General features: G+C 40.4%; 61 protein-coding genes and 1 riboswitch (2 of these 62 running past the window's edge). Of the genes, 45 read left to right on the forward strand and 16 right to left on the reverse strand.

Going from position 1 to position 56,825, the window contains the following annotated elements; all coding sequences use genetic code 11:
- Positions 1-496, forward strand: the final stretch of a protein-coding gene (locus AC0VYJ_RS07220) for a DHA2 family efflux MFS transporter permease subunit (RefSeq protein ID WP_475367006.1). 1,013 nt of this gene lie to the left of the window's left edge; 496 of the gene's 1,509 nt are visible here — the last part of the coding sequence; its start codon lies off the left edge, out of view; the stop codon is at positions 494-496.
- A gap of 48 nt (positions 497-544) precedes the next feature.
- On the opposite strand, the gene AC0VYJ_RS07225 is transcribed toward AC0VYJ_RS07220, so the two are convergent.
- A complete protein-coding gene (locus AC0VYJ_RS07225) occupies positions 545-1,123 on the reverse strand; it encodes a CGNR zinc finger domain-containing protein (protein WP_475367007.1) in 579 nt (192 codons plus the stop codon).
- A 112-nt stretch (positions 1,124-1,235) separates the two neighbouring features.
- Here AC0VYJ_RS07225 and trxA point away from each other — a divergent pair, with 112 nt between their 5' ends.
- On the forward strand, positions 1,236-1,550 hold the full coding sequence (gene trxA / locus AC0VYJ_RS07230) for a thioredoxin (protein ID WP_194220923.1): 315 nt from the start codon (positions 1,236-1,238) through the stop codon (positions 1,548-1,550).
- An 80-nt stretch (positions 1,551-1,630) separates the two neighbouring features.
- Here the strand turns inward: trxA and AC0VYJ_RS07235 are convergent, their stop codons facing one another.
- Genes AC0VYJ_RS07235 through AC0VYJ_RS07245 form a run of 3 tightly spaced genes read right to left on the reverse strand, consistent with a single transcriptional unit; the run spans position 1,631 to position 5,290 of the window.
- Positions 1,631-2,776, reverse strand: coding sequence for a Ger(x)C family spore germination protein (locus AC0VYJ_RS07235; protein ID WP_475367008.1), 1,146 nt, complete (start codon positions 2,774-2,776; stop codon positions 1,631-1,633).
- Entirely contained in the window at positions 2,773-3,861 is a 1,089-nt protein-coding gene (locus AC0VYJ_RS07240) for a GerAB/ArcD/ProY family transporter (RefSeq protein ID WP_475367009.1), read from the reverse strand. Before AC0VYJ_RS07240 ends, AC0VYJ_RS07235 begins: the two co-directional genes overlap by 4 nt.
- Positions 3,851-5,290 carry a spore germination protein gene (locus tag AC0VYJ_RS07245; protein WP_475367010.1) on the reverse strand — a complete coding sequence of 480 codons (1,440 nt, stop codon included), beginning with the start codon at positions 5,288-5,290 and terminating at the stop codon, positions 3,851-3,853. Before AC0VYJ_RS07245 ends, AC0VYJ_RS07240 begins: the two co-directional genes overlap by 11 nt.
- 175 nt (positions 5,291-5,465) lie before the next feature.
- Between AC0VYJ_RS07245 and AC0VYJ_RS07250 the strand changes: the two genes are divergently transcribed.
- The 3 genes from AC0VYJ_RS07250 (at position 5,466) to AC0VYJ_RS07260 (ending at position 7,952) form a co-directional block, all read left to right on the forward strand.
- Positions 5,466-6,719, forward strand: a complete 1,254-nt coding sequence (locus tag AC0VYJ_RS07250; protein WP_475367011.1) for an NAD(P)/FAD-dependent oxidoreductase — start codon at positions 5,466-5,468, stop codon at positions 6,717-6,719.
- 41 nt (positions 6,720-6,760) lie between these two features.
- Positions 6,761-7,078 carry a Rieske 2Fe-2S domain-containing protein gene (locus tag AC0VYJ_RS07255; protein WP_475367012.1) on the forward strand — a complete coding sequence of 106 codons (318 nt, stop codon included), beginning with the start codon at positions 6,761-6,763 and terminating at the stop codon, positions 7,076-7,078.
- Positions 7,079-7,148: 70 nt separating this feature from the next.
- Positions 7,149-7,952 (forward strand): uroporphyrinogen-III synthase, encoded by an 804-nt coding sequence (locus AC0VYJ_RS07260; protein WP_475367013.1) that lies wholly within the window; start codon positions 7,149-7,151, stop codon positions 7,950-7,952.
- Between the two features lie 52 nt (positions 7,953-8,004).
- Here the strand turns inward: AC0VYJ_RS07260 and AC0VYJ_RS07265 are convergent, their stop codons facing one another.
- From AC0VYJ_RS07265 to AC0VYJ_RS07275, 3 genes are all read right to left on the reverse strand, one after another.
- A complete protein-coding gene (locus AC0VYJ_RS07265; protein ID WP_226612230.1) occupies positions 8,005-8,310 on the reverse strand; it encodes a DUF3243 domain-containing protein in 306 nt (101 codons plus the stop codon).
- 285 nt (positions 8,311-8,595) lie between these two features.
- Positions 8,596-8,802 (reverse strand): helix-turn-helix domain-containing protein, encoded by a 207-nt coding sequence (locus tag AC0VYJ_RS07270; protein ID WP_194220932.1) that lies wholly within the window; start codon positions 8,800-8,802, stop codon positions 8,596-8,598.
- Positions 8,803-8,823: 21 nt separating this feature from the next.
- Positions 8,824-9,396, reverse strand: a complete 573-nt coding sequence (locus AC0VYJ_RS07275; protein ID WP_475367014.1) for a hypothetical protein — start codon at positions 9,394-9,396, stop codon at positions 8,824-8,826.
- 209 nt (positions 9,397-9,605) lie between these two features.
- Between AC0VYJ_RS07275 and AC0VYJ_RS07280 the strand changes: the two genes are divergently transcribed.
- From AC0VYJ_RS07280 to AC0VYJ_RS07310, 7 genes are all read left to right on the forward strand, one after another.
- Positions 9,606-10,796, forward strand: coding sequence for a DUF418 domain-containing protein (locus AC0VYJ_RS07280; RefSeq protein WP_475367015.1), 1,191 nt, complete (start codon positions 9,606-9,608; stop codon positions 10,794-10,796).
- 12 nt (positions 10,797-10,808) lie between these two features.
- Positions 10,809-11,306, forward strand: a complete 498-nt coding sequence (locus AC0VYJ_RS07285) for a PH domain-containing protein (RefSeq protein ID WP_475367016.1) — start codon at positions 10,809-10,811, stop codon at positions 11,304-11,306.
- Complete coding sequence (locus AC0VYJ_RS07290; protein ID WP_475367017.1) at positions 11,303-12,796, forward strand: PH domain-containing protein; 1,494 nt, start codon at positions 11,303-11,305, stop codon at positions 12,794-12,796. The genes AC0VYJ_RS07285 and AC0VYJ_RS07290 overlap by 4 nt, the downstream gene beginning before the upstream one ends.
- A 138-nt stretch (positions 12,797-12,934) precedes the next feature.
- A complete protein-coding gene (locus AC0VYJ_RS07295; RefSeq protein WP_475367018.1) occupies positions 12,935-13,852 on the forward strand; it encodes an aldo/keto reductase in 918 nt (305 codons plus the stop codon).
- Between the two features lie 95 nt (positions 13,853-13,947).
- Positions 13,948-14,415, forward strand: a complete 468-nt coding sequence (locus AC0VYJ_RS07300) for a DUF2691 family protein (RefSeq protein ID WP_475367019.1) — start codon at positions 13,948-13,950, stop codon at positions 14,413-14,415.
- Positions 14,416-14,664: 249 nt separating this feature from the next.
- Complete coding sequence (locus AC0VYJ_RS07305) at positions 14,665-16,020, forward strand: arsenic transporter (RefSeq protein ID WP_475367020.1); 1,356 nt, start codon at positions 14,665-14,667, stop codon at positions 16,018-16,020.
- 25 nt (positions 16,021-16,045) lie between these two features.
- Entirely contained in the window at positions 16,046-16,708 is a 663-nt protein-coding gene (locus tag AC0VYJ_RS07310; protein WP_475367021.1) for a DUF2642 domain-containing protein, read from the forward strand.
- Between the two features lie 261 nt (positions 16,709-16,969).
- On the opposite strand, the gene AC0VYJ_RS07315 is transcribed toward AC0VYJ_RS07310, so the two are convergent.
- A complete protein-coding gene (locus tag AC0VYJ_RS07315; protein WP_475367022.1) occupies positions 16,970-17,311 on the reverse strand; it encodes a DUF192 domain-containing protein in 342 nt (113 codons plus the stop codon).
- Between the two features lie 420 nt (positions 17,312-17,731).
- On the opposite strand from AC0VYJ_RS07315, the gene AC0VYJ_RS07320 reads away from it, so the two are divergent.
- From AC0VYJ_RS07320 to AC0VYJ_RS07390, 15 genes are all read left to right on the forward strand, one after another.
- Positions 17,732-17,899 carry a Flp family type IVb pilin gene (locus AC0VYJ_RS07320; RefSeq protein WP_475367023.1) on the forward strand — a complete coding sequence of 56 codons (168 nt, stop codon included), beginning with the start codon at positions 17,732-17,734 and terminating at the stop codon, positions 17,897-17,899.
- Positions 17,900-17,993: 94 nt separating this feature from the next.
- On the forward strand, positions 17,994-18,494 hold the full coding sequence (locus AC0VYJ_RS07325; protein ID WP_475367024.1) for an A24 family peptidase: 501 nt from the start codon (positions 17,994-17,996) through the stop codon (positions 18,492-18,494).
- A complete protein-coding gene (locus AC0VYJ_RS07330) occupies positions 18,491-18,865 on the forward strand; it encodes a TadE/TadG family type IV pilus assembly protein (RefSeq protein ID WP_194220946.1) in 375 nt (124 codons plus the stop codon). The genes AC0VYJ_RS07325 and AC0VYJ_RS07330 overlap by 4 nt, the downstream gene beginning before the upstream one ends.
- Positions 18,865-19,761, forward strand: a complete 897-nt coding sequence (locus tag AC0VYJ_RS07335) for a pilus assembly protein TadG-related protein (RefSeq protein WP_475367025.1) — start codon at positions 18,865-18,867, stop codon at positions 19,759-19,761. The genes AC0VYJ_RS07330 and AC0VYJ_RS07335 overlap by 1 nt, the downstream gene beginning before the upstream one ends.
- Positions 19,762-19,787: 26 nt before the next feature.
- Positions 19,788-20,351, forward strand: a complete 564-nt coding sequence (cpaB, locus tag AC0VYJ_RS07340; protein ID WP_475367026.1) for a Flp pilus assembly protein CpaB — start codon at positions 19,788-19,790, stop codon at positions 20,349-20,351.
- Positions 20,348-21,529, forward strand: a complete 1,182-nt coding sequence (locus AC0VYJ_RS07345) for a CpaE/TadZ family protein (RefSeq protein WP_475367027.1) — start codon at positions 20,348-20,350, stop codon at positions 21,527-21,529. The genes cpaB and AC0VYJ_RS07345 overlap by 4 nt, the downstream gene beginning before the upstream one ends.
- Before the next feature lie 13 nt (positions 21,530-21,542).
- Positions 21,543-22,874, forward strand: a complete 1,332-nt coding sequence (locus AC0VYJ_RS07350; RefSeq protein ID WP_430241329.1) for a TadA family conjugal transfer-associated ATPase — start codon at positions 21,543-21,545, stop codon at positions 22,872-22,874.
- A gap of 1 nt (position 22,875) precedes the next feature.
- The gene (locus tag AC0VYJ_RS07355) at positions 22,876-23,835 is read left to right on the forward strand and encodes a type II secretion system F family protein (protein WP_475367028.1); all 960 of its coding nucleotides are present in this window, start codon (positions 22,876-22,878) and stop codon (positions 23,833-23,835) included.
- Between the two features lie 3 nt (positions 23,836-23,838).
- Positions 23,839-24,765 (forward strand): type II secretion system F family protein, encoded by a 927-nt coding sequence (locus AC0VYJ_RS07360; protein ID WP_430241332.1) that lies wholly within the window; start codon positions 23,839-23,841, stop codon positions 24,763-24,765.
- Positions 24,766-24,945: 180 nt separating this feature from the next.
- Positions 24,946-25,800, forward strand: a complete 855-nt coding sequence (locus AC0VYJ_RS07365) for an MBL fold metallo-hydrolase (RefSeq protein ID WP_475367029.1) — start codon at positions 24,946-24,948, stop codon at positions 25,798-25,800.
- Between the two features lie 46 nt (positions 25,801-25,846).
- Positions 25,847-26,665: an ABC transporter ATP-binding protein gene (locus tag AC0VYJ_RS07370; RefSeq protein ID WP_475367030.1), complete on the forward strand. Its 819-nt coding sequence runs from the start codon at positions 25,847-25,849 to the stop codon at positions 26,663-26,665.
- Positions 26,666-26,720: 55 nt separating this feature from the next.
- Positions 26,721-27,098 (forward strand): hypothetical protein, encoded by a 378-nt coding sequence (locus AC0VYJ_RS07375; protein WP_475367031.1) that lies wholly within the window; start codon positions 26,721-26,723, stop codon positions 27,096-27,098.
- A 159-nt stretch (positions 27,099-27,257) separates the two neighbouring features.
- A riboswitch (SAM riboswitch) is annotated at positions 27,258-27,369 on the forward strand.
- 163 nt (positions 27,370-27,532) lie between these two features.
- Entirely contained in the window at positions 27,533-29,356 is a 1,824-nt protein-coding gene (locus AC0VYJ_RS07380; protein WP_475367032.1) for an assimilatory sulfite reductase (NADPH) flavoprotein subunit, read from the forward strand.
- A 24-nt stretch (positions 29,357-29,380) separates the two neighbouring features.
- Entirely contained in the window at positions 29,381-31,090 is a 1,710-nt protein-coding gene (gene cysI / locus AC0VYJ_RS07385; RefSeq protein WP_475367033.1) for an assimilatory sulfite reductase (NADPH) hemoprotein subunit, read from the forward strand.
- Positions 31,091-31,175: 85 nt separating this feature from the next.
- On the forward strand, positions 31,176-32,390 hold the full coding sequence (locus AC0VYJ_RS07390) for a threonine synthase (protein ID WP_475367034.1): 1,215 nt from the start codon (positions 31,176-31,178) through the stop codon (positions 32,388-32,390).
- A gap of 63 nt (positions 32,391-32,453) precedes the next feature.
- On the opposite strand, the gene AC0VYJ_RS07395 is transcribed toward AC0VYJ_RS07390, so the two are convergent.
- Both AC0VYJ_RS07395 and AC0VYJ_RS07400 read right to left on the reverse strand, forming a co-directional pair.
- A complete protein-coding gene (locus AC0VYJ_RS07395; RefSeq protein WP_404682635.1) occupies positions 32,454-33,011 on the reverse strand; it encodes an MEDS domain-containing protein in 558 nt (185 codons plus the stop codon).
- A 173-nt stretch (positions 33,012-33,184) separates the two neighbouring features.
- Positions 33,185-33,664, reverse strand: coding sequence for a site-2 protease family protein (locus tag AC0VYJ_RS07400; RefSeq protein WP_283152497.1), 480 nt, complete (start codon positions 33,662-33,664; stop codon positions 33,185-33,187).
- Positions 33,665-33,933: 269 nt separating this feature from the next.
- On the opposite strand from AC0VYJ_RS07400, the gene AC0VYJ_RS07405 reads away from it, so the two are divergent.
- Positions 33,934-34,356, forward strand: coding sequence for a DUF1801 domain-containing protein (locus tag AC0VYJ_RS07405; protein WP_475367035.1), 423 nt, complete (start codon positions 33,934-33,936; stop codon positions 34,354-34,356).
- A gap of 141 nt (positions 34,357-34,497) precedes the next feature.
- On the opposite strand, the gene AC0VYJ_RS07410 is transcribed toward AC0VYJ_RS07405, so the two are convergent.
- Positions 34,498-35,754 carry a hypothetical protein gene (locus tag AC0VYJ_RS07410; protein ID WP_430241347.1) on the reverse strand — a complete coding sequence of 419 codons (1,257 nt, stop codon included), beginning with the start codon at positions 35,752-35,754 and terminating at the stop codon, positions 34,498-34,500.
- A gap of 816 nt (positions 35,755-36,570) precedes the next feature.
- On the opposite strand from AC0VYJ_RS07410, the gene AC0VYJ_RS07415 reads away from it, so the two are divergent.
- From AC0VYJ_RS07415 to AC0VYJ_RS07430, 4 genes are all read left to right on the forward strand, one after another.
- Positions 36,571-36,798: a hypothetical protein gene (locus AC0VYJ_RS07415; RefSeq protein ID WP_430241361.1), complete on the forward strand. Its 228-nt coding sequence runs from the start codon at positions 36,571-36,573 to the stop codon at positions 36,796-36,798.
- A gap of 162 nt (positions 36,799-36,960) precedes the next feature.
- Complete coding sequence (locus tag AC0VYJ_RS07420) at positions 36,961-38,160, forward strand: alanyl-tRNA editing protein (RefSeq protein ID WP_475367036.1); 1,200 nt, start codon at positions 36,961-36,963, stop codon at positions 38,158-38,160.
- A gap of 184 nt (positions 38,161-38,344) precedes the next feature.
- Complete coding sequence (locus AC0VYJ_RS07425; RefSeq protein WP_430241381.1) at positions 38,345-38,671, forward strand: PadR family transcriptional regulator; 327 nt, start codon at positions 38,345-38,347, stop codon at positions 38,669-38,671.
- Between the two features lie 4 nt (positions 38,672-38,675).
- Complete coding sequence (locus tag AC0VYJ_RS07430) at positions 38,676-39,422, forward strand: HAAS domain-containing protein (protein ID WP_475367037.1); 747 nt, start codon at positions 38,676-38,678, stop codon at positions 39,420-39,422.
- An 89-nt stretch (positions 39,423-39,511) separates the two neighbouring features.
- Here AC0VYJ_RS07430 and AC0VYJ_RS07435 read toward each other — a convergent pair whose 3' ends face one another.
- Positions 39,512-40,501, reverse strand: coding sequence for a DMT family transporter (locus AC0VYJ_RS07435; RefSeq protein WP_475367038.1), 990 nt, complete (start codon positions 40,499-40,501; stop codon positions 39,512-39,514).
- 165 nt (positions 40,502-40,666) lie between these two features.
- Here AC0VYJ_RS07435 and AC0VYJ_RS07440 point away from each other — a divergent pair, with 165 nt between their 5' ends.
- Entirely contained in the window at positions 40,667-41,194 is a 528-nt protein-coding gene (locus AC0VYJ_RS07440) for a helix-turn-helix domain-containing protein (protein ID WP_475367473.1), read from the forward strand.
- A gap of 38 nt (positions 41,195-41,232) precedes the next feature.
- Here AC0VYJ_RS07440 and AC0VYJ_RS07445 read toward each other — a convergent pair whose 3' ends face one another.
- Entirely contained in the window at positions 41,233-42,684 is a 1,452-nt protein-coding gene (locus tag AC0VYJ_RS07445; RefSeq protein WP_475367039.1) for a SulP family inorganic anion transporter, read from the reverse strand.
- Between the two features lie 356 nt (positions 42,685-43,040).
- Between AC0VYJ_RS07445 and AC0VYJ_RS07450 the strand changes: the two genes are divergently transcribed.
- Positions 43,041-43,238: a helix-turn-helix domain-containing protein gene (locus AC0VYJ_RS07450; RefSeq protein ID WP_098442909.1), complete on the forward strand. Its 198-nt coding sequence runs from the start codon at positions 43,041-43,043 to the stop codon at positions 43,236-43,238.
- 66 nt (positions 43,239-43,304) lie between these two features.
- On the opposite strand, the gene AC0VYJ_RS07455 is transcribed toward AC0VYJ_RS07450, so the two are convergent.
- Positions 43,305-44,645 (reverse strand): sugar porter family MFS transporter, encoded by a 1,341-nt coding sequence (locus tag AC0VYJ_RS07455; RefSeq protein ID WP_475367040.1) that lies wholly within the window; start codon positions 44,643-44,645, stop codon positions 43,305-43,307.
- 194 nt (positions 44,646-44,839) lie between these two features.
- Here AC0VYJ_RS07455 and AC0VYJ_RS07460 point away from each other — a divergent pair, with 194 nt between their 5' ends.
- The 3 genes from AC0VYJ_RS07460 to AC0VYJ_RS07470 all read left to right on the forward strand — a co-directional run bounded on the left by AC0VYJ_RS07460 (position 44,840) and on the right by AC0VYJ_RS07470 (position 47,307).
- Entirely contained in the window at positions 44,840-45,460 is a 621-nt protein-coding gene (locus AC0VYJ_RS07460; RefSeq protein WP_194220975.1) for a TetR/AcrR family transcriptional regulator, read from the forward strand.
- A gap of 44 nt (positions 45,461-45,504) precedes the next feature.
- Positions 45,505-46,947, forward strand: a complete 1,443-nt coding sequence (locus AC0VYJ_RS07465; RefSeq protein ID WP_475367041.1) for a DHA2 family efflux MFS transporter permease subunit — start codon at positions 45,505-45,507, stop codon at positions 46,945-46,947.
- A 195-nt stretch (positions 46,948-47,142) separates the two neighbouring features.
- Entirely contained in the window at positions 47,143-47,307 is a 165-nt protein-coding gene (locus tag AC0VYJ_RS07470; protein ID WP_430241371.1) for a glycine zipper domain-containing protein, read from the forward strand.
- Between the two features lie 49 nt (positions 47,308-47,356).
- Here the strand turns inward: AC0VYJ_RS07470 and AC0VYJ_RS07475 are convergent, their stop codons facing one another.
- The gene (locus tag AC0VYJ_RS07475; protein WP_475367042.1) at positions 47,357-48,100 is read right to left on the reverse strand and encodes a MerR family transcriptional regulator; all 744 of its coding nucleotides are present in this window, start codon (positions 48,098-48,100) and stop codon (positions 47,357-47,359) included.
- Between the two features lie 263 nt (positions 48,101-48,363).
- On the opposite strand from AC0VYJ_RS07475, the gene AC0VYJ_RS07480 reads away from it, so the two are divergent.
- From AC0VYJ_RS07480 to AC0VYJ_RS07495, 4 genes are all read left to right on the forward strand, one after another.
- Complete coding sequence (locus tag AC0VYJ_RS07480) at positions 48,364-49,269, forward strand: alpha/beta fold hydrolase (protein ID WP_475367043.1); 906 nt, start codon at positions 48,364-48,366, stop codon at positions 49,267-49,269.
- 32 nt (positions 49,270-49,301) lie between these two features.
- Positions 49,302-49,859: a maltose acetyltransferase domain-containing protein gene (locus tag AC0VYJ_RS07485; RefSeq protein ID WP_475367044.1), complete on the forward strand. Its 558-nt coding sequence runs from the start codon at positions 49,302-49,304 to the stop codon at positions 49,857-49,859.
- Positions 49,860-50,169: 310 nt separating this feature from the next.
- Positions 50,170-51,294 (forward strand): histidine kinase N-terminal domain-containing protein, encoded by a 1,125-nt coding sequence (locus AC0VYJ_RS07490; RefSeq protein WP_475367045.1) that lies wholly within the window; start codon positions 50,170-50,172, stop codon positions 51,292-51,294.
- Between the two features lie 78 nt (positions 51,295-51,372).
- Positions 51,373-51,603, forward strand: a complete 231-nt coding sequence (locus AC0VYJ_RS07495; RefSeq protein WP_475367046.1) for a hypothetical protein — start codon at positions 51,373-51,375, stop codon at positions 51,601-51,603.
- A gap of 517 nt (positions 51,604-52,120) precedes the next feature.
- Here the strand turns inward: AC0VYJ_RS07495 and AC0VYJ_RS07500 are convergent.
- Entirely contained in the window at positions 52,121-52,297 is a 177-nt protein-coding gene (locus AC0VYJ_RS07500; RefSeq protein ID WP_194220982.1) for a hypothetical protein, read from the reverse strand.
- A 381-nt stretch (positions 52,298-52,678) separates the two neighbouring features.
- Between AC0VYJ_RS07500 and AC0VYJ_RS07505 the strand changes: the two genes are divergently transcribed.
- The 4 genes from AC0VYJ_RS07505 to asnB form a co-directional block, all read left to right on the forward strand.
- Positions 52,679-53,161 (forward strand): DinB family protein, encoded by a 483-nt coding sequence (locus AC0VYJ_RS07505; RefSeq protein ID WP_475367047.1) that lies wholly within the window; start codon positions 52,679-52,681, stop codon positions 53,159-53,161.
- A gap of 165 nt (positions 53,162-53,326) precedes the next feature.
- Complete coding sequence (locus AC0VYJ_RS07510) at positions 53,327-53,932, forward strand: peroxiredoxin (RefSeq protein ID WP_475367048.1); 606 nt, start codon at positions 53,327-53,329, stop codon at positions 53,930-53,932.
- Between the two features lie 190 nt (positions 53,933-54,122).
- Entirely contained in the window at positions 54,123-54,683 is a 561-nt protein-coding gene (locus AC0VYJ_RS07515) for a class I SAM-dependent methyltransferase (protein ID WP_475367049.1), read from the forward strand.
- Between the two features lie 428 nt (positions 54,684-55,111).
- A protein-coding gene (gene asnB / locus AC0VYJ_RS07520) for an asparagine synthase (glutamine-hydrolyzing) (protein ID WP_475367474.1) crosses the window boundary here: on the forward strand, positions 55,112-56,825 show its 5' portion. 194 nt of this gene lie beyond the right edge of the window; only the first 1,714 of its 1,908 coding nucleotides appear in the window; it begins with the start codon at positions 55,112-55,114; its stop codon lies beyond the right edge, outside the window.

Genomic DNA, 56,825 nt, shown 5'->3' on the forward strand with positions numbered 1-56,825 from the left:
TCTAGCTATTACAGTTGTCACAACATACCTGTTTAGTACATTGTCTATGGATACGACGTATAACTACATTATGATTCTTCATGCTGTGCGCATGTTCGGAATGTCAATGGTTATGATGCCTGTATCAACGAATGGATTAAATCAGCTACCAGCTCGTTTTTATCCGCACGGTACAGCGATGAACAATACGTTGAATCAGGTAGCGGGCGCCATTGGTACAGCGCTTCTCGTTACGATTATGTCTAACCGAACAGAATCCGCTGCAGCTGATCTTGCGAGGGAAGCAGCGACGAGCGGAGCGGTAGATCCTACGATGCAGCAACAAATTGCCATGCAGGCGATGCTTGAAGGGATTAACTTTGCCTTCTTTGTTGCTACATTTATTGCAGGTCTTGCGTTTGTGCTCTCATTCTTCATTAAGCGCGCTGGCCGTGAAGAAGTGAAGCAGCCGATAGTGCCAGAATCCAAGCCAGTTGAGCTTGTGACAAATTCATAATCAATCAGCTACAAAAACGGATGAAATCCCTAGGGATCTCATCCGTTTTTATTCGTTAGAAGAAGCTGTTTTGGTTTTATTATGATAATGCTTTTTGGCTTTTGTCCGATTTCCGCAAACCTCCATCGAGCACCACTTGCGCTTTCCCTTCTGGTTGACGAAATAGGCAAGACAGTTTTCACTTTCGCACGCTTTTACCTTATCGAATATACCGCCCGCTTCATGATCAAGCATCTGATAGGCAATGAGTGAGAGTAAACCATTCGTTCCCCCTTCTGTAGGGAGGGGGGTGAGTTTCTTGTCATCGATTGTAAAGGACAGTGGAGCCGCTTTTGTTACATTACTTAGCATTTCGAAAAAATCGGCTTGAGAAAAGTTCGAAGCGAAATATTTACGACACTGATTCCGGAAGTGTTGAATGTCGTTTGTATGAATAGTGTCCTTCTTTATGAATTCTACTTGTTTCTCGTTTAACAAACCCTTGTTTTCCATTAATGTGATCCACTGAAAGACGTTCTCTTCTGTTAATAGCAGATCGGTAGGGTTTTGATTTTGTATTTTTAATGTGTTCATTAAGTTAATAAATAAGAAATTAGAAAAATGGGAAAAACTCGTTTCGAGTATCATATTGAAACACACCTTTTGCTTTATCGTTGACATCGATTATAACATAATGTAGTATTCTAACCACTAAATTAGTTTTTAGTAGTTATAAAAACAAAGTAAGAGGAGAGATATAATGGCAGTACAAAAAGTAACGGACCAAAACTTCGAAGAAGAAACAAATCAAGGACTCGTTCTAGCAGATCTAGGAGCGCCATGGTGTGGCCCATGTAAAATGATCGCGCCAGTGTTGGATGAACTAGATGAGGAACTAGGCGAGCAATTAAAAATTGTCCAACTTGATGTGGATTCAAATCCAGAAACAGCAAGAAAGTATGACGTGATGAGCATTCCAACATTGCTTTTCTTTAAAGATGGCGAACTTGTTGAGAATGCGGTTGGATTTCGAACAAAAGAAGAATTAGCAGGTATTGCTAAAAATCACGGCTAACTTACTAATAGATAAAGCAGCTGCTCTTATGAAGAGCGCTGCTTTTATTTTTGATTCCGTATGAACTTAATTAGATTTCATTAATTAATATCCTGAGTCCCATAACCTGTTATGGTGAGATTCACGTCTACATTAACAGTGAGGGCAGGGAAAATATCTTCCCAATTTTTCTCGTGTTCCTTCCAATACCTAGGTTGTTTGATTTTTACCCAAGTTCCAATTTTTAGAAAATCGAGTTGTTGTTCTTTCTGTGCGATGGAAAGAACGCGTTCAATGTCTTTCTTGACGACTTGTTGCCCCTTTTCTTGGAGTGGCATTTCCCATCCTTCTTTGAAAACGTCGCGTTCTATTTCCCAATCCTCCGCAAGTCGTAAAGAGCTATCTACAATAATGTCGACGGTTAGCTTTCCGTTTTCTACATTTGGCTTGACGGTTGTGTTCGATTTCATTATCTCAAGGACCACTTGATCTTCTTTAGACTCTCCTGTTTCAATAGTAACGAGCCCGCCCTGAACTTCATCTGTGACCCATTTTAATCCTCCAACCTCTTCTGGTGAAAGCCAGCCAACTAATTTTTCGTTTTTATTTGATATAATCCCGGCCCCAAGCAACCTCAGTCTATTATCATGGATTCCTACTTCAGGAATGACGAAGCTTGCACCTGCTGTAATACTATTGGAGGCTTCTCCGAATTTAAGATTATCCAAGACGTAAAGGCTCCGATCTTTGTTTTGAGTGAGCTCCTTCAGCTGCACAGCAGGAAACATTTCTTTAGTTGGTTCGACATCTAGAATCGAAGCGGCGGGCTCCCTTGAAATAAATAAGGAAACGGTTCTCCTAAATTCATGATCACGCAAAAAGAAGCTGATGAGTTGCTTGATCGGTTCTTTTCGTAGAAGCTCTTCCGAGAGAACCATTGATTTGAGATGTGTATAGTTAGGTGGTCGATCAGTTTCAAGTGAATTTTCTCGAATCACTTCAAAGAAATTATTCCCATTTAAAGTAATGTTCTGATAGGGTTGATCTCCAGTCGTCCCGGTCTCTGTTCCCTGAATATTATTTGGAACGACGTATTGATTAGTTAAGGCAAACACTTCCTCTTTTTCTTCATGGTAATCAATTCCAATCGCCATGATCATGCCGAGATCTTCAATTTCGTTACTATCCCAGCATGCCGTAAGTAGGATGAGTGGAAGAACAGCTAGAAATAAGAAAATTCTCTTCATTGAGCAGTCCCCTTTCCAAACGAGAGCGCTAGAAGCAATAGGGGGAGCGCGATGAGAGCGGTGTAGGATAAATAATTCACGTATGTCCCGTATGAAAATAGTTCAGTAATGCCTGATGGTAATAACGAGAGCATCAGAATGATGAACCCAATAATCATAGTCATAGGGAGAGTGTTTTTTACCTGAAACGTTTTCCTCATGCCAAGCACTGCCGAATAGTAATAGGCGGCTAAAGTCGTGAAGATCGTAATGATCCATCCGAATAGGAAGAGAAGTTCGAATCGCTCAAAGAAGAATCCCTGAAACTCGATTGCTTTTGCCATTTCAATTGTCGGAAATGTAATGACTTTTAGCTCCTCGATACTAAGGACACCGATGTTCAGAATGAAGAAGAGGACATAAATCACACAAACACTCCCAATGCTGATGCTGAAAATGGTGAGCATTGGTTTCCATTTCGAAAACGTAAATTTACCTGACAACACCATGATCAGCTCATATCCTACAAATGAAAAAAAGGTTGTATGAGCTCCTTTTAATATTTCGATTCCATCAAAATAGAAGATGGGGCGTAAGTGGGTTGGTTCAATATTTTTGATACTAAGAAGAGTTAAGACAAAAAACATAAATAAGATGATTGGAAAGTACAGTTGAAAAAATAGCATGATATTGGAAAGTCCGCTTGATACAAGATACATACACGAAACGACAAGTACGAGTAAGACAACAAACTTGGGCGTTTTATCAAGCAGGTAGTAATTCACAATCTCGGCCATTGTCCGAATGATGTAGGATGAGATCGCAATCATATAGGCAACAAAAATGAGGTTAATCCCTTTGCCGATCCATTTTCCAGTTAGTTCAGTTCCTATATCAAAGACTGTTTTCATAGGGAAGCGCTTAATGAGCATAAATAGAAAAATCGCATTTATAAATGCAATGCCGGCTCCTAAAATAACGCTCATCCACATGTTAGATTGACCGACGACTGCTGCGGTTTGTCTGGGCAACGTGACAATTCCGACACCGACGATCGTTGATATAATGAAAATGATGATTGGAAGGGAGGTATGGTTATTTTTCATGTAGTTTCCTATCCTTCTTTCCCACACGATAATAAAGACGTACAAACGAATCTTTCCAGCTTTTCAGCTGAATCGGCGCAAATGGCTCCATGTATGGCGTTCCGAAACTTCTAAGTTTAATTAAATGAGTTGTTACGATGAAAATGGCGATTAGCAAACCGTATACACCTAGTATGGCTGCAGAGAACAGGAAGAAAAAACGAATGGTTCTTAACGCCAGGCTGAGCTGGTAATTCGGAATCGCAAATGAACAGATCGCTGTGAATGAAATGACCATGACCATCATTGGACTAACGATGCCCGAACTTACCGCCGTTTCACCGATAACAATAGCTCCTACAATACTAACTGTAGATCCGATGGGTTTTGGTAATCTTACACCTGCCTCCCGTAAAATCTCGATCGTAAGCTCCATAATAAAAGCCTCAATAACTGATGGGAAAGGTACCCCTTCTCTTGTTTTAGATAAAGAAACGGCTAGACTAGTGGGGATAAGACCATGATGAAATGAGACTAAAGCAATGTAAGTTGCAGGCAATAGTACAGAAATAAGTGCAGTAAAATAGCTTAATAATCGAATAAATGAAGCGGGAATCCATTTAAAGTAGTAGTCGTCAGGTGTTTGAAGAAGCATGTTAAGCGTTGTTGGGGCAATCAGGACAGTGGGAGAGCCGTCTGTCATAATTGCGACACGCCCTTCAAGTAAGGCGTTTGCTACCTTCGTTGGATGCTGTGTTGATGTTAATTCGGGAAAGACTGACAGCGGATTTCGCTCAAGGAGCTGTTCAAGTATCCCTGCATCAGTTATATAATCTGCATTAATTTCGTTTATTCGTTCTCTGGTTTCTTCAATTAATTTTCGATCTGCTTTTCCTTGCAAATAAGTTAAAGAGATGTATTTCACAACGTCTTTTCCAATCAGATGTTGTTCAAATAAAAGATCGCTTGTCTTTAAGTGCGCACGTAATAATGCTTTATTGTCTTGAAGGCATTCTATAAAACCATCCCTAGGCCCGCTAATCGTCGGTTCATTGACCGGTTCATCAGGTGAGCGCTTCACAGAATAGGTCGTTTTCACAGCGTAAACAGTGTCGATGTCTTCCTCACGAGCAATAATAACGGTGCATCCATCCATGAGGTGCCTTGAAATGAGGCTATTATCTTCAATGTTGTTAATCGCAGCCATAGGAATAAGATCAGGAAGATCAGCTGCGCTAATCTTTGTTTGATCGTCTGAAATGGTAAGAAGTGGACTAATGATCGTCTTTTGAATCACCATTCGATCAGAAATATCGTCAAGATACACAAGTGTCAGTGTGAGCCCATCGAGTTTAACGGTTTTTAGCTTGAGGTCTTCGGTGTTATGAAACTCCTGTTTTATTTGATCCTCAAGCAATGAGGAGGATCGTGGAAAACGCCTTCTTTTCATATCAACATCACTCCGAAAGTTATCTCCCTTTATCATTAACGGAATTGGAGAAACTATCCGTTCTTTCCATCATCTATTGAAAACTCTGTTAGGATATATGACCAATTTGTTATTTTCAATTTTCAAACATGGTACGATTTTGCATATTGATACAGCTTTGAAAGAAGGGGATAGTGTGAAGAAACGACTTGTCGTAATCGGAAACGGCCTTGCTGGAATTCAATTTCTTGAACGCTTGCTATCGAGAAAACCGTCAAGTTTTGAAGTAACCGTCATTGGAAAGGAGCCTGCTTATAAGCGATATCTTTTATCGCGCGTTCTACAGAAGGAAATACCCTTTGAAGACGTCAAATTGGAGGATGATGGTTGGTATCTAAAGCGTGGGGTACGTTTGTTTAAGAATGAAACCGTTGTGACAGTTGATCCCCTCGTACGGCATGTGAAAACCGATCGAGGTCGAAAAATGACTTATGATCTTATCGTATTTGCAACAGGTAGTCATCCGCATCTCCTTCCCGTTAAAGGAGCAGGGAAGGAGGGCGTGATGACCTTTCGAACGATTGAAGACTGTATGACATTAATGAACGCTCCAAATCATTACCAAAAAGCAGCGGTCATTGGAGCGGGTATCCTTGGTTTAGAAACGGCGATGGGACTCGTTCAACGGGGAATAAAAACAACCGTAGTGCATCATCAGCCGAATGTGATGAACAGACAGCTAGACCGGCTTGCGTCTGAAATGCTTCAGGAAGATTTAGAACGAATGGGTATCCAATTTTCATTAAGTAAGCGAGCGAAGGAGTTCATTGGAACGTCGCATGTAGAAGGAATTCAATTCTCCGATGGAACGAGTCTGCCAGCGGATCTTGTCCTCATGTCTGTTGGAGTAAAATCAAATATTGAACTTGCTAAGAAAAGTGGGCTAGATGTTCACCGTGGTATTCTTGTGGATGATTATCTTCAAACGAGTGATCCATCGATTTATGCTATTGGAGAGTGTGCAGAACATCGTGATATGACATACGGTCTCACTGAACCGATTATTGAGCAAGCTGAATATCTTGCAAGAACGCTCGCAGGATATCCAGAGCCGTACACAGGCTCAATCATGTCTACAACCTTAAACATTGAAAGCGTAAAAGTGTTCTCAACAGGGCATGTTCTTGAAACAGAGGAGACAAGAACTTTTCAATGGATTGACCCGATTCGACACATTTACAAAAAAATTGTGACCTTACATGGACGAGTGATTGGAGCGATTCTTTATGGTGATACTTCAGAGGCAGCTTTAATAGCAAAGCTTGTGAATAGCCATGCTCCCGTTTCTGAAATTCCAACCAATCAGCTATTTCCAGAACCAAAAATAACGCGCAATACGTTAGCCCTTGTCCCTAAAGATGGGAGATCATCTAAAACGGCGCAAAGCTAATGATGCATGTGTAAAAAACATTGATTGGGAGGATGTTTCTGATGCCGGTTCATGCCGTAAAGATCCACGTGGGAAGAACGCGTGATTTTACCCCTAATTCTAGTCGAGCGATTGATTTACTCCAGCTTTCGATCGCCGTTATTTGCTTGTCGGATGGCACGTTCCATGCTATTCACAATCGTTGTCCATATGGTGGAACGGTTGTGAGTGGGAAGGTTTGCGATCATTCTATAATTTGTACAAACCATGACTGCCGAATTGATGTTAGGACAGGTAAACTACTTTCACCTCATAATGGCGAGGTAGAGACATTTCCGATTGAAATAGAAGATGGCTTGATCTACGTAACGCTTGAGTGATTTGTAGTTGATCATCTCATTGAGGTGCTGTACGCTCTATTTACGTATAAGTGAAGGAGATGGTACAGTCGTGGACTTATTGAACAAAACCATAGCGGTTACCGGCGGACGAAAAGGGGAAGAAATGCGCGCACTTATCGAAAAACAAGGTGGAAAAGCGCTCATTCGACCTGCACAGGGGACTGTTTTTACGAATGAAGATCATGTCGTTCAATCTTTACGAGAAATAATTGAAAACCCTCCAGATATGTTGATTTATACGACTGGTATGGGAGAAAAAAGAATGGCTGAGCTTGCGGAATTAGCTGGGCTAGAAAAAGAATACAATCACTTGCTTCGCTCGATTCCAATCGCCGTTCGCGGTACGAAAACGCTCCAGCATTTTAAACAAAAGGGCATTACGCCACAAACGGTGGCGGATCGTGGAACGATGAATCAATTGGAGAATGCCTTAACGATTGAGAATCAATCGGTTGTTCTCCAAATGCATGGTGAAAATGTGCCAGGGTTTATTGAGTCGCTTGAAACTGCGAACAATACGGTTACAACAATTTATCCATACGAGCATACACCTCCAGAGAAAGCGGTGCTTCAGCAGTTAATTGAGGAGATAGAAAATGGACAGCTTGATGCGGTGGCGTTCACAAGCGCCATCCAGGTACGGTACTTTTTTGAATATGTTGATAGGGTTAAGAAAAGAGAAAGGATCCTAACTTCTTTAACAGAAACGATTCTTCCTGTAGCTGTCGGAGAAGTAACAGAAGAGCATCTAAAAGCTCAAGGAATCGAGCATGTTCTCACACCAACTACACCACGTATGGGCGCGATGGTGATGGAAATGGCTAAGTATTATAGAAATCTAGCATCATCATAAAAAACGCCGCCATCCTTTCAATAAGGGTGGCGGCGTTTTGCAATTTAATCATTTAGTTCGTTTGATCTGCTAGTTTTACGAGAACATGTGCCATATGCTTACGTTCTTCTTCGTTTGCTACGTTCCAAAGCTCGTTGAGTACTTTTTGTTCACGGTTACGCGGATCTTCATGCTTGGCAAGATAATCTCCAACGCGCTTAGCACCTTTTGAGAGTCCTTCTTCGCCAAGACCGAGCTTCTCACCTTTGTTTACTTGATCTCCAAGATAGTCTTTAAACGATTGGAAGTTCTGCATGATGTCTTCTTTCTTATCCTCACTCATGTTAGCTACTGCTTGTTTTGGATCTTTCTCTGCCATTTTCATTCATCTCCTTTTTGTTAAGTACATAGGGTATGTAACCGGAATTGAGAGGTAATAAACCCATTAAATGGCTTGTGAGCACATTGGATGTGCTGACATGTTTTTATTGCATATCCAGAGAACTGACAAGCTGAAGGTTGAAAGAAAAAGGCTATGTAAATGAAAGTTGTTGATTTTTGGCTCATTCGAGTGAGATAAAGACTTCACTCGAATGAGCCAAAAATCGAGAATCCACAGCATAAGCAAACATAGCTAAGAAAAAAGAAGAGTGGTATTCACTCTTCATTCATCGTCTATATATTCCAGTAAATCTCCAGGTTGGCAATCCAGTGCCTGACATAGCGCATCTAAAGTCGTAAACCGAATGGCTTTTCCCTTTTCATTTTTTAGAACCGACAAATTCGCTGGTGTAATCCCAACAAGTTCAGACAATCGGTTCAGCGACATTTTCCGCTCTGCCATCATGACATCTAGTTTTATTCGAATCATCGTAAATCGCCTGCTTTATTGTTAGATTGTTTGTTTATTTTCTTCCACTGCGCTAACTGCAAATTTAAGAGCAGAAGCGATGAGAAGGAGAACGACGCCGCCTATGATGGTGTCGAGATAGGCACCAGTAGAAAGACTAATTTGAGCGTTGGTAATTTTCAGTAGATCGAGAACTTTTAAAGCTAACTGTTCTTCAGTATAAGTTGATAAGGTCCCCAAGAATAAGATTGTATATCCCAATTTTGATATAAGAGAGACATTCTCGTATAGAAAGAGATTTTCTTTGTAAATATTCATTAATAGTTTTTGAAGAAACCATAGAAATAGCAACAATAAGCTACAAAAAGCGGTTGTTGAAACAAACGATAAAATTAAGAAAGAAGTATTGTTAAACAACTCTGGTTGCTTATTAAAGGAAAGATCAAAGTAAGTAAATATAGGTTCGTATAAACCGAATGATTTTTCAAAACTACTTCCAGAAAACCAAATTCTTGTTATATGTTCCGTTGTTGTAAAAATAGACAACAAAGCAATGATGTAAAACAAGATCAAACAAATCCTAGATAATAGTTTGAAACCGTATTTCCATTTCATAGTAAAACTCCTTTGTAAGTTATTCCAGTTATCCTATCTTGATCTTACTACAAAAACACTTCCATTTCGATAGTTTTTTATCGAAAAACAATAAAAATATATTGAAAATAGGTATTTTACCTGATATCTTTGATTTAGGGAATATAAGGAATATCATTTAAAACATGGAAGTGGAAGTATGTGAGTTTCTAATTTAGGAGGTAAACAATGTGACAAATGTAAAAAGAAATAGACTTGTGGATGCATTAAGAGGATGGAGTCTTTTCGGGATATTGTTAGCGAATCTGTTAATCTTTCAATATGGGATATTTGGAAAAGAGGAGATCTCGTTTTTTAATCTGTCATCAGTAGATTATGGTGGGTATGTTGCCCTTAAAGTCCTTGTAGAAAATTCATTTATGCCGATCTTTACATTTCTATTTGGGTATTCTTTGATATTGATGAGAGATCGTTTGAGGCAAAGAGAGCGACGAGTAAAATGGCATTTATTTCGGAGGTTTTTGGTTTTAATTGGTTTGGGTGTGCTACATAGTACTTTTCTATGGGAAGGCGATATTCTTTTTCTTTATGGAATGATGGGAATGCTGCTTCTTTTCTTTGTTAATCGAAAGCGGAAAACGATTCTTGTCTGGTGTGTAATACTATTCTCAATCGTAACGTTTGTTAGTTATTTAGGGGGCGGGGAGGAAGTGCCTCTAATGAGTGAAGCGAAGATGACTGCTTATATGAACGATATGGTGAACATTTATAGCAGTGGAAACTATCAAGAGATCAAGAATCATCGGCTCAACGTTGATCCAATGGAGTTAAGCGTAGGGGAAGAAATTGCGATGGTTTTCTTCGTTCCATTTCTCCTTCTTCCTATGATGCTCCTCGGAATGTATGCGGGACATGTTCGTTGGCTCGATTCAAGTAAGATGAAACGGTTTTGGTACGTGTCAGTTCTTTTTATTCCGCTTGGTCTGCTCTTAAAAGTCTCTTTTTATTTATCGAAGGAGATTAGCGGGGTTCCGGATATGAGTTTAATCGGAGGAAGTGTGCTTGCAATTGGATACATCGGTTTATTTGGGTACATATACAGCCGTTCTCAAGGAAGTGAATGGATGAGGGGATTTGAGAGCCTTGGGAAGCTATCTCTGTCCAATTACATCTTACAAACGATAATTTGCACAACGATTTTTTATGGCTATGGGATTGGTTTATTTGGAAAGATGGGCGTGGTGTTTTCAATATTATTCGGAATCATTCTATTTATCTTCCAAGTCATAGGAAGTACGTTTTACTTGAAACGCTTTAACCAGGGAACGCTCGAGAAAGTGATGCGTTTGTTTGTTTATTTGGAGAATCCTTTTCGAAGGAACCAAAAGCGTCCGATGAATGATGAAATCAAAGTAAGTTAGAGGAGTGTCAGTATGTCGACAGAAATTAGCAATCCAAACCGCCAATTAGCGAAGGAGGTTGTGCGCGTATGGACGATAAATGCAATCATTGGAAATAGTATTGGTATTCTCGTCTTGGGTATTCTTTTTTATCTTGATGATCGGTTCACCTGGTGGGGATGGGTAAGGTGGCTTTTAATGATCGCGTTGATTATTACGATAGTCATGACGATGTGGGATGTTTTTATTCATCCTAAGTTGAAATATAAGTACTGGCGATATGAAATAGATGAAGAGTACTTGAAGCTTAGACATGGGGCAAACAATGAAGAGCATCAGCTTGTGCCAATGAGCAAAATTCAAGCGGTTGCCACTAGTCAAGGTCCCCTATTAAGGAGATATCAGTTATATGCGCTATCGATTGAGACGATGGGTTCATCACATATGATTCCAGCGTTACCTAAAGAAGAAGCCTTTCAATTGCGGAATGAAATTGCCCGATACGCGAAGGTGAAGGAGGAGGGGGAATGAGAACTTTGCAAAGGTATTCCCCATGGCTACTCTTATTTGATACGTGGAAACTTGGAAAGAGCGCTATTTTCTTTCTAGTCTATTTCTTTCTGATCAAAGGTGGTTCAGATTCCTTTTTCTTTGAATACGGACGCCCCGCGGTCCTTATTCTACTTGGATTATCGCTCATTCGGATTGCGCTGAAATGGTTAACGAAAAAATATCGTCTTGATGACGCATTCCATCTTCACGAGGGGATCTTTACGAAATCAAAACGAACGATTCCGTTCTCGAAAATTGAAAACGTAAACGAGCACACGTCTTTCTTTCATCGCTTAACTGGGACCACCTCCTTGACCTTTGAAACGGGTATGAGGGGAGATGAGGCAGCGGTAGAATTTGATGTTGTTTCACGAAACCATGCTGAGGAGTTGAAACGGTATGTTTCACTCCAATCAGTAGAAGACTCTGAAGCAGGACCAATGATTGAAACAGTATCGGAAGGAAAGGAAGACAAACAGCAACCAGATCGGATTGTTCATTTTCGAGCTCAAAAAAAAGATTTGGTTAAAGCTTCGTTTACATCTTTAAGTTTTCTTTTCCTTATACCTGTTGTTGGAGGGTTTTATTCTAAACTTGACGATATTTTCGGTGTAGAAAAGGATGCGGAAGGTTTGATTGGCTTTCTTCTTCAGTCAGGTTGGGTGATCGGCATAATCGTCATCGCCGCTGTGATCATATCCATTGGCTTTGGGCTATCCCGTACGTTTTTAAGGTACGGTGGGTTTGAGATTTCATCAGATAACAAGCAGATCTACATTCAAAAAGGAGTTCTTGACGCTACGAAATTTTCTATTTCAAAACACCGTGTACAAGCGATTGAAATCAATCAAACATTTCTCAAGCGTTTGTTTGGACTTGCGGAGGTGAAGTTAACGAGCGTTGGTGAATCGCGAGCGGATGAGGAGAAGCTTGAAAGCAACTCACTCTATCCCTTTCTACCAGTTCAACAAGCATATGAGATGGTCGAAGAAATTTTACCAATGTATCAGGTAACTGAAAAAATGGATCGATTGCCGCCTTCTTCGCTCTGGATTCGCGAACTGCGACCAAGTTTTCTGTGGATGATTGGAACGGGATTATTGTGGTACTTTAAGCCTGATGTTCTGAATGTCCCCTGGTGGATTTTCTCAGTATTGCTTCTTATGATCGTCAGTCTTATGAGGTACTTTGATTATCGCAATACGAAATATACTTTAAATGCTTCATTCGTTCAATTTAAAACGGGTGGATTATCCACTTCTTTATTTGTATCAAAAAGAAGTAAAGTGATTGAAGTTAATGTAACACGAGGCTTTTTTCAGAAAATAGCTGGACTTGCATCAGTTGGAGTGATTAACCGAGCAAAGCCTGTTCATCATTCGGGAATTGATGATGTGCCGCTTGAAATCGCCGGTTCCTTTTATAAATGGTATCTAGCTAGAAGAGATGAAATAAATTTGGTTAACTGATAGAGGGGAGAAACAATGGGTATATGGGTACAAAATATATTTATAACATTGAAAGCGCAATAACAAAAAAGTCTAAATATTACCTTTTCCTTTACCTGAATGATAGGATGACAGTATCAATTAAACGAGGTGATTGCTTTGAAAAAGATTAAACTAGGTACGAGTGATTTAGAAGTTGGCGAGATTTCACTAGGTTGTATGCGCATGAACGAACTTAGTGAGAAGGATGCAGCTTACGTGATTGAGAATGCGATGGATCATGGAGTGGATCTGTTTGATCATGCTGACATTTACGGTGGCGGGAAATCGGAGGAAGTATTCGCAAATGCGATCTCTGCAAACGATGATCTTCGTGAGAGAATGAAGATCCAAACGAAGTGCGGTATTCGTAAAGGCTTTTTTGATTTTTCGAAAGATCATATTCTTGAATCGGTTGATGGAAGCCTAAGTCGACTAAAGTCTGACTACGTTGATACGTTGCTTCTTCATCGCCCGGACGCTCTATTTGAGCCTGAGGAAGTAGCCGAGGCCTTCTCTCGTTTGAAAGAAAGCGGAAAGGTTCGTCACTTTGGCGTGAGTAACCAAAATCCAATGCAAATGGAACTGCTGAAGAAGTATTTGAAGGATGACTTAATCATCAATCAGCTTCAATTGAGTATTGTACATACGCCAATGATTGATGCTGGATTTAATGTGAACATGCAGAATGATCCAGCTGTCGTTCGCGATAGCAACATTCTTGAGTACTGTCGTTTGAACGATGTTACGATTCAAGCGTGGTCTCCATTTCAGCACGGCATGATTGAAGGACCATTCGTTGGAAACAACGCCTTTCCAGAAGTAAATGCAAAACTTCAGGAGCTTGCAGAGAAATACAATGTGACTGATTCAACGATTGCGATCGCATGGATTTTACGTCATCCTGCTAACATTCAGCCTGTTGTAGGCACGATGAATACAGAACGATTAAAGGATATTTCAAGAGCTTCTGATATGGAGCTTACGAGAGAAGAGTGGTATGAGCTTTATCGTGCTGCGGGGAATAAGCTTCCGTAAGATAAAATGATTGTTAGTTTTAGAGCGTAATTCTGATGAAAAGGAATTGCGCTTTTTTAGATTTTCTATGTTACTTAACAGAAAGAGGAGAGTTAATGATCAGGGGAATTACTTTTGAGGTGCCAAATAAACGGGGTTACACTCTGAGGGATATATTGGCCCCAATCGATGTGTCAGCTTTTAATTGGCTGATCGAGAATGAAGAGGCTTACTATGTAGTTGATGATGAGTTAGGTGAGCCGCTGTTTAATCATAGAATCTTGCATTTGGAAGGTCAGCTTCTTCAAAAGAAAATAGAAGAACAGATGTCCTATGTGATTTTTGCTGCTCTAAAAGCTTTTCCGAAAGGTTCGGTACCTAAGGAATTAGAGACGTATAACGATTTTAAGGAAAGCGATTGCGAGCTTGTTCTACTTATCGTTGATGGCACTTTTGTTACCGTATATTGTAAAGATAACGTACTAAGTGAAACGTTATTCTATCATGCTAAAAGAAAGGGATACCTGGACGTAGCCTATATAACTGATGAAAATGATGAGAGAACAGGACTTTCTGTATGGTAAGAACGAAAGCGTAGTACAAAATAACGATAAACAAGCTAGAATTCCTTTAGTAAAAGGCGTTCTGGCTTGTTTTTTATATGGAGTTTTATTTATGGACGAGTATCTCGACCGGACATTTGCCATGGAGAGCCAAAGGTACATTTTAGGGTTTTAGCTTCAAAAACCTATCCCTTTTGACGCGAAATGAATATAACTATACAAGGTGGGACATGCAAAAGCTTTTTACTAGATTAAGAAAGGCGGCTAGATATGTCATTAGGCATAGGAATACCCATATTTGTGTTCGTCGTAACAATGATGGTCATATTTTGGAGACCGGGTGGGATAAATGAAGCGTGGCCAGCCTCGATCGGAGCCCTCATCATCTTAGTAACTGGAACTGTGTCCCAGGGAGATATAGCAGATATCCTTAGTAAAATAAGTGGCGCATCCATTACGATTATGGCGACGATTGTCATGGCTGTTATATTAGAAAGCTTTGGTTTCTTTCACTGGGCAGCTGCAAGACTAGCTGTACTATCGAAGGGATCGGGCTATCGTTTATATTGGTACATTCAGTTACTCTGTTTCTTAATGACCCTTCTTTTCAATAACGATGGGAGCATCTTAATTACAACTCCAATCTTAATATTGCTACTGAAAAACCTTCGTTTAAAGCCACATCAAATGATTCCTTATTTGTTAAGTGGTGCACTCATCGCGACAGCTTCCAGTGCTCCGATCGGTGTGAGTAACATTGTTAATTTGATCGCTTTAGAAATTGTCCATATGACGCTTTATATGCATACGGCCATGATGTTTGTGCCTGCAACATTAGGATTGATCTTTATGTCATCATTTATGTTTTTCGTCCTGAAAAAGAAGCTTCCTAAAGAACTTCCGGGCGCGGCTTATGACATTGAAGAGATGTTCTTTTCGAAGCATTTTCATCCGTTAAAAGGGAAGATTTCCGTAGAAACGAAAAAGAAACGCACGCAGTTTATGATCAAGCTTCTCCTATTTGTTTTCATTATGCGCTGCCTTCTCTTTGTTGCTTCTTACTTCGCGATCCCAATTGCGTTCGTCGCGGTTCTTGGATCAGTCGTATTACTAGTGTGGAGGTGGTATGCACTCGGCACAAATCCGATTGACATTATTAAAAAGACCCCGTGGCACATCTTAATCTTTGCTTTCTCCATGTACGTGATTATCTACGGACTTCATAATGCAGGGTTTACCGCGCTACTTGTGGACATGTTAAATCCGATCGTTAATCAAGGATTGTTAGCAGCGAGTTTCATTATGGGAGGGTTGGTCTCCGTTCTTTCCAACCTTTTTAATAACCACCCGGCTCTTATGGTTGGAACAATTGCGTTAACGGAAATGGGGTTAGACCCGATCACATTAAAAACAATTTACCTAGCCAATATTATCGGAAGCGACATGGGGTCATTGCTATTGCCAATCGGAACGCTTGCATCCTTGATTTGGATGCATATTTTGAGACAGTATCATATCAAAGTGACGTGGAAAGATTACATGAGCGTATCTTTTATCGTCATCCCTCTAACGACTGTTTTTACACTGTTTCTACTATTCTATTGGGTGCAGCTGATATTTGGGTAAGAATCTTGGAGAGGAGCCTGTTTGAATGGATCGACTAGTTAATTTATTAGGAAAACATGTGGAAGTGAAAATTTCTGGAGGCACAACGTTTATCGGCATTCTAACCGATATTGGACCAGACATTCTCGTCCTTTTCAACGGGGAAAATTATCTCTACTTACCGCTGCTGCATGTTCACAAAATATATCGCTATACGAAATCAGATGTGATCGAAAGTCCAAGTACATCTTCGCTATCTGATGACATCGATTCGATTTCGTATCGGAAAATACTCATGAATGCGAAAGGGATTTTTACTGAAATTTATGCGACAGGAAACTTATCTTTCCATGGATATATTACGAACGTCTTGAGTAATTACATCTCATTTTATTCCCCAGTTTATAAAACAATGTATCTTCCATTAAGTCATATAAAGTGGATAACCCCATACAGTCAAAACAATACACCCTATACTCTTTCAAACGAAAAACTACCTGTTAATCCATCCAAAATCCCATTGCTTCGATCGTTTGAAGAACAGCTAAAGAAAGAAGAAGGGAAGCTCGTTGTGTTTGATGGTGGGAGTGACCCGAATAAAATTGGCTTATTAACAAAAGTAGAAAATAATTTCGTTGAGTTGGCTAATGCCAGTGGAGAGACTGTTTATTTAAGATTAAACCATATTAAATCTGTGCAATTGCCTTAAGGGGGTCAGGTCCATCGGGATTTGATGCCGTTCTTCCGAGATCATCGGGTGTATTTATCCGATCAGGAATAAAGTAGACAAGGAAACCCCTCCCATCACCTTGGGAGGGGTTTCGCTTTTAGGTATCTCAAGCTTTGTACTAGAATGAATCATTGAAATAGCGATTTTTGATCGTGACGAAGACGCTTTATGAAAAGAGGAATGCGAAGTGAAAAGGAAAGCGACAGTGCCTGGAAGGGTACTGTCGCTTTTTAAATAGATTTAAAGTTTCAGAAATTCACCAGACTTAATTGCATGTTCTTCAATCGATCCCTTCGGTAATTCAAGAGTGGTCTTTGCCCCTTTAACCGGTGCTATAAAACCCCAGGGTTTAAGGCTTTGAACAACCTTTACAACCTCGTTCTCTTCGTTTAAAAAGACAACATCGATCGAAAAGAACATAAAGCACATGTGAATGGAATTGCAAGGCGTGATCAGAAGCGCTTCGTGTTGAAGAGGCGTTTTTCGAAACATGAGTCCTTTTAGTCTTTTTATAAAAGTATCAGCCTTCAGCACCCTCAGTGGAAGTGTTCTATATAGTGTATCATCATTTCTATCCAACATGACTATTCTCCTAAATTATGACGTTATCTATACTATAATAGATGTCTATTTAATACACAATAACGAATATATTACTATAAAAATTGTAAAAACAAGAAAAAAATCTAAAAAAAGGACTTTACAAATTCTTTATAACGAACTATTATGTAATTAAGGTTGTTCGATAAAAAGAACAAGTTAATAATTAATAGACACTATAGTGAACAAAATCTTACCTTAGATAATGTTCGCCGTTTTGAAAGGGGGAACCAGAGGATGAAAAGAGTCAGCTGCTTTCTTAGAGCAAGAGGAGGTTAACTGAAGTCACTTCGCGATCATCTATTGTAACTGGTTTCTACTACTAAACAGTTTCTTGAATGCAGGTATTTATGATTTCTTAAATATAACGACTAAAACAAAAATTCTAAGGGGGAAATAAGAATGTTGAAGAAAATGGGACAATTCGTAAGAGAAGAAGAAGGACAAGGTATGGCGGAGTATGGATTGATTTTAGCGGGGGTAGCGGTCGCGGCAGTTGCGGCTTTTGGGTTACTGGGTGACGAAATTAGTACTTTAATTAATAAAATTAAAACTTCATTAACGGAGTAAATAAATTTTTCTGAGTTTATTGCGTAATAAATAGTCTTTATCCTGGCCCCACTTACCCAAGTGGGGCCAAATTTAAAAGCAAAGAGGGACTGCGATGCTATACAGTATCCTGGGCATTGTTTTACTCATTTCATTTATAACGGATGTGCGCAAACGACGCATTTTAAATATCGTTACATTCCCTGCAATGGGAATTGGTTTATTTTACTACACGTTAACTCTTGGTTGGAAAGGTTTTCTATTTAGTGGTGCTGGACTTCTTGTCGGATTCGCACTTCTTCTGATTCCATATTTGTTAGGGGGAATGGGGGCGGGAGATGTGAAGTTGCTTGCGGCGATTGGCGCCTTAACGGGCACTTCGTTTGTTCTTCACTCTTTTTTTTATACAGCATTAATTGGTGGAGTAATTGGTCTTATTTTAATTATGAAAAGAATGGAGTTTTGGAAGTTCATCAAATCTCCAACCTATACGCTATATTCTTTGATGAATCTGAAAGGTTATAAATTTAATAAAGAAAGCAATCTAACCTATCCTTACGGCGTAGCCATTACGTTCGGAACCTTGTGTGCTGCTTTTTTAGGAGGGATGACATGAGGTCTGAAAAAGGTCAATCAATGGTAGAGTTTGCGCTTGTCCTTCCAGTTCTTGTAATGCTTTTGTTTGGCATTATCGATTTTGGTCGTATTTTTCATACGTATCTTGCGATTGACCATGCAAGTAGAGAAGCGGCAAGGACGGCAAGCATCGGAGAGAACGATGCGACGATCGTCTCTACGGCAGTTTCGAGCGCCTCCAGTATACACCTCACTTCTGGCCAGGTAGCGGTTTCACCAGGTGGTGCGAAATCTTCAGGAAGTGATGTGACTGTTACGATCACTTATCCTGTTCGTTTTCTTACACCAGTTGTTTCAAGCGTAACCGGACCGATTACCTTATCCAGTTCAACTGTTATGAGGGTTGAGTGATGAAAAAGACTCGCTTCTTTTTCACGAATGAAAGAGGGAATGTGGCCGTTATGCTAGCGCTGAGTTTAACCGTTTTACTTGGCGTAACCGCTATGGTCATCGATGTTGGGCGACTATATCACGAGAAAAGAATTCTTCAAAACGCGATGGATGCAGCGGCACTTTCCGGGGCTCAAGGATTGTTAACGAGTGAGGTAAGTGCTGCTTCTATTGCAAAGGAACTTGCTAGTAAAAATACATTTCCAGTCGACGATGGTGATCTAACGATTACAAGTCAGTCGATCAAAGTATCAAAACAGTCGATTGTTCCGATGACGTTTGCACGTGTATTTGGGATCCAAGAAGCTTCAGTCAAAGCTTCAGCCAAAGCTGAGGTCGGTTTGTTGAAGTCTGCTAAGCGCGTTACACCTATTGCGATCGAACATACCGCTATTCCGAATGAGACAGAGTTAAAATGCGAAAATACTGGAAAGCATCACGGGAACTGTGGGTACCTTGATATCAACAGTAATGGGGCAAGCGGTTTAGCTGAGAATATCATCAACGGTGTAGAGCTTGAAGTTGGGACGAATGTCCAAACAGAACCCGGGCAAAAATGGGGGCCAGTCAAGAACGCGATTGAAACACTCATTAGTAAGGATGCTGGAAAAACAAAATGTCAGGCAGCGGCCACAGCAGATTATTCCTGTGCGCGTATCGTTATCATTCCGCTTATTGATTCATGGGATGGCGTGAATGGAAAGTCGACGGTTAAGGTTGTCGGATTAGCAGCTTACTGGATTGACCGATTAAATGAACCGAAGCGAATTGTTGGCAAATTTAAAAAGGTTGTTACTACTGGAGAAATAGGCGGCTCTGGGCCGGGTAATTTATATGGCGTGAAGCTGGTTGAATAGGTTGAAGAGAAGTGAGGGAGAAGGGTATGAAAACAAAAAGAATTTGGATGTGGTCCATCGTATTTGGAGCATTCGCAACAATCATTGTGTATGTTGCCCTATTCACGAATCTAACTACAGACGCAGAAACTGAGGTTAAGAAAGTAGAGGAACCTGAGGTTGCGGCAGAGACGACGATTTCGAAGCGAGAAATACCGAATTCAATGGTTGAAGTGAGCGAGGGACATCGCGCGATCTCGCTAAATGTTGAATTAGCGAGCGGAGTTTCAGGTTATGTACAGCCGGATGACTTCGTTGATGTCATTGCTTATGAAACAAAGATTGATGAAGAAAAGAAGGAATTTAAATCTGCGGTCCTTATACTGCAAAGTGTAAAAGTACTAACGTCAGGTAAGGCGCCTGACACCATGGAAGAAGCTCTCCATTATGAAACAGTCACTCTTGAAGTCACACCTGAGCAAGGAGTGAGCTTAAGTCTAGCCGCTAAGGATAAGGACGGATTTTACCTCATGTTACGGAATGGTGAAGATGATGGAACAGTGAAAGAAGGACTAAAAGAAACAAGACAGGTTTATAAGGAGAATGAATGACAATGGACCTAAACTGGTATTTTTACTCTGACACAAATGCGCGTGCAGATGAATTAGAAGCGCTACTTATGAAGAAGAGTCATACTTTAAAAAGCTTTCAACTGTTAGAGGATCTTTTTCATCAGCTTGAGCGAATGCCTCATTCTATTCTTTTTCTTAAAGCTAATACGACTTACAACGTATATGATCTTTGTCAGGAAATTTCAGTTAAATTCCCTTCCACCTATTTGATTATTATCGTACCTGAAAATATGGAAAATACTAAAAAAGCGATGCGAGTTGGAGCTTCAAATATGCTAACGTATTCTTCTGATTCAGAAGAGGTCAATGAAGTGATCATTCAAGCTCAAACATTTGTGAAACAACGTGCTGACCAGAAGGGAAGCGCTCATCCTCATCTCCAAAAGAAAAATAGCCGAGTGATGTCAGTATGTAGTTCTAAGGGTGGGGTTGGTAAAACCACAATATCTGTCAATCTAGCAAATGCTTTTGTGAAAGACGGAAAGAGCGTAGTGATTTTAGATGCGAATTTTCAGTTTGGAGATGTTTCGATGTATGTGGATTTGAAGCCGAAAAGGTCGGTTTATGAATGGGTAAAGGAAGGGGTTGAGCGAGAACGCTACGGAATTGAAAATTATTTAACGCACCACTCAAGTGGTGTTGCCATTCTCTCTACACCTCCTAGACCGGAATTTTTTGAAATCATAACAGAGGAGCACCTGGAGCTTGCCGTTAGTGAACTACGTAAAAGCTATGATGTTATTCTGATTGATACCCCGACGTACATTTCCGAGATTCATCTCAAAAGTCTTATGCTCTGTGATGAGATCCTCTTAGTCACGACGGGCGATTTACCAGTACTAAGAAATACGAAACTTTACTTGGATATGCTGGAATCCCTACAACTAAATGAGAAGGTTAAGATTATTTTAAATAGAGACTCCAAGCACCGCGTCATAGAAGCGAAGCGAATGGAAAGCATTCTTCAAGAGCCAGTCTATGTTTCGTTGCCAGACCAAGGAGTACACATAGCTACAACGATTAATGAAGGTCTTCCACTAGTGATGAAAAATGGGCGGAATGCTTTTTCTAAAGGTATGTTCATCCTTGCGCATCAATTAATACCTGTTAGTAGTGAAGTAGAGAAAAAGCCAAAACGATTCGCTCTGAGTCGATGAAGGGGGAATTTCGTTGTCACTTTTCAAACGATATGCTGAAGAAGAGTCATCAATAGTTGAAGAACGAAAAGAAGTGCCGATCGTGAATACGGTTGAATACAAGCAAGTAGAAACGAAATTGCAAGCTTTTTTGCTAGATGAACTAAAAAAGCACCAGTTTCAAGCTGAAGAAGAATCGAAGAAAATTCGAGAGTGGGGGAAGCTCTTTTTAGATAACGAAGCTGAAAGGCTTACCTTTGAAGAAAAGAAACGAATACTTGAATCAGTAGAGCACGAATTGCTCGGGTATGGGCCGATTACGCCTTTATTGGAAGATGACACTGTTTCAGAAGTGATGGTGAACGGGGCGGAGGCCATTTATTATGAACAGTATGGAAAATTGAAGAAAAGCTTTCTAACTTTTCGCGATGATGATCATTTAAGTCGTGTGATCGAACGAATTGTTTCTCCTCTCGGAAGAAGAATCGATGAAAGCTCTCCGATGGTAGATGCGCGACTTCCTGATGGATCACGTGTAAATGCCGTTATTCCACCCCTTTCCTTGACAGGGCCGTCCCTTACGATAAGAAAATTCTCTGCTACGCCTCTTCAAATGCACGATCTCATAAATTATCAGACTCTAAGTGAAGACATGGCGGAGTTTCTAGAAATTTGTGTTCAATCGAGATTAAATGTTTTTATTAGCGGGGGAACCGGCTCGGGAAAGACATCAACACTTAATGTGCTTTCTTCCTTTATCCCGAATGATGAGCGAATTGTAACGATTGAAGATGCAGCGGAGTTGAACTTATCTCAGGAGCACATTGTTTCATTAGAATCGCGGCCTCCTAATATTGAAGGCAAGGGGGAGATTTCGATTCGAGAGCTTGTCCGGAATGCGCTGAGAATGCGACCTGATCGAATTGTTGTTGGTGAGGTCCGTGGGGCGGAGGCGCTTGATATGCTTCAGGCGATGAATACAGGGCATGACGGCAGTCTTAGTACAGGACATGCCAATTCACCAAGAGATATGTTGTCACGACTTGAAACAATGGTGCTGATGGCTGGGTTTGATTTACCTTTACGAGCCATTCGAGAGCAAATTGCTAATGCACTGGATCTTATTGTTCAACAGGCTAGAATGAAGGATGGATCGAGGAAGATCACCCGTATTACCGAGGTGATTGGTATGGAAGAAAACATCATTGTTCTTCAAGATTTGTTTGTTTATAAGGAAACGGGACGAAACAGCGATGGTAGCGTAGAAGGGCATTTTGAAACAACCGGGGTAAGACCGAATGTATCAGAACTTCTTGAACAAAATGGCTACAAGATTTCATCATCTTGGTTTAAAGAGGTGTGGTGAAATGAATGATTGGGTTCTCCTTGTAGTGATTTTTGTTTCAGTGACCTTACTCTTTTATTTGATTTCCAAAGGGGTTATGAGAAAGAAAAAAACCAATGAGCGTATTAAGAGGTTTATCCCACAGGCCGTCGCTGTCACTGAGGTTAAGGAAAAGCAAAAGAATGAAACATTTAGAAAATGGATTGGTTCATTTGCAAAAGCATTTTCTGGCATACAGTTTAGCCAAAAAACAAAGAAATCTCTTGAACAATCGGGAAGTTCATTAAAAGCAGAAGAGTTCTTTGTTATTCGCATTTTAAGTGCGATGGCAGTGGCTGGATTGCTCTATGTCCTTGGTGTACCATGGTTTGTTAGCATTCTATCGCTTTTGATCGGTTTTATTATTCCTGGTATCTATATCACGATTAAAGCAAAGAAGAGAATCAAGCTACTATCCTATCAGCTTGTTGAGGCGCTTGGTACGATGTCCAACTCGATGAGGGCAGGGTTTAGTTTCGTGCAGACGATGCAACTCATTGGGAAGGAAATGCCAGATCCGATTGGTCCAGAATTTGATCGTACTGTTCGTGAAATTGGAATGGGTATACCTATGGAAACCGTGTTTCAAAGCCTGTTAGAACGTTTACCAAATAAAGAGCTTGAAGTTGTTATACAAGCTATTCTCGCACAACGTAAAAGTGGTGGGAACCTGGCGCAGCTTATGGATACGATGGAAGATACTATTCGAGGGAGGATCCGGATTCTCGAAGAACTAAAGACGCTGACGGCACAAGGAAAGTTATCATCCTGGATCATTACTGCTCTCCCTCTTGTGATGGGAATCTACCTCTATTTTGTAAGTCCTGAATACCTTGAACCAATGCTTACCTATCCATTGGGCTGGTTTCTTCTAGTAACAGGGGCGATTTCACTATTCATCGGATGGTTTTTAATTCAAAAGATTGTTCGGATTGAGGTGTAACCAATGATTGCTATTCTGTTTATGCTTTGTACGATGGTTTGTTTCGTATTGTTTATTGCTGCCCTTCTTAAAACCGTTTATCGAAAAGAACTTGCTCTTGAATCTCGCGTTGAGCACTATTTTGGCAAGGAAGAAAAAATTCAACGTAAAACCGAAAAAAGAGAAAGTGGATCTTACCATCCACTACTTCGTAAATATTGGGGAATGGGTATTGAACAGGTGAGTAAAACATTTGCAAGAAAGGATCGAAAGAAGTTAGATATGCTCCTCCATGAGGCTGGATATGGAAACCGTTCGGCAGTTGAATTCCGACTTATTCAACTTCTTCTCAGCATCGGTGGAGGGTTCTTAACTTACTTGCTTATGGTGCCTGTGACGGATGGAAATGCTTCTATGACACTTGTATTAGCACTTGGGGTTGTTTTCTTATTTTATCGATATCCTTTGTTTTACCTAGCGAAGAAAAAAACGCAGCGCGTTAAAATAATCGATATGGAAATGTCCGATTTCTTTGATATGGTAAGTCTACTTCTTGAAGCAGGCGTAGGACTTGAAGGGGCGATCAAAAATGTATGTGCAAGAAAGTCTGGCCCACTTGCGGATGAGTTTAGTCAGGCATTAGATGAGATGAAGCGAGGGAAATCGCGACGAGAAGCATTTTATAATCTGAAAAAACGTGTTCCTTCAGATTATTTTCAAAGTGTGATGATGTCGATTATTCAAGCCGATCATCTTGGAATCGGAATGTCAAAAGTTATTAAAAATATTACGGCACGCATTCGTGAACAGAGACGTGAACGAGCACGCGAGCAAGCGATGAAAGCTCCAGTGAAAATGCTCATACCTATGGTTCTCTTTATTTTTCCACCTCTCTTTATCATTATCCTTGGACCGATGGTAGTGAAGATCGTCGTGGATGGCTTTGGTTAAGAGAAGACGAACACCTCCATTTCTACTGCAATGCAAAAAAATCACCTTTCCTAAACGACGCTTCCATTTGGAGGTGTCTATTTTTTGTATGTAGTAGAAAAAATACGAATACAAAACTTCAAAATGATAAAATGGAAATAAGAAATTTCATCGAGGTTTGTATTTTAAGGAGGACAATAAATGCAACAGATTAAACAAATTGGCAATCGCTTTTACTATCAAACACCAGTTTCCGAAACGGACCGACCGATTCTAGGAATGGTGATTGGAGATAGAAAGTCTCTGATGATCGATGCTGGGAATTCAGAGGACCATGCTCGTTATTTTCTAAAAGAACTATCGGAAAAAGGATTCAAGGAACCGGACATGGTCGCGCTCACTCATTGGCATTGGGATCATATCTTTGGACTATCGGCGCTTAGAGATGCTGTCTCCTTATCCTCGCATCAGACGAAAGAGGAAATTAGTAAGCTTATTCCATTAGGATGGTCTGATGATGAGTTGGATGAGCGGGTGAAAGAAGGCACTGAAATTGAATTTTGTGCAAATGCGATCAAGAAGGAATTTGTGGATTCTCGAGACATTACGATTACGCTACCAGATGTAACGTTTGGTGAGAAAATGGAGATTGATCTTGGTGGTGTCACGTGTATTCTTCAGCCTGTTGGGGGCGATCACGCGGCTGATTCGGTTGTGATTTATATGAAGGAAGAGAAAATCCTTTTTCTTGGAGACTGCTTTTATCCTGATATTTTTTCAGAAAAAGTCAACTACACTGTTAACATAACAAATCGACTGCTTGATCAGTTAGAAAGCTTTGAGGCAGAATGGTTCATCTTATCACACGGGGAGGCAATCTCTAAGGAGGATTTTAAGAACGAAGTGAACCTTTTACGTGCTGTTGCTTCTATTACTGAGGAGTGCAATGGTGATGTTACACGTATGCAAAAGTTGTATGAGCATAACGTTGGCAGAGACTCACGCGAAGAGGAGCTTGAAGTGATTCAAGAATTTGCTAACGGGTATACGATGTAAAAAGCGCTAGTTGGAATGACTTTCTTCAAAGAACGGAGTGGGGTGTATGGCAATCATTCATGTGGAAAATGCTTATTACACACGTGAGAAACAGATGATTTTATCCGATATTTCTTTTTCCGTAGAGAAAGGCCAGCATCAGGCCATTATCGGATTAAATGGATCAGGTAAAACGACACTACTTCAGTTAATTCACGGCTCTATCTGGCCACTGCTTCGCTATGATCCCGTCGTTGAAGTATTGGGGTATCGTCTTGGAAAAACTGATTTGAGTGAACTTAGAAAATCTATTGGCTGGGTGAGCAACGCTTTCACTGAGCGTATCTCTCCGATGCAGGAAGTGACAGATGTTGTGATTAGCGGGAAGTTTGCCTCAGCTGGACTTTATGAGCAGGTGACGGAACAGGAAGAATCGCAAGCGATGAAGATGATGCAGGAATGGGGGATTGCTCATTTACGCGGTAAACCTTTTCGAATTTGCTCTCAAGGTGAGAAGCAGAAAGTCCTGATAGCGAGAGCTTTGATGTCTTCGCCAAAGCTTCTTATTCTAGATGAACCGTGCAACGGACTTGATCTGTATTCACGCGAACAGTTATTAGCTCAGGTTGAACGCCTTGGAAAAGAGGAAGAGGGTCCAACCATATTGTATATCACTCATCATATTGAGGAGATTTGTCCCGTATTCACTCACGCTATGATTATGGAAAATGGTCGAATTGCAGTGAATGGCAAGAAGAAAGATGTGTTAACAGCTGAACATCTTAGTAAAAGTATGGGCGTCCCTTTAGAAGTGACGTGGAACAGAGAGCGACCTTGGGTTCAGGTGATTTCAAATGAGATGAAGCCAGCTTATCCATCTGCATAAGGACCGTGTATCTCAAAAATGGCCAAATTCGTTCATCGTCAAAAGGAGGTATGTATTGAAGGATTTTGCTTCGCTAACCCATAAAGAAATTGCGATTCGATATACGGTATTGACGCTGTTTCTATCGTCTACCATTTTTATAGTGGATTACGACCTTCCACTCTGGGCGTATGTCATATGCATGCTTCTATCGATATTTGGTATTGCGGTGAACTTGTTGAAATGGAAACGTGGGAAAAAAGTTAACGTCACATTTAAAGATCATGTCATTCGCTCCTGCGTTTTTTCTTTCATAGCTTTTCTCTTGTTGGTGCTGCCTTTTGACTACTCCAGTTGGTTGATGATTCTTATGATTCTATCTCTTGTCATGGCGAATACGATTGATTTCATGCGCATTCGGAATAGGATACAAGAGGGACAACGGCAGGGATAAAAGACCTGAATCATTTGGATTATTTTTCATGAAGATTGCTGGTGTTAGCAGCATTTAGTTAATTGAATGATGATAATTTTCTAATAATATATTGACTTTTATTCGATCTCGAGATAACATTTGAACCAATCATTGTCATATACAATTTGATAGCAACATTTCTTATCAAGAGAGGTGGAGGGACTGGCCCTATGAAGCTTCGGCAACCGATGAGATGATCCTTCATCTCATACTGTGCCAAATCCAGCAGGTTTATCCTGAAAGATAAGAAGACTGGCTTCGTACTTACAAACCTTTCTTCTTATGTTTTGAGAAGAGAGGTTTTTTGTGTTGAATGGGTTAGGGGGAATGCAGACGAATTTATTTGCTATTAATTCCGAGTAAACTACTTTCATTACATTGAATTAAATTTGAGTATTGTGAGGTGGATTGTATTGCAGTTACAGGTTGTGAATAGCCCTTTTGACAAAGAACAAACGGAGCTTTTAAATCGTCTCTTACCAACATTAAATGAGACGCAGAAAATATGGCTGAGCGGATACCTTTCCGTACCAGGTAGCTCTGAAGCTGCGGCAGCTACTGAGACGGTTGCTCAAGGTGTTTCTGCTTCAGAAGCATTCTCTAAACAAGAAGCAAAAACACGTGAGCTTACGATTCTCTATGGCTCACATACTGGCAATTGTCAGTCACTAGCGGAATCTTTCTTTGAGCGATTGGAAAACGAGAAATACAACGTTACCCTTTCATCGCTTGATGATTTTAAGCCAAAGTCGCTTAAAAAAGTAGAAGATTTATTATTGATTACAAGCACCCACGGAGATGGCGATCCTCCTGATAATGCGTTAAGCTTCCATGACTTTGTTCAAAGTAAGAGAGCCCCTGAATTAAATGGTCTCAGATTCTCAGTCTTATCACTTGGTGATAGCTCCTATGAATTTTTCTGCCAAACCGGGAAAGATTTTGACAAGCGCTTTGAAGAATTAGGTGCAACAAGGCTCTATCCTCGTGTAGATTGTGATCTTGATTTCGAAGAGCCGGCAGAAGAGTGGTTCGAAGGCGTGACGGGAGTATTGAAAGAAGATCAGTCTACGAGAGAATCGACTTCTGAAACAAAACCTGATGAGTCGAATCAGACGTATTCCAGAACGAATCCATTCAAAGCCGAAATTCTTGAGAATGTTAATTTGAATGGACGTGGATCGAATAAAGAAACACGGCACATTGAGCTTGATCTTGAAGGATCGAACCTTGATTATGAGCCGGGTGATAGCCTTGGTATTTACCCGGAGAATGATACTGCTCTTGTCCGTCAGCTAATCGATGAACTGAACTGGAAGCGAGAAGAACAGGTTATGGTGAACAAAAAGGGTGACGTTCAGCCACTTGAAGAAGCTTTAACGAAAACATATGAGATTACGAGTCTCACAAAGCCATTGCTCAAGAAGATTGCAGAGCTGACATCAAGTTTTGAGCTTAAGCGCATGGTTGAAGCGGAAGGCGAAGAACTAAGAACATACCTTTACGGTAGAGATTTAATTGATTTGGTGAAGGACTACGGACCGTGGACCGTCTCGGCACAGGAGTTTGTAAACGTTCTGCGCAAAATTCCGGTTCGTCTTTATTCGATCGCAAGCAGTTCAAAGGCAAATCCAGATGAAGTTCATCTCACAATTGGGGCACTAAGGTATGATGCACATGGTCGAGCTCGTACGGGCGTATGCTCTGGCCAATGCGCAGAGCGCTCACAAGAGGGGGATACACTCCCAGTATTTGTGCAGCGAAATCAAAACTTTAGACTTCCGGATCATCCTGACACCCCTATCATTATGATAGGCGCAGGTACTGGCGTAGCGCCGTACCGGGCATTCTTACAAGAGCGAGAAGAAAGTGGCGCAAGTGGAGAAACGTGGCTATTCTTTGGTGAACAGCATTTTGTCACAGACTTTCTTTATCAAGTCGAATGGCAGAAGTGGTTGAAAGATGGGGTGCTTTCTCGTATGGACGTGGCGTTTTCTCGTGATTCAGAAGAGAAAGTGTATGTTCAGCACCGCATGCTCGAGCGAAGTAAAGAACTATACGAGTGGCTGCAAGAGGGTGCGCACGTCTACGTATGTGGAGATGAAAAGTATATGGCAAAAGACGTTCACGTGGCACTCGTTAACATCTTAGAACAACAGGGGAATTTCAGTGAGTCAGAAGCAGAAGCTTATCTTGCAGATCTACGTAACGCGAAACGCTACCAGCGCGATGTGTACTAAGCGCATCAGGGAAGGAGATTGATCATGTCGAAAAAGACGGTAACAGAAGACGGCAAACCGAGTGAAATGGAGAAAATCAAAGACGAAAGTGATTACTTACGCGGATCGCTTGTGAAAAGCTTTGCGGATCCCATCACCGCTTCCATCCCAGACGCAGATACAAAACTATTAAAATTTCATGGGAGCTATATGCAAGATGATCGCGATATTCGTCAGGAGCGAAAACAGCAGAAGCTTGAACCAGCTTATCAGTTTATGGTTCGAGTGCGACTACCTGGTGGAGTAGCTAACCCAGAGCAATGGCTAGTAATGGATGATCTTGCGAATCAATACGGAAATGGGACGTTAAAGCTAACGACGCGCCAAACGTTCCAGATGCATGGGATCTTAAAGTGGAATATGAAAAAAAGCATTCAGGCAATGGACCAGGTTCTGATGGATTCTCTTGCGGCATGCGGTGACGTGAATCGGAATGTGATGTGTAATGCCAATCCCTATCAATCGGATATTCATGCCGAGGTGCATGGATGGGCACGGAAGTTAAGCGATGATCTCTTACCGAGAACGAGAGCGTACCATGAAATCTGGTTAGATGAAGAAAAAGTGCTTGATCGAAAAGAAGAGGAAATTGAGCCGATGTATGGCCCACATTACTTGCCAAGAAAGTTTAAGATTGGGGTCGCTGTCCCTCCATCAAACGATGTGGATATTTTCTCACAAGATCTTGGCTTTATTGCGATTCTTGAAGATGGCAAGCTACAAGGATTTAATGTCGCGGTAGGCGGCGGCATGGGTATGACGCATGGAGACACAAGTACGTATCCTCAGCTATCCCGAATGATTGGATTTTGTACACCCGAAAAGATTGTTGATGTTGCTGAGAAAATCATTACAATTCAGCGGGATTATGGCAATCGGTCAGAGCGGAAGAACGCTCGTTTCAAATATACGATCGATCGAAGAGGACTCGACTGGGTTCGGAACGAATTGAATAATAGACTGGGCTATGAACTAGAAGAAGCTCGTTCTTATCACTTCGATCATAATGGTGATCGCTATGGATGGGTGAAGGGTGACGGCAAATGGCATTTAACGCTCTTTATCCAAAATGGTCGTATTGTGGATTTAGAAGATTATCAGATTATGACAGGGCTTCGTGAAATTGCAAAGGTTCACGAAGGAGATTTCAGACTAACGCCGAACCAGAATCTCATTATAGCGAATGTATCAGAAGAAAAGAAAGCAGAGATTGATGAGCTTGTGGCAACATACGGTCTTACAGATGGGAAACAAAATTCAGCACTGCGCCGTAATTCGATGGCTTGCGTGGCGTTCCCAACATGCGGTCTAGCGATGGCAGAAGCAGAGCGATATTTACCTTCTCTCATTGATAAGATTGAAGAGATCGTGGATGAAGCGGGACTGAGAGAAGAAGAAATCGTGATCCGCATGTCAGGTTGTCCAAATAGCTGCTCACGTCCGACGCTTGGGGAGATTGCCTTTATTGGGAAAGCACCTGGTAAGTACAATATGTACATGGGAGCAGGGTTCGTTGGGGATCGTCTCAGCAAGCTTTATAAAGAAAACATTGGCGAAGAAGAAATCCTTGCGTCATTAAAACCGATTCTATTTAACTATGCGAAAGAAAAAGAGGTAGATGAGCATTTCGGTGATTATGTGATTCGAGCAGGATATGTTGAAGAAGTGCGATCAGGACTTGATTTTCATAGCTAGTTATATCGAAATGAAGCCCGAAGTTCATCAGCGTGTGAACTTTGGGTTTCAACACGTCTTTTACTAAATTGTCGGAGGTGCTTCAATGCCATATAGTATGGTTTGTCATTTATCATGTCCAAAGTGCAACGAGACATATGATTCAGATACGATTCAACAGCTTTGTGTTTGTGGTTCACCACTTCTTGTCGAATATGATCTTGATGAGGTGAAAAAGCGTCTTACAAAGGAAATGATTGCCGGACGAGAACAGTCGCTCTGGCGCTATCATGAATTACTTCCGGTTAAAGAAGAAAAGAATAAAGTTAGTTTTGAAGAAGGGATGACCCCTTTCCTGCCACTACCATCCCTTGGTCAGAAAATGAATCTCTCAAACTTATACATAAAAGACGAGGGAATGGTGCCGACGGGTTCATTTAAAGCTCGGGGAGCGGCAGTCGGCATTTCGAAGGCAAAGGAGCTTGGCGTTCAGAACCTTGCGATGCCGACAAATGGAAATGCTGGAGCTGCCTGGTCACTTTATGCAGCAAAGGCTGGGTTGGACGCTCATATCGTTATGCCTGTTGACGCACCTGAGATTACGAGAAAAGAAGTGAGTATTTCTGGTGCTCATCTTTATCTAGTCAACGGGTTAATAAGTGACGCTGGTAAAATAGTTGGTGATCTCGTGAAAGAGCAAGGATTTTATGATGCATCTACCCTAAAAGAGCCCTATCGCATTGAAGGTAAAAAAACGATGGGGTATGAAATAGCGGAACAGCTGAATTGGGAGCTTCCTGATGTAATTCTTTATCCAACAGGCGGTGGCGTTGGTCTTATTGGGATCTATAAAGCGTTTCTTGAGCTTCAGAAGCTTGGTTGGATTAAGGATCAAAAGCTTCCAAGATTAGTTGCTGTGCAATCGGAGGGGTGTGCCCCTATTGTGAAGGCATTCGAAGAAGGAAAAACTGAGTCTGAGTTCTGGGAAAATTCAACGACGCATGCGTTTGGTATCAATGTACCTAAAGCGATCGGAGACTTTCTTGTATTGGATGCGATCTATCAAACAGACGGGTGTGCCGTTGCTGTTTCTGAAGAAGATATTCGAATCTCCCAGCGAGAAGTTGCTGCGTTAGAAGGGCAATTTATTTGTCCCGAAGGAGCGAGTACATTCGCTGCTGCGGAAAGATTAAGGGAACGAAATTGGATCAAAGAAGATGAACAGGTTATTTGTTTAAATACGGGCCTTGGTATTAAATATCCAGATGCTTTTGAAGTAAATGTGAAAACAATGGAGACGAATGAAAGAATCAACGTCTAATATCTTAGCCATACCAAAGGTAATGCACCACTCTGAGATTTTCTTAGAGGGGTGCATTTCTATTTAAGCTAAATATTGTTTTGAAGTGAAAAATTCTTCTTCCATTAACACGTAAGGGTGAGTTTCCATCAAAATGTTAATGAGGTAATCAGGCATTCTTTCTCCATCGTATGCACAAATAAGAGGGAAGGAAAGATCGTTAACTGCTTCGTCTACAATTTTTTCGAAGTCTTCTATAAGGTGAAGAGGGTCTTCCATCGAGGCCCATTCCACATGTGCCCATGAGCGGAAGGAGAGATTAGATTCCACATAAGGTTGAACGGTCTTTTTGAAATATTCATGAATAGCAGGAGGATGATAACTGCCGCTAGAAAAGTAAAAGTCGAAGCTGTTCACTCTGTGGACAAACTTCATTTCGTTAGCCGTTAACCTTGAGGTTAATTCTTTCTCAATCATCGGATACAGGCGATCATTTTCGATTAAGATGACGTAATCTCCGTTCGCGACTCCTTTTTCAGTATAACTAACGACTTGTTCGAGGTAATTCTTCATCCCATGGTAGGCATAAAGCACATGAACACTTTTTTGCTCCTCGAACAGCTGATTCATCTTGCTAGTCAAGTGATCACCCCTTCGTTTTCTTCTACCTTTATTTTACTACAATTCTTCGAAGAGATACATGGCGGTATGAGTAGGCATGAGGTTTTTATTTCGGTAAAGGTGAGAAAGATGGTGCGATATGAAAAAAAGCCAGATTCTGTGTGAGAACAGAATTTGGCTTTTATCCTTTACGTTTAATCAATTGGATCGACGGATTTTCCGTATCGAAGAACATCGAATACGGCCATCCCATCACTAGGTCTGCCATTGTCATTACGGAAGGGCATAAGTGAGAAGAAAATAAAGTAGATAGAGAAATATGTGAACTGATAGAAAAACAGCGTTACAGGTATTGTGTTTGAGGTAATCAAGTAGTTAATGATTAAAATCACAATGAGATTAAATAGACTGCCACCTAAATAGATCGCAACGTGTGCCCACGTTTTGTTGTAGGTTAATTCTTCGTATTGGCACCAGCCTTCCATGAAATACTTTCTTCTAATTTCCAGCGGTCCTATATGAAAGAGCGTGCGTCCTGTACCGATGCAAAATTTCACTTTGCCTCCAAATAGCCGCGCTATGAGCACGTGACCCGCTTCATGGACAAGAGTGACAATTGGTAGAATAATGAAGAAATTCACAAAGAACATGGGAATATCATTTAAAGTAAACATGGTTATACCTCCGAGATGTAAGTATCAACTAAAGTTTGGTATGACTATAAAAAGGAACGTTCCCGATTTACTCGTTTCCTAACTGATTTTCGATAAGAAACATGAAACGGTAATAAAAGAAATGCTTTTGATACATCTTTACTTGTAAGGGCATAGCAGTAATAAGCTTTCGAAATTTGCGATTGTTGAACTAAGGAAAATAAAAAGGAATTAACGAAAGGGCGGAGTAAATAGTAAGTGAAAGGTGAAGAAATAAAGGGGGTATTTTGATGTATGAACTGAAAACGAAAGAAACGGATAACAGTGTGATTGAATTCATCGAAAGCGTTGATCATCCAAAGAAGCGGGAGGATGGCTATCGTTTGTTAGATCTTTTTACTGAAACGACAGGGTATGAAGCGAAAATGTGGGGACCAAGTATTATTGGGTTCGGAAGTTATCATTATAAATACGCTACGGGACATGAGGGGGATGCACCGCTCGTTGGATTTTCTCCTAGGAAGGCTAAGATTAGTTTGTATCTCGCTCAAGGAGAACCAGAGCGCGAGGATGCTTTAGCTCGATTAGGAAAACATACAACAGGGAAGGCCTGTGTTTATGTAAATAAGCTTGCGGACATTGATCTTGAAGTACTTAAAGAGCTAATATGTCAATCAGTCGAATATTTGAAAAAGCTGTACCCAGAAAAATAAGGTAGATATTGCATAGTAAGGCGGAAACATAATAATTTATATTGCTAGAGAGAATGGTACGATGAGCCAATTGGTGAAATATCAACATAAGGGTCAGGCGCAGATGTGCCTGACCCTTATGTTGGTTTCAAAACCTTTAGATTATTGTGCTTGCACGGTTTCAAGCGCTACTGCTTTAATGTCACCTTCTTTTGATTCTGAGACGAAAGAAAGTCTGTTTTCACCAGTATGATACACGTGCAAATATTCGTTATCCAGTTCATTAAAGACGACCTCATCAGGTTCTCCAAATTGACAAACGACATCTGTGTAAGGGATAGCGGGTCCTTCTGATAACGCGTTATAACGTAAATGACTTACCGTTTCGTTTGCAGTTAAGTAAGCGTACTTTTCATCATAGAATCCAGGTGTTCCTTCATAGAACGTTTCATCATAAGTCATCTCTGGCTTTATTTTCTTTAAGGCTTCTTCAGACATTCCAATAAAAATGGAGGCATCCTTCAGGTGACCTTGCTCTGCAAAATTCAGTAATTCTGAATGGAACGGAGCTTTTTCACAGGAAGTAGGGGTATTCTCGGCTGATGTTAATGGTTTTTCATCTGTCATCGTATAATCACCATTAAACCCAACAGCTGCGTCATGATAACTAAGACAGGCTTCTTCAATAAATGTAATGACGTCATTCGTTCGAATAAACGTACCGGAACAAGACGGATCTTCCGTATCCTCAAACGTTGCTTCATCACCGTTTATTGTAGCTGTACCATTCAATTTCCCAACATCCGATCCACTACTTACGTCGATCGTAAACTGAAAGGATTCCTTCGTCACGTTTGATATGCTTAAATTCCCCTGATCGAACGCAGGATCAATATAAAGTGCTTCTTTCCATTCAGAAGAACTTTCTTCGTTCGCTGCTTCATCTTTCGGATTGGATTCCAGTTCAATTCGAGTGTATACGCCTGTAAAAGAAGCGCTATTCTCATTCATTGATTCACACGCTTCACTCGTATCGATGGCTAATCGGTCCTCCTTCCAACCAAACGAGGCTTTGCAAGCATCGTTATCAGGGTGTGTGAAATGAGCCATTTCTCCGTCGACTTCAGCAGTTCCTGAAAGCTCTCCAACATTTTGACCATCATAGGATTGAAGCATAAACGTAAATGAAGTAGAAGCTGAATCTGTTATATCGAGACCCCCATGGATTTCTCCATCTTTCTCCCACTTGTACGTGCCATCTTGAAAAAGAATGTCTTTTTGTACGGTTTCCTCTGCAGACTTGTCCACCGTTTCTTTCTCCGCTTCTACCTTTTCCGATGAGTCAGAAGTAGTTAAGAAGTTACATGACGTGACGATGAGTAATAAGATAAACACCAATACGTGACGAAGCGTTTTCATAAGATTCCTCCCTACTGAAGTAAGTTGATGCCATCATTATACATAACGTTCCGTAAAAGAATGGGATAATGGTGTCGAGCCGGGAAAAAATTCCTTGTCTAGTTTAAGCGAATTCTTTTGTAATTTAGTTGACCATTTCCGGGGAAATGAATGGAAGAAGTCGAATGAAAGAATGGTTTCTTTTATACTACAAGAAAAAGTGTTGGAACGATTGAGATCAGGGGTTCTCGACAAATATCTTTTATTTAGTTAGAAATGTATGAAAAATATCATATATATTGAAAATGACTGCAAAGCTTATGTACTCAAAAATTGTTGAAGTGATGGTCTATTTGATAGACTAGACAAATATTTAGCGGGAAAAGCTCATGAAGACTGCATAGACGTTGTTTAGGAATGATCGTTTTGAAATACTGAAGAAAACGCAAAAATTATGGTAAGCTGTTGATAGATTTTGATTATGAGTGAAAGGTAGTTGAGTGATTCTGGATTTTATCTCAAACAACGTCGTGTTACTTGGTGTAGCATGTCTTATCATTGCTCTGTTGCTAGCAAAATTTACAAAGAAGAAATGAGGTCCCGCCTCTATATCCCTATTCGTTCACGGTTCTCTTATGAAAATCATTCGTAATCCTAAGAAATTCGAGAAGTTTGATGATTCAGAAGAAGTTGGAGGGGTAGAAGAACAAAAGCCAAAAGATAAAGCTGTATAAAAGTAAAGAACAGACAAATCGTCTGTTCTTTTTTACTTGAATGGACTACCGCGTGAATGAATCGTGCTAAACTAGTAGAATATGAAGAGAGGAGTGAAGGCAAGTGGGGAAATGTACAATCGATCACTCGTACGGAGACGTTATGACAAAGCTTGAGACCCAGTCACCTTATATGCCAGATGAACTTGTGCAGGATACATATCGCTTCTTACAACAAACAATTACACAAGAAACATTGAACGAACTGTTTCACCTGTTGAAGAAATATGATCTCGCTTCGGAGGAAGTGCGCCAAGAACGGAATGCCGGGCTTCAAAAACTGATGAGGTAAACAGTTCAAACTTATATTCGATTTTTCTACAAGAACTTCATTCATTCCGCGCTATTTCAAATAACTTTTTTTAACGAAGTTGATACAGCGGCTCTCGAATTTGATAAATGATAAGCTAATCAATAGTAACTTATTTACTAGTACAGAAAGAAGTGAAATGCAATGACGACTAAATTATTCTATCAAGACCCATACATAACAACCTTTACCGCTGAAAAGTGGGAACAGTTCACAGATGATGCGAATCGCTCTTACGTTGTTCTAGATCAAACGGCTTTTTATCCAACTGGTGGGGGACAGCCGTATGATAGTGGAACGCTTAATGGTGTACAGGTTCTTGATGTAGAAGAAGTAGAAGGAGAAGTTCGTCACTATGTTGATGGCAAGCTTCCTGAGGCAGAACATGTTCACGGAGATATTAACTGGCCTCGCAGGTTTGATCACATGCAGCAGCATGCAGGACAGCACATCCTTTCGGCAGCTTTCGAAGATCAACTTGGATATAGTACGGTAAGCTTTCATCTAGGTCAGGAAGTTTGTACGATCGACCTTAACGTTGCCACTCTTGATGATGATGAAGTTAGAACAGCTGAAAAATTTGCGAATAACGTTGTTCAGCAGAACTTGCCGATTGAAACGAAGTGGGTAAGCGAAGAAGAGCTGTCGAATTATACCCTTCGTAAGCAGCTAGCCGTCTCGGAGGACATCCGTCTTGTGATGATTCCAGACGTTGACTATAGCGGATGCGGAGGGACACATCCTTCGTCCACAGGCCAGGTACAGGCGATATCTATTTTGAAAATAGAAAAGCAAAAAAAACAAACGCGTGTCCATTTTGTTTGTGGCGAGCGAGTAACTGATGAACTTCGTGAGAAACAGGGTATTATGCTTGGACTCACGAACGCTCTTAGCGTTCCTCAATCAGATTTAGTAGAAGCGGCTGAACGAGTACTCCTTCAGTCGAAAGAATATGAAAAAACGATTGAAGAGCTAAATGAAAAACTACTTTCTTATGAAGCAAAGGAATTACTTCATGGTGCTGATACCATTCATGACCAAAAAGTCGTGCAGATGATTTCCAAACAGCATGGAATGAAAGAACTGCAAAAGCTAGCGAAGATGGTGCTGAAAGAAGATCCACATGTGATCGTCTTTTTCATAAGTGAGGCAGAAGATAAGCTGCAAATTGTTTGTGGAAGAGGAGAAGCTTTATCTTATGATATGAACCTATCTTTAAAAGAAGTTCTTCCATTCATTAATGGAAAAGGTGGAGGAAAGAAAGACTTTGCGCAAGGCGGGGGAGAACCGGTTCGTTCTGCAGAAGAGGTTTTGATTGAACTTGTGAAAGTAACGCTACATTAAAAAACGAGCGCCCCTAAGCATTACTGGGGCGTTTTTTCTATTTTGGTAAAAATATGAATATAACTCTTGTCATACAAGATAGCTTAACATATACTACATATATACCTTGCTTTACAAGATAGCTGGATGATTTCTATAACTCTTGTATAACAAGGGTTATAGATTGGAAAGATTGGTGAAGCACATGCAAACAACTCAAATGTTAAAAGGAATCATTGATGGCTGTATTTTATCCATTATTAGTGAAGGTGAAGTATACGGATATGAGCTTGCCTCAAAGCTTGATCATTATGGCTTTGAAGCATTTAGTGAAGGGACGATCTACCCTATCCTTATCCGTTTACAGAAAGATCAGCTCATACAGTCAACGTTAAAGAAATCAACAGCAGGACCGAAACGAAAGTACTACGCGTTAACGAAAAAGGGAGAAGAAGAATTGAAAAGTTTTCAGAAACGGTGGATTCATTTAAGTACAACGGTCAATCAGATTTTAAACAAGGAGAGTGAATGAGGAGATGACGAAAGAAAGCGAGAAATTTATTCAAGATATGCGTGTTTATCTGATTACGAAAGGAGTAGATGAAGGGGAAACCGATCGCTTCTTAATGGAAGCAGAAGATCACTTGATGGAGGGGGAACGCGACGGAAAGACAGCGAAAGATATCTTTGGAAAGGATCCAAAAGCTTACGCAAAAGAACTGATTGATTCGATGGATCAGTCGCCACAGGATAATCGGAAATTAATTGCGCGTTTGATTGCAGGGGTTTTTGGTATCTTTTTAGTATCACAGTTTATAGATGGGAATACATCATTTTCACTAATTGAAATCATCGGTTATCCTATTTCAACGATTGTATGGTTGGTTGCTCTTATAGGGGCCCTTCGGATGAGTTCTTTCCATACAGGTGTAAAGAGCTTTCTGATTGTTTATGGCATCGTTATGGTCCCGATGATTTTCACCGTAGGGGTTACGGTTCTTCACGTAGAATTTGGGAGAGACGTATTGTTTCTCAGTCAACCAGTTGCTTTAACTGTAGGCGGTATCATTATAATTGGTCTAATTGCAAATTTTAATTCTCTTATTGGTTTGTTATCGAGTCTCGTATTAATGCTGATTCTTTTTGGAGCTCAACTGTTGTTTAGTGTGCTTCATTTGGAAGGTTTTGCATGGGAGATGGGGGCTTATGTAATTAGCGTGGTTGGGCTTATCGTGATGATGAGTTTTCGGAAGCAATTGCCTAAGACGATCATAAAGGGATAGAGAGTTTAAAAAGAAAAGATACATGACGCTTCATAAAATGACCTATCATTAGGAAATGACTGGTCATTTTATTTTAGTAGGAAGCTTTTCTATACTGTTTTCGGTTGATCTACTTGTCGATGATCGGGAGTGCTGGATACGTTCAGCTTTTTAACATTAAAGCTATGAAGAACGATGCCGACAATAATGAGGGCAATGCCAACCCATGCGATGTAGGTAGGAAGTGGGCTCGATAGAAGCAGTCCCTCTCCTGCAATCACAAACAATACCTGAGTTGACTGAGTCGCTTCAACAGAGGCAAGCTTTCCCTGGTGAAGTCTCACGCGGTCTGTTGCGATAAAAAATAGTGTTGTGGCAATAACGCCTGAACAGATGGCAACGATCAGCGATTGAGTGAGCTGTTCTCCTGAAGGAAGGCCAACCTTATTCCAGGCAATAAAACTTAAGATAATCCAGAACGGAGTGCTCCCAAGCGTCATGCCTAACACTCGTTGAAAGGTATCGAGTCGTCCATCACAAAGCTCCATCATCTTTCGGTTTCCGAGTGGATAAGCAATTGCCGCAAAAAGGACAGGAAGAACGCCAACCATCACTTCGTTTACAGTCATTTCATTTGCTTTTTGCCACTGAATTAACATGACACCAGCAAGAATCACGATGGAAATAAGGAGGGCTTTTGTTTGAATGCGGTCCCGTTTTTTTATCGGTCCATTAGACGTTTGAACGGTTGAGTAAAAAAGAGGAGCTACGAGAATTCCCCCTACGATCGTCATTTGCCATGTACCTGCCACTAGCCACCCTGCGCCATAAGCGGCAGCATAGGTTAAAGGGGCATAAAATAAAACGAATCCAACAAAACTCCAGAGTAACCACTGAAAAGGGTTCCTTCGCATTTCAATAAAAACTTGTTTCATATTCCGCCTAACGAGTACAATTAATAGAAGAAAAGGAATCATGAAAAGGAAGCGGAGGGAGGAGCTCCACATCCAGCTTCCTCCGGCTAACTCCATTGAACGATTCAAAATAAATGTAACTGCAAAAAACATTGAGGCGAGAATACCGATCGCAATTTCCCTCATATTACTTAAACACGCCCTTTGTTAAGTATAGTATATTATGTTATGTGTGTATTATAATATACTATAGGGTGTGGTGGAAATATACAAGAGAAAGATAATGGAGAGGATTTATTAGTGGATGAAAAAAAGATAACAGCTGCAGAAAAGCTTGCTCAGCAGGTTGGTATGACGTTAAGAGGCATTCGGAAAAAACGTGAGATAAGCTTGCAGGAATTAGCAACATTAACAGATGTGAGTAAGCTTACGTTAGGTAAAATTGAGAGAGGAGAGGCGAATCCTTCTTTAACGGTGATATGGAAAATAGCGAATGGTCTTTCCATCCCGATCTCAAGTCTACTAGCAGAAAAGGAAGAAGTCGTCATTTCAAGGAAAAATGAGGGCAATAAAGTATTGAGTTCAAATGAAGCTTTAACGTTAGAACCCATGTTTACAGATAGTGGCTACGGCTCTCTAGAAACGCACCGTGCCTTTTTAGAACCTATGGGAGAGTATTACGCAGATGCTCATCAAGAGGGGGTCATTGAGTATGTAACAGTGATGGAAGGAAAGGCAACTGTACAAGTTCAGGAACAAATGTATGAATTAAATACGTATGATTCGATTAAGTTTAGAGCGGATCAGAAGCATGGTTACTTAAATCTTCACAGCGAAGGTGCTGTCTTGCATTTCGTTATGATCTATACAAACGCATAACATAGAAAAAAGCCACAGCAGTGGCTTTTTTCTTGCGCTTATTTATTATAAACAGCTAATCGGTCGATAAGCTGTGAACTTTCCTGGTTAACACCAGTCACTTTCACATCGATCTCGTTTTGTCTAAATTTCATGATGGCTTTATCAACGGCGCCAACACCTGAGTCATCCCAAACGTGAGCATCTGATAAATCAATCTCGACCGTTTTAATACCTTCTTCTTTATAATTAAAGCTATTCACAAAGTCAGTAACAGAAGCAAAGAACAGCTGACCATGAATGTGGTAAATCTTTTTCTCCGCGTATTCGTCGATCTTTTCTTCAACGCGTACCTTTGAAATCTTAGAAGCGAAGAATAAAGCACTTAGAATAACACCGGCAAGAACACCTTTTGATAAATCATGCGTTGTAACAACAGTAATGACGGTAACGACCATCACGGCGGCGTCAGATCGCGGCATTTTATGAAGGTTTTTGATGGATGACCAATCGAATGTTCCAATTGATACCATAATCATAACGCCAACTAGAGCTGCCATAGGTATTTTAACGAGTAAATCGTTTAATACTAAGATCAGAATCATTAAGAAAACACCGGCAACGAAAGTGGATAAGCGTCCACGTCCACCTGATTTCACGTTAATAACCGATTGACCAATCATCGCACAACCAGCCATTCCTCCGAAAAATCCGGCTACAACGTTTGCCATCCCCTGACCTTTTGCTTCTTTATTCTTATTGCTATCTGTATCTGTTAAATCATCAACGATTTGTGCTGTTAAGAATGTCTCAAGTAAACCAACAACAGCTAGAGCCATTGAATATGGGAAAATAATCGCTAATGTTTCAAAGTTCAATGGAATACTTGGAATTAGAAATAATGGTAATGCTTGCGTTAATTCACCCATATCCCCAACCGTTCGAACGCCACTACTAGTTGTAATCGCAACAATTGTAATCACAACGATCGCAATTAGTGGTGATGGAACAGCTTTCGTGAAACGTGGGACGATATAAATAATTGCGAGAGCACCTGCTACCATCAAGTACATTGGCCATGATTCACCAACGAAATGCGGCAGTTGAGACGTGAAAATAAGAATCGCAAGTGAGTTCACAAACCCAATCATAACGGAGCGTGGCACAAACTTCATAAAGCGAGCAAGCTTAAACACGCCAAGGAAGAATTGGATCACGCCTGTTAAAATTGTTGCTGCAAGTAAATATTGTAGTCCGTGATCGGCGACTAGCGTCACCATGAGTAGTGCCATCGCTCCTGTTGCTGCAGAAATCATTCCTGGTCTACCGCCAACGAAAGAAATCACTACTGCGATACAAAAGCTCGCGTACAGTCCAACCATCGGATCTACGCCTGCGATAATGGAAAAGGCAATCGCTTCCGGTATTAAGGCAAGTGCGACAACGATTCCGGCGAGGGTATCGTTTTTCACATTACCAAACCATTCTTGTTTAATAGAAGATAAGTTCAATGTTGCACCTCTTTCTAAATCTAGTATTGTGATGACTCCTAACTCTCATAGAAGTCGGGTCCGTTTACAACAAGATGAAGTTTAGCACAGAATCTATGAAAATGGAAATAAGGATGTAAGCGAAAATCATACGGTAAAAACTTTAATTTACTCTTATTTACTCTCGAATACGCATTCGTTTAATTTTGATAATTTAATAGTAGCACACTAAAAACAGATGATTCATTCATCTTTTAATCTAATTTAACCTAATTTGATATAACCTGTTATAATGAGTTATCGTATTAATAGAGTTTGGGTCCATAAGTGGAAGAACTTTGTTAGAATAGGGTGATAGATTGATAAGGAGCGATAACATGAGTCAGGATAATGAGCATCATGATATTATGACGATCTCTCAAGTGGCGAAATATTTTCAAATTAGTGAGATGACCACATATAAATTAGTTCAGGATGGCAAAATCCCGGCGTTTAAGATTGGCAGTCACTGGCGTATTCAAAAATCTGATCTTACCGAATTAATTAAAAAGCTTAAGAATGGTGAGCGGATATAACGGAGACGTTGCTCAAAAAGAAGACCCGCTGATCCAATGTGGATGAGCGGGTTCTGTATGCTTGTATTACGTTGAAGCTTTTCCTCGGAGGTCATTTTCAATATCTTCAAGGCTTCTTCCTTTTGTTTCTGGTACATATTTCATGACAAAGAAGAAGGCAAAGACACCGATAATGGCAAAGATTACGAATACCCATGCTGTTCCGAGCGCTGAGAGTAGAACAGGAAAGAATAAGGAAACAACTAAATTCGATGCTGATAGAAGAAGTGTTGTAAATCCAGTCGCTGCACCACGGGCTTTATTTGGGAAAAGTTCCGGTAGCATAACCCAAACAACTGGGCCCCAAGTGGCGGAGAAAAAGATGATAAAGAGCCCAAGAAAGACGACGGTTAGCCAGGCAATTGTCGTTGTAAGTTCTGCTGTAAAGAGAATCGTTGCAAGAATAATTAAGCTTAACGACATCCCGATATTTCCTAGTAGCAACAGTTTTTTTCGACCTAGCTTATCAATCGTAGCGATCGCTACAAGCGTCATCAACACATTCATGATTCCTATTCCAAGCGTTCCGAGAATAGAAGCTGAATCTCCAAGACCTGCTTTTGTGAAAATGGTTGGTGCGTAGTAGATCACCGCATTAATACCAATAAGCTGCTGGAAGATGGCGATACCGCTTCCGACAAGAAGCATTGGACGTATCCATTTGGATTTAAGTACTTCCCACGTGCTTTCCTCAGTTTCCTCAATTTTTTTCATTTGCTTCATTTCTTCATCTATTTCACTTTGTTCTCGCGTTAATGCCATCACTTTTCTGGCCTCTTCTTCACGGTTGCGCTTAATGAGCCAGCGCGGACTTTCGGGCATAAAGAGAACACCGATCATTAATACGAGCGCTGGAACGGAAGCAAGACCAAGCATCCAACGCCATCCCTCAATTGGTGCAAATGCATAGTTAATGAGGTAAGCGAGCACAATTCCAATCGTGATCATTAACTGATTAAGCGATGCTAGTGCGCCCCTTGACCTTGTTGGAGCCATTTCTGATAAGTAGACTGGTACAATCGCTGTCGAACCACCAACAGCAAGTCCAAGTATGATGCGGCCTATAATGAGAACGGCTGCGTTAGGAGAAAGAGCTAAGACGAGTGAACCAATCAGGTAAATGAGTGCGATTGCAAAAACGACGCGCCTTCGTCCAAATCTATCAGATACATACCCACTCATTCCGGCACCTACAATAGCCCCGCCTAATAATGAACTAACGACAACCCCTTGTAGAAAATCGGATAGGGGAATATCTTGTTCAATAAATAATAAGGCACCGGAAATAACTCCTGTGTCATATCCGTACAGTAAGCCTCCGAGAGCCCCGAAGAAGAAAATCCATCCCTTGCTAATGTTTCTGTTCATCACAGTAACCACCTTTGCATAACATTATTCCTAAAAAATAGTTTCCACTCTTTTTTTGAAAGCAAACATTATCATTTAATAGAGTGTGCTGCTTATTTATGGAGTTCACTTTTCTTGACATGTGACACTGTGTCACATATAGTAGGTTTGGCGATATGACACGGTGTCATAATTTTAGTGGTAGGTGATTCAATGTGCCAAAAGCAACCTTTTTTAATTTGAAAGAAGAGAAAAAGCAAATACTAATTGATGCAGCAAAAAAAGAGTTTTCTAGAGTATCGCTCTATGATGCATCGATTTCAAATATCTTGAAAACCGCAGGTATACCAAGAGGGAGCTTTTATCAATATTTTGAGGATAAAGAAGATGCTTTCTTTTATTTATTAAATGAACATGCAAGAGAACGTCATGAACATTTAATTGCCAATCTAAAGAAGTTTGAAGGAGATCTCTTCAAAGCAATTAGTGAGATCTTTAGATCTACATTGGAGCATTCAGAGGATACTGGTCAGAGGGACTTTATTCGAAATGTACTGCTTAATATGAACTATAAGATTGAGAATACGTTCTCGCAGTATTTAACCGAGGATGTAACAAACCATCGCTATGATGACATTTATGACCTCGTTGATCATGAGAACTTAAATGTTTCAAGTAGGAAAGAGGTGTTTCATATTATGCAGATTTTAACAGCCGTTACGTTTCATAATTTGATTCACAGTATCTCTAATAACTTATCCATTCCAGATGCGATGGCAAAATACCAGACTGAGCTTAGACTTCTTCAATCCGGTCTACTTCGAACACCTTCCTGAAGGACATCGGGAAAATAGAGAATCATTGAGAAAGAAGGGAGAACATGAACGAAACTAAACAATCATCAGAAGGAATCGGTTCTTTTAATAAAGTACCGCTCTTAATCGTGCTATTGTCAGGGGCATTTGCAGCGATTCTAAATCAAACGCTGCTTGCGACGGCATTGCCACATATCATGGTCGATCTAGACTTGGAGGCAAGTACAGCCCAGTGGTTAACCTCTATTTTCATGCTAGTTAATGGCGTGATGATTCCAATTACAGCTTTTCTAATAGGTAAATTCACAACAAGAACACTATTCTTAACCGCGATGGGGCTATTTGCGGTTGGTACAGCTATTTGCGCCGTTGCCCCGAACTTTCCGCTCTTGATGGTAGGGCGTATCATCCAGGCATCTGGAGCCGGGATTATCATTCCGCTTATGCAAACGATCCTCTTTTTAATTTTCCCTGTTGAAAAAAGGGGTACAGCGATGGGGATGTTTGGGCTTGTGATTTCCTTTGCACCAGCGATTGGGCCGACTTTATCAGGATGGCTTGTGGAGCAATACCCGTGGAGAAGTTTGTTTTATGTGATCCTGCCGATCGTGATTATTGACTTCTTTATTGCGTATTTGATTTTGAAAAACGTAACAGAGCAAACGAATCCGAAGCTAGATATTCTATCGATCGTTCTTTCATCGTTAGGTTTCGGTGGATTATTGTATGGATTCAGTAGTGCTGGGACAAATGGTTGGGGAAGTGAACAGGTGCTTATCGCCATGCTCATCGGTAGTGTGACATTGTGCTGGTTCATCTTACGTCAGTTAAAACTCAAGCAGCCTGTGCTTCAATTTAGAGTGTTTCAATATAAGCTATTCACATTAACAACTGTGCTTGGGATGGTTGTCTTTATTGCCATGATCGGCGCTGCGACTGTTCTGCCGCTTCTTATGCAGAATATGCTTGGATTCACCGCATTTGAATCAGGATTAATGCTATTGCCAGGGGCTCTGATTATGGGCTTTATGAACCCGATTACTGGTAGGATATTCGATAAATTTGGAGCAAAGTGGCTTGCGATCATTGGTTTGATTATCGTAACGGTGACGACATTTATGTTCACAAATTTAACAGCAGAAACGACGTTCGCTTATTTAGCTATTGTGAATGCGATCAGAATGTTTGGGGTAGCGATGGTGATGATGCCAGTTACAACGGCAGGATTAAATCAGCTTCCTGCTCACCTCATTCCACACGGCACAGCAATGAACAATACAATGCGTCAAGTTTCAGGGGCAGTTGGAACCGCGCTACTCGTAACTGTGATGTCTCAGGCAGCTCAGCCATCACGTGGAGTTGAGGGTCTTGTACATGGCGTTAACGTTTCCTTTATCGTAGCAGGTATTTCAGCTATTATTGGACTTGTTTTAGCTTTGTTTATTCGAAAACCGAAAGCTACTAATGAAGATTCTGTTCAGAAAAGCAAAGTGGCTACTGAAAATTAAAGCAAATAGCTAGCGAATTAAATTATGCAAACATTATTCTAAGAAATGAGAATGGCCCTCTAGAAGAAACTCTTCCTAATATAAATAGGAAGAGTTTCTTTTGTGAGAGAAACCGTCTGGCTGTTCCGAAAGATGTAACCTTTTTCCCGCTCATTCGTAAAGAGTAAGACAATCCCTTGATAAGGAGAGATATTTGTGAGTAAACCAAAAAGTGAAAGCAGGATGGGTTTAGGCGTTGGTCTTGGAATAGCAATTGGAGCAGGAGTAGGTGTCGCCTTGGATAATATTCCACTTGGACTTGGTGTTGGAATCGCCCTTGGGGTTGGGTTTGGTTCTACTAAAGGAAAAAAGAATGATTAAGAAAAGAGCTCAACTTCTTAAGAGGTTGAGCTCACCTGTTTGGTGATTTCTACTTGTGTTGATCAGCATACACTTTCATGGCATCTCGCATAAAAAGCGCGAGACCTTCTCCATATTGATCAATATTTTTCGTGAAGCGCTCATCGTCTACATACATTTGACCAAGTCCTTCAAACGCTTCAAGCGTATAACGGTATCCGAAATTTCCATTGAGAAATTCATACCAATCGTGAATCGCTTTCTGCGCTTCATCTGCTTCCGGTGAACCCTTTCTAAGATCAGCCAGTCTTTTATAAATGGAATCAAATGAGTGACCGAGCGCATTTTTTTCGTCCTTTGATAAGCTGTTGATCTTTTGTTTAGAACGATTGATGGCTTCATCTCCATAACGCTCGCGTGCCTCTTGTTCATATGGGTTCTGGCTAAAATCGAATCCAGCAAATCTCTCTTGATCTGTCATTGATCTTTCTCCTTTCACATTTTGGATCGTTTTATCAATCATGGTGATCATCTTATCCAGACGTTGTTTTTTTTCATGCAGAATTTCTTTTTGATAGTTGAGCGCTTCCATTCGATCAAAATCAGGTTCCTCTAGAATGGTTTTAATTTTCTTCAGCGAGAAATCAAGTGCTCTAAAAAAGAGAATTTGCTGAAGCTTCTCAAGATCGTCCTTCGAATAAAGACGGTAACCAGCTTCTGTAGTAGCTGGTGTTAAAAGTCCGATTTCATCGTAGTAATGAAGGGTTCGAACGCTGACTCCAGTTAATTCCGCTACTTCTTTTACTCGTTTCATCTGCTAAATGTCCCCCTTTCAAATTTAACTTTAGTGGATAACGCAACGTAAGGGTCAAGAGGTAAGAAGAATTCATTTATGATCTTTTCAATTTCAGTGTTTTCCTTCTATTCTGAGCGTTCTTTTTAATTTCATCAAATTCCTAACTAAAAATGTTATTATTTAGGGGAGATAGCAAGCTTTACTGTAGGGAAAGAAAATAATTGTTAGTGCTGTTCACCTTCTCATCCATTTTGCGATAGGACAACCACAAGGAGGGGCTTATGCAGGAGAAGTCGATGGTTTTAAGTGATGGAAGAAAACTTGGCTATTGGAAGTATGGCGATCCTACTGGTATACCGATTATGCTTTTTCATGGAACACCAGGGTCACGCATCTGGTTTTTAGAAGATGATGAACTGGCCAAAGCGATGGGGATTTACTTAATTTCAACAGATCGACCGGGTTATGGGCTCTCCACTTTTCAAAAAAATAGAACGATCCTTGATTGGGCTGTGGATGTAGAGGAGCTCGCTACGCATATTGGTTTAAGGCATTTCTCTGTCTTGGGTGTTTCTGGAGGAGGTCCATTCGCTGCGGCATGCGCTTATGCATTGCCTGAACGAATCCAAAATACAGCTCTTGTTTCTTCAGCTACGCCATTTAAAAAAGGTAGAGCCCCAAAGGAAATGGCGAAAGAAAATCGGATTGCCTTTTTTTTATCAAAGTATTTTCCTTGGCTCATTAAGAAAGCGAATTTAGCTCAAAAGAAAATGCTTGAAAGTCATCCACATAAGTATCGAAATGCTATGTTAGCTGGGAATCATCGTCATCTTTCTGAGTGGGACCGTGCCTTTTTGAGAGAAGAGGCTCTTGTGGAAACAGGACTATATCACGCGAAGGAAGCTTATAGACAGGGTGTAGAAGGAGTCATCTATGAAACGAATCTCTTATCGAAAGATTGGGGATTTGAGATTAGCGAGATTAAAGGGCCGTTAAGATTTTGGCACGGAGAGAAAGATACGTTATCACCTGTAAATGAAGTTCGTAAACTAGCGAAACGAGGACCTTTAATAGAGATGACCCTCATTCCGAACGGAGGTCATTTTCTCACAGAGAATGAAGATTTATGGGCGGATATGTTATTTTATTTAAAAAATTGGACTGTGAACACAACGGTTTTATCGTGAATAACCATTCTTAGAGGAGATAGGAGCGAGTTATGAGGTCAGAAAAAGAAAAAATGATCAGGGGAGAATATTATCGACCAGAGGATGAGCAATTGCAGAAAGATCGTCTTCATGCACGCAAAATAACTAGGTTATTCAATCAAACAATAGAGACAGATATAGAAGATAGAACGCGGTTATTGAAGGGGTTCTTTGGTTCTACGAAAGAAAATCTCTATATTGAACCGACTTTTAAGTGTGATTATGGTTACAACATTCACGTAGGAGAGAACTTTTTTGCGAATTTCGACTGCGTGTTTCTCGATATTTGTGAAATACGCTTTGGTGACAATTGCATGCTAGCACCAGGTGTCCATATATATGCAGCAACACATCCGCTTGATCCGACGGAACGCAATTCGGGTCAAGAATATGGAAAGCCGGTTTTCATTGGAGACAACGTATGGATTGGTGGAGGCGCCATCATTAATCCGGGCGTTACAATCGGAAACAATGCTGTTATTGCTTCAGGTGCTGTAGTTGTGAAAGATGTGCCGGAGAATGTCGTGGTTGGTGGGAATCCAGCGAGGGTAATCAAAGAAATCGAATAGGTAAGAGTATCAGTAAAGCGCTTTATTTTGCATGTGAGAGTTGTAAGACAATCACCAATACTACATGCATTGAATACCTTTTAACGACTTGTTTTACGACAGTTGTAGAGATATTCACTTTTGGCTTATATCATTCGAATTACTTTTATAGGAAAGAAGAAGAGAGATTTTCTTTCATTGATTGACGATCTTTATCCACCAATAATAGATTATCTCTCTACAATGCATCTATAAAATACCCTCTATTTACTGTTATACTTGAAAATATAACCATGAATCACCGACTAAGGCAGGAAGGGGTGAAGGAAGTATGGCTGTTCGAGAGCAACTACTAGACTATCTCGATCATAATCTTGAAAGCTATCTTATCAAATGGAAAGAAAAAATACGGATTTCTAAGACAGACATACACCGAGATAAAGTGGAAGCCAATGGTATTCTCATGTATCGTCTTGTTCAACAAAATATAAAAGAGCCAATTGCTCATGAGAAGATTGTGACACTTGCGCACAAAGTAGCGGTTGAGCGAGCGGAAGCGAATGTAAACATAGGAGATTTTATTTATAACGTGAATGCTGGAAGAAGCGTTCTCATGAAGCATATAACGTATTCTAAAGTGAATGTGAATGATCTTCAGAACACTCTTGACTCCATAAATGATTTATTTGATCTGTTTTCTTATCATGCCGTAACCGAATATACAAAGCTGAAGGAAAATGAATTGCAGGAAAAGATTTCTTTTATAGATGAAACCCATCAGGAGAAGCTTTCCATCCTGGGCCAGATGTCTTCTAGTTTCGTTCATGAGTTCAGGAATCCCCTTACAGCCATTATAGGATTTGTGAAGCTTCTACAAAGAGAGTATCCCGATATGAAATATGTTGAAGTGATCGATCATGAGCTGCAACAGCTAAACTTTCGCATTGCTCAATTTTTGCATGTCTCCAAAAAGGAGATTGATAGCGGACAGGAAGAGTGGCTGGAGGTTAAGGGTCTGTTTGACTCGATTATTGCCTTCATTTATCCGAGTATTATTGATATTGATGTGCGAATTGTTAATGAATTTCCAGCGAATCTTTCTGTATATGGACAGCAAGATAAACTACGACAAGTATTCTTGAATATTCTTATGAACTCGTTAGATGCTCTTAAAGCTGAAGGTTCTCCTCGCCTAATACGGATCACGGGAGAACAAGCAGAAGGAATGTTAACCATTCGCATCACAAATAATGGACCAAAAATTTCAGACAAAACCCTGGATCGCATTTTTGAACCCTTTTATACGACAAAAGAACTTGGCACGGGCATCGGATTGTATGTGTGTCAAAAGATCATTCAGAATCACCACGGGGAAATAAACTGTCATTCTAGTGAAGAAGAAACGACATTCGCGATTCGCTTACCGTTTGTTGAGAAAAAGGATGCGATAAAGTAACCCCTTAAAAATTGCTTTCTGATCAAGAAGCCTACTATAATGTGGGCAAGCAACATCTTGATGTAAGGAGTGAGAAGAATGATTACTAAAAACGCGGGAACGCTGAGTAAAGCCTATTTTAAATCTTATATGGAGCTCGTGATGAGTGCGAGAGAATGTTCATTGGAAGAAGCGAAAGGTTATGCGTTTGAGCAGCTTTTTCAAAATAATGAACAGGCAAATGGGCCTGAAACATACGAGAAGTTTAAAATGGCTTATGCAGAGCTGTTGGATAAAGTGTCTGCTGAGGAAACTGATACATTAAAATGAAAATGGATTGGGATTAAATAGAGGCTTAGTGAAGTCTCTTTTTTATTCCCTTTATTAATGATAGGGGGCATAGAATTGTTTGGATGGGAATACGTTCCTGATTGGTTCCCCTGGTTTGCGGGCGTTGTGGTCTTGCTGTTTGTTTTATTAAGTGAATGGTGGATTAGAAGATAATATAAGAAAGGACAGGGGAGATTGAACTGCCCCTGTCCTTTCGGTGTTGTTTCATTAGTTTCCAGCGCTTGTCGGACCTACCGGGCGCTTGCGCTTTTCTGATCTAGCTCCAGCGCCCAGGTCCTCGAGTCGCTTCGCCTTTTACTCTGAACACAAAGGGCGTGTTCAAATTAAAAGGCTCCAGCGCTTGTCGGACCTACCGGGCGCTTGCGCTTTTCTGATCTAGCTCCAGCGCCCAGGTCCTCGAGTCGCTTCGCCTTTTACTCTGAACACAAAGGGCGTGTTCAAATTAAAAGGCTCCAGCGCTTGTCGGACCTAACCGGGCGCTGGAGCTTTTCTTTTATTAAAGCATTTTATATTCTTCGTGTCTTACGACGATTCGTTTTGATTCGTCTTCTGAGTATTCTTCCCATTCGGCTACAATCGTATTGTTTAGTAAGCTAACGACTTTAGCTTTTCGGTTATCGATTTCGACTAGACTTCCGATTTCAGGGAGAATGATTTCCTGTTCTTCCTCCATGTAAATCCCTCTTTTCCATTTAAACTGATTTATATAATAACATAATTCATATAGGATGCCTAACGATCTGAAAAAATCAATTGTATTTTTGTTGAAAAACCACTTTTGGGTTGATAAGCCTCGATAAATACAAGAAATATCGAGCTTAATCGCCAAGTTTCGCGAAATCCTCCGTTACAGCTAACATAGCTAAGAGGAAAGAAGATTTTGTGTTTTAGCATATGAAGAGATGTATTAGCATAGAGTGATGTATAGCCTATTCTCTCCCCCCTCTTTGTGAGGGGTATTTTTGTTTTCTGAACGTTTCTCACTTTATTTGCTCAAGAATGAGGTGTAAAATGAATGAAGTAAAGAATGAATACATATTCAGGAGGTTATTTGATGTTTCGATCACTTGAAGATTTTGTACGAACATGGGAACGTGAGACGGCTCAAACAGTTAAACTAATGGATCATCTAACAGATGAATCTCTTTCACAGCAAGTAGCGCCAGATCATTTTACACTTGAAAAGCTAGGTGTTCACTTGTCACAAGCGATTACTTATATGATGTCGAGTGCTGGGCTCGATCTTCAACCGATGAAGGAACGTGAATCCTTTAAGGCAGAAGAAATCTCAGCTTTGTATAAAGAAACTGCTGAAGAGTTCGTGAGCACTCTTCAGGAGCAGTGGAATGATGAGAAGCTAACAGAAACAACCACATTCTTTGGCAGTGGGACAACTTACGGAACGATTCTTCTTCTCTTGCTCCAACATCAGACGCATCATCGAGGACAAATGACAGTGCTTATGCGCCAGGCTGGTCTTACTGTACCTGGAATGGTCGGACCATCTCGTGAAGAATGGGCAGCAATGAAAGGGTAAACCTTTAAATGAAAGAGACTTTCTTTAGTAAAAAGAAAGTCTCTTTTTCTATGATATAAAACGCTTTAAGTGAACGGTTATGATCGTTAGGGATTAGAGGAATAAAAGAAACAGACAAATGGACAGCCTCTTGTACATATACTGCCTGTGAAAAGAGGTGGGGACGTGGAGCATGAAGAGCAGCAATTTTATCAACGACTAAACTGCGCACAAACAACAGACAAGGCGCCATTATTTCGTGCTGAGGCCTTTGATCCGATTCAAAAAGAAATAAAGAGAATCAGCTTAGAGGATTACCGGGAGAAATGGGTCATTCTTTTTTTCTATTCTAGCGACTTTACGTTTGTCTGACCGACAGAATTAGCAGCGGTCGCTGCTATTTATCCTGAGCTTCAGGCTATGAATACGGTAGTCTTAGGAATTAGTACAGATAGCGTTTACGCACATAAGGTTTTCACCGAAGTATCCCCGGCTGCATCGAAAGTGAATTATTTGCTTGTGAGTGATCGAAATCATAAAATCAGTCGAGATTACCGTGTATTAAATGAAAATGCGGGTGCTACCTATCGAGGAACGATTATTATTAACCCAAAAGGTGTGATCGTCTCAAAAATGGTTTATCCTGTTGAGGTAGGTAGAAATGCATATGAGATTCTAAGACTAATTCAGGCACTTCAATATAATGAGAAGACAGGAAAAAGCGTTCAAGCCAATTGGGTACCTGGTCAGCAAGGGATCAATCGGAACGCAACTTATATAGGAAGAGTATAGAGCTACGGTTTACCGTAGTTTATTTTTTCGCGGTTTTCCCATCTAACTATTGAATTCTTGGTATCATCATAAATAGAGTTCCTTTTAAGGGTAGGAATGGTCATAACTATGGGACTTTTGATCAAGGAAGGCAGGATGATTCATTATTAATCCAACCAAACAATCAAAGATATTCGACAAGCACGCAAAGATGTATGAGAAAAGAAGAAAGAAAACAACCATAGATACAAAATTTCGAAAGAAACTTTTAGCTAAAGCGAGTGGTGATGTTTTGGAATTATCGGTGGGAACAGGAACGAATTTCCCACTATACCCTAACATTCATTCACTAACAGCAGTTGATTTTAGTGAAGAGATGGTTCGCTATGCAAGAGAGGCTGCAAAAGAAACGCAGTATCCCTGTACGATCGTCGAGGAAGATGTAGAAATGGTTGATTTCAAAGAAAATACCTTTGATACGGTCGTCTCTACCTTATCTATGTGCTCCTATCCTCATCCCAACGTTGTATTGGAGCAAATGGCGAAGTGGTGTAAACCAGGTGGACAATTATTACTGTTTGAACACGGAATAAGTTCGAATCGCATAGTTTCACATCTTCAAAGGAAGTTTGATCCAATAGTATCAGAAAAAATCGGATGTCACCTTGATCGGAATATAGTCCAACTTGTAGAAAATTCTAGTCTTCGTGTGACAGCAGTGGAAAGCCATTTATTGGGTATATTTCATCTCGTTTTTGCAACAATAGAATGATAAGTAAACCTCTCTCTGAGCTACATAATGAGAGAGGTTTTTTTCTATAGATTTTATTCAATTCCTCTAATTTTGTCGAAAGTTGACTTCTTTTTGGGTTAACGTTCGAATTGGAAGAGGAGTGTGATTTAATAGAAGGGATCACTTCCAATTAATTTCCTAGATAAGACGAATGACTTCTTTCCACTAATTGATAACAACCTACTTCTCCTACTGCCTCTCGAATAAAGAAAGCTACCGCATTTATAAATCAGATGAAACATTTAACAAGTTGAAATCGTTTAATAGATTGATTCTTTTTGAATAAATTGACATATACTGTCATAAAAACAGTTGATCTAACGAATTTTTATAACGATAAGGTTACGGTTAGATTACAACCATGTTACAATGGAAGTGTTAATTCAAACGAAAGTGTGGCTACAACTATGTGTGGTTTTGTTGGAGTGTTACGTACAGAACCAGGAAAATCGGACCGTTACGATCATTCGGATTTTGTGAAAAGGAATCAAATTATTACACACAGAGGACCAGATGACGAAGGTTATTATACAGATGAATCGATTTCTCTTGGTTTTAGAAGGCTTAGTATTATTGACCTTGAAAGTGGGCATCAGCCTTATCATTACGAAAATAAGCGATATTGGATGGTTTTCAATGGGGAAGTTTATAATTATGTAGAACTTCGTGAACAGTTGAAGAGAGAAGGTTACACGTTTGACACGGAATCGGATACAGAAGTGGTTCTTACGTTATTTGTACATAAAGGGGAGAAGGCGTTCGCTGACTTAAGAGGAATGTTTTCGATTCTTATTTGGGACAAGCTAGAAAAGAAATTAGTGGGCGCACGCGATCCTTTTGGAATTAAACCCCTTTACTATATGCAGAATGATGAGGAGCTGATTTTTGCTTCTGAGAAAAAAAGTATTACAATGATAGAAGAATTCGAAGCCGTGAATCCTTCTGCTCTTCAACATTATTTAAGTTTTCAATATGTACCAGAACCGCTAACGATGACGGAAGGAATAAAGAAGCTTGAGCCTGGTCATTATTTTGTTAAAAAGCATCATGAGCCCATGGTGATGAGACGCTATTTCCATGCGACATTTAAACCGATCACGACAGAACGAAATTGGGTGAAGGACATTCAGAATGTTCTTTATGATTCCGTTAATTTTCACATGCGAAGTGATGTCCCAGTTGGCTCGTTTTTGTCTGGGGGGATAGATTCTTCCATTATCGTTTCGATGGCCAAGAAATTTAATCCTCAAATTAAAACATTTTCTGTTGGCTTTGAACGAGACGGATATTCAGAAGTTGATGTTGCCAAAGAAACAGCTGATAAGCTGGACGTTCCAAATTATTCTTACATGATTTCTGCAAAAGAGTATGTTCAAAAGTTACCAAAAATCATGTGGCATATGGATGATCCACTTGCTGATCCAGCTTGTGTTCCGCTTTATTTTGTTGCAAGAGAAGCACGGAAGCATGTAACGGTTGTCCTCTCAGGTGAAGGGGCAGACGAACTCTTTGGTGGATACAACATATACCGCGAGCCCGATGCGCTCCGTCTTTTCAAGCCTATGCCGGTAATGATGAAAAAAATGGTAAATCGCGTTGCTCAAGTTTTTCCTGAAGGAATGCGAGGAAAGAGCTTTCTTGAGCGTGGATCCACACCGCTCTCAGAGAGATATATTGGTAATGCGAAGATGTTCGAAGAAAGTGAAAAGAAAGAGCTTTTAACGACTTATTATCAAAACGAGCATTATCAAAAGATCACAAAACCGTTCTATCAGAATGTGAAGAAAGATAATCTAGTGAATCAAATGCAATATGTTGATATTCAAACGTGGTTACGAGGAGACATTCTTTTAAAAGCGGATAAGATGACAATGGCAAATGCGTTAGAACTTCGTGTGCCGTTTCTTGATAAAGAAGTGTTCCGAGTAGCACGTGAAATTCCAGTTTGTGAAAAAATTGCAGATGGCACAACAAAATCAATTCTTCGTAAGGCGGCACGAGGTGTTGTGCCAGACCATGTTCTTGACCGAAAAAAACTTGGTTTTCCTGTGCCGATACGTCATTGGCTAAGGCAAGAATTGTACGAATGGGCGAAGCAGCTTATTCATGTGAGTGAAACAG

Source organism: Anaerobacillus sp. 63XJN7_5_ISO-PGPR-S23-430, assembly GCF_056173695.1.

Bases quoted from the DNA above. Each gene is read 5' to 3' on its own strand.
- AC0VYJ_RS07235 (WP_475367008.1), bottom strand. From the start codon at position 2,776: ATGAAGAGAATTTTCTTATTTCTAGCTGTTCTTCCACTCATCCTACTT.
- AC0VYJ_RS07490 (WP_475367045.1), top strand. From the start codon at position 50,170: ATGGCTGTTCGAGAGCAACTACTAGACTATCTCGATCATAATCTTGAA.
- AC0VYJ_RS07265 (WP_226612230.1), bottom strand. From the start codon at position 8,310: ATGGCAGAGAAAGATCCAAAACAAGCAGTAGCTAACATGAGTGAGGAT.
- AC0VYJ_RS07345 (WP_475367027.1), top strand. From the start codon at position 20,348: ATGACAATGGACCTAAACTGGTATTTTTACTCTGACACAAATGCGCGT.
- AC0VYJ_RS07440 (WP_475367473.1), top strand. From the start codon at position 40,667: ATGACGTTAAGAGGCATTCGGAAAAAACGTGAGATAAGCTTGCAGGAA.
- AC0VYJ_RS07480 (WP_475367043.1), top strand. From the start codon at position 48,364: ATGCAGGAGAAGTCGATGGTTTTAAGTGATGGAAGAAAACTTGGCTAT.
- AC0VYJ_RS07430 (WP_475367037.1), top strand. From the start codon at position 38,676: ATGACGAAAGAAAGCGAGAAATTTATTCAAGATATGCGTGTTTATCTG.
- AC0VYJ_RS07310 (WP_475367021.1), top strand. From the start codon at position 16,046: ATGGATCGACTAGTTAATTTATTAGGAAAACATGTGGAAGTGAAAATT.
- AC0VYJ_RS07420 (WP_475367036.1), top strand. From the start codon at position 36,961: ATGACGACTAAATTATTCTATCAAGACCCATACATAACAACCTTTACC.
- trxA (WP_194220923.1), top strand. From the start codon at position 1,236: ATGGCAGTACAAAAAGTAACGGACCAAAACTTCGAAGAAGAAACAAAT.
- AC0VYJ_RS07475 (WP_475367042.1), bottom strand. From the start codon at position 48,100: ATGAAACGAGTAAAAGAAGTAGCGGAATTAACTGGAGTCAGCGTTCGA.
- AC0VYJ_RS07355 (WP_475367028.1), top strand. From the start codon at position 22,876: ATGAATGATTGGGTTCTCCTTGTAGTGATTTTTGTTTCAGTGACCTTA.
- AC0VYJ_RS07360 (WP_430241332.1), top strand. From the start codon at position 23,839: ATGATTGCTATTCTGTTTATGCTTTGTACGATGGTTTGTTTCGTATTG.
- AC0VYJ_RS07495 (WP_475367046.1), top strand. From the start codon at position 51,373: ATGATTACTAAAAACGCGGGAACGCTGAGTAAAGCCTATTTTAAATCT.
- AC0VYJ_RS07225 (WP_475367007.1), bottom strand. From the start codon at position 1,123: ATGATACTCGAAACGAGTTTTTCCCATTTTTCTAATTTCTTATTTATT.
- cpaB (WP_475367026.1), top strand. From the start codon at position 19,788: ATGAAAACAAAAAGAATTTGGATGTGGTCCATCGTATTTGGAGCATTC.
- AC0VYJ_RS07330 (WP_194220946.1), top strand. From the start codon at position 18,491: ATGAGGTCTGAAAAAGGTCAATCAATGGTAGAGTTTGCGCTTGTCCTT.
- AC0VYJ_RS07335 (WP_475367025.1), top strand. From the start codon at position 18,865: ATGAAAAAGACTCGCTTCTTTTTCACGAATGAAAGAGGGAATGTGGCC.
- AC0VYJ_RS07465 (WP_475367041.1), top strand. From the start codon at position 45,505: ATGAACGAAACTAAACAATCATCAGAAGGAATCGGTTCTTTTAATAAA.
- AC0VYJ_RS07505 (WP_475367047.1), top strand. From the start codon at position 52,679: ATGTTTCGATCACTTGAAGATTTTGTACGAACATGGGAACGTGAGACG.
- AC0VYJ_RS07455 (WP_475367040.1), bottom strand. From the start codon at position 44,645: ATGAACAGAAACATTAGCAAGGGATGGATTTTCTTCTTCGGGGCTCTC.
- AC0VYJ_RS07390 (WP_475367034.1), top strand. From the start codon at position 31,176: ATGCCATATAGTATGGTTTGTCATTTATCATGTCCAAAGTGCAACGAG.
- AC0VYJ_RS07500 (WP_194220982.1), bottom strand. From the start codon at position 52,297: ATGGAGGAAGAACAGGAAATCATTCTCCCTGAAATCGGAAGTCTAGTC.
- AC0VYJ_RS07255 (WP_475367012.1), top strand. From the start codon at position 6,761: ATGCCGGTTCATGCCGTAAAGATCCACGTGGGAAGAACGCGTGATTTT.
- AC0VYJ_RS07365 (WP_475367029.1), top strand. From the start codon at position 24,946: ATGCAACAGATTAAACAAATTGGCAATCGCTTTTACTATCAAACACCA.
- AC0VYJ_RS07320 (WP_475367023.1), top strand. From the start codon at position 17,732: ATGTTGAAGAAAATGGGACAATTCGTAAGAGAAGAAGAAGGACAAGGT.
- cysI (WP_475367033.1), top strand. From the start codon at position 29,381: ATGTCGAAAAAGACGGTAACAGAAGACGGCAAACCGAGTGAAATGGAG.
- AC0VYJ_RS07315 (WP_475367022.1), bottom strand. From the start codon at position 17,311: ATGTTGGATAGAAATGATGATACACTATATAGAACACTTCCACTGAGG.
- AC0VYJ_RS07290 (WP_475367017.1), top strand. From the start codon at position 11,303: ATGAGAACTTTGCAAAGGTATTCCCCATGGCTACTCTTATTTGATACG.
- AC0VYJ_RS07245 (WP_475367010.1), bottom strand. From the start codon at position 5,290: ATGAAAAGAAGGCGTTTTCCACGATCCTCCTCATTGCTTGAGGATCAA.
- AC0VYJ_RS07405 (WP_475367035.1), top strand. From the start codon at position 33,934: ATGTATGAACTGAAAACGAAAGAAACGGATAACAGTGTGATTGAATTC.
- AC0VYJ_RS07285 (WP_475367016.1), top strand. From the start codon at position 10,809: ATGTCGACAGAAATTAGCAATCCAAACCGCCAATTAGCGAAGGAGGTT.
- AC0VYJ_RS07325 (WP_475367024.1), top strand. From the start codon at position 17,994: ATGCTATACAGTATCCTGGGCATTGTTTTACTCATTTCATTTATAACG.
- AC0VYJ_RS07305 (WP_475367020.1), top strand. From the start codon at position 14,665: ATGTCATTAGGCATAGGAATACCCATATTTGTGTTCGTCGTAACAATG.
- AC0VYJ_RS07515 (WP_475367049.1), top strand. From the start codon at position 54,123: ATGTATGAGAAAAGAAGAAAGAAAACAACCATAGATACAAAATTTCGA.
- AC0VYJ_RS07425 (WP_430241381.1), top strand. From the start codon at position 38,345: ATGCAAACAACTCAAATGTTAAAAGGAATCATTGATGGCTGTATTTTA.
- AC0VYJ_RS07240 (WP_475367009.1), bottom strand. From the start codon at position 3,861: ATGAAAAATAACCATACCTCCCTTCCAATCATCATTTTCATTATATCA.
- AC0VYJ_RS07400 (WP_283152497.1), bottom strand. From the start codon at position 33,664: ATGTTTACTTTAAATGATATTCCCATGTTCTTTGTGAATTTCTTCATT.
- AC0VYJ_RS07270 (WP_194220932.1), bottom strand. From the start codon at position 8,802: ATGATTCGAATAAAACTAGATGTCATGATGGCAGAGCGGAAAATGTCG.
- AC0VYJ_RS07275 (WP_475367014.1), bottom strand. From the start codon at position 9,396: ATGAAATGGAAATACGGTTTCAAACTATTATCTAGGATTTGTTTGATC.
- AC0VYJ_RS07410 (WP_430241347.1), bottom strand. From the start codon at position 35,754: ATGAAAACGCTTCGTCACGTATTGGTGTTTATCTTATTACTCATCGTC.
- AC0VYJ_RS07450 (WP_098442909.1), top strand. From the start codon at position 43,041: ATGAGTCAGGATAATGAGCATCATGATATTATGACGATCTCTCAAGTG.
- AC0VYJ_RS07300 (WP_475367019.1), top strand. From the start codon at position 13,948: ATGATCAGGGGAATTACTTTTGAGGTGCCAAATAAACGGGGTTACACT.
- AC0VYJ_RS07370 (WP_475367030.1), top strand. From the start codon at position 25,847: ATGGCAATCATTCATGTGGAAAATGCTTATTACACACGTGAGAAACAG.
- AC0VYJ_RS07485 (WP_475367044.1), top strand. From the start codon at position 49,302: ATGAGGTCAGAAAAAGAAAAAATGATCAGGGGAGAATATTATCGACCA.
- AC0VYJ_RS07435 (WP_475367038.1), bottom strand. From the start codon at position 40,501: ATGAGGGAAATTGCGATCGGTATTCTCGCCTCAATGTTTTTTGCAGTT.